The 57671-nt window shown below is 55.3% G+C and carries 53 protein-coding genes, 2 rRNA genes and 2 pseudogenes (1 of these 57 running past the window's edge); 35 read left to right on the forward strand and 22 right to left on the reverse strand.

The window, feature by feature from the left end; all coding sequences use genetic code 11:
• The 11 genes from NZ823_07240 to NZ823_07290 form a co-directional block, all read left to right on the forward strand.
• Positions 1-437, forward strand: a 23S ribosomal RNA gene (locus tag NZ823_07240); the annotation flags it as partial.
• 87 nt (positions 438-524) lie between these two features.
• Positions 525-641, forward strand: a 5S ribosomal RNA gene (gene rrf, locus NZ823_07245).
• Positions 642-1056: 415 nt separating this feature from the next.
• On the forward strand, positions 1057-1935 hold the full coding sequence (ttcA, locus tag NZ823_07250) for a tRNA 2-thiocytidine(32) synthetase TtcA (GenBank protein MCS6804924.1): 879 nt from the start codon (positions 1057-1059) through the stop codon (positions 1933-1935).
• Between the two features lie 50 nt (positions 1936-1985).
• Complete coding sequence (locus tag NZ823_07255; protein MCS6804925.1) at positions 1986-2453, forward strand: hypothetical protein; 468 nt, start codon at positions 1986-1988, stop codon at positions 2451-2453.
• Between the two features lie 547 nt (positions 2454-3000).
• A complete protein-coding gene (lepB, locus tag NZ823_07260; GenBank protein MCS6804926.1) occupies positions 3001-3684 on the forward strand; it encodes a signal peptidase I in 684 nt (227 codons plus the stop codon).
• 24 nt (positions 3685-3708) lie between these two features.
• Positions 3709-4806, forward strand: a complete 1098-nt coding sequence (gene carA, locus NZ823_07265) for a glutamine-hydrolyzing carbamoyl-phosphate synthase small subunit (GenBank protein MCS6804927.1) — start codon at positions 3709-3711, stop codon at positions 4804-4806.
• 95 nt (positions 4807-4901) lie between these two features.
• A complete protein-coding gene (locus tag NZ823_07270) occupies positions 4902-6578 on the forward strand; it encodes a Zn-dependent exopeptidase M28 (GenBank protein MCS6804928.1) in 1677 nt (558 codons plus the stop codon).
• A gap of 404 nt (positions 6579-6982) precedes the next feature.
• Positions 6983-10336: a tetratricopeptide repeat protein gene (locus NZ823_07275; protein ID MCS6804929.1), complete on the forward strand. Its 3354-nt coding sequence runs from the start codon at positions 6983-6985 to the stop codon at positions 10334-10336.
• 138 nt (positions 10337-10474) lie between these two features.
• Positions 10475-11641, forward strand: coding sequence for a TonB family protein (locus tag NZ823_07280; GenBank protein ID MCS6804930.1), 1167 nt, complete (start codon positions 10475-10477; stop codon positions 11639-11641).
• 328 nt (positions 11642-11969) lie between these two features.
• Positions 11970-12278 carry a type II toxin-antitoxin system HicB family antitoxin gene (locus tag NZ823_07285; protein ID MCS6804931.1) on the forward strand — a complete coding sequence of 103 codons (309 nt, stop codon included), beginning with the start codon at positions 11970-11972 and terminating at the stop codon, positions 12276-12278.
• Positions 12278-12466: a type II toxin-antitoxin system HicA family toxin gene (locus tag NZ823_07290; protein ID MCS6804932.1), complete on the forward strand. Its 189-nt coding sequence runs from the start codon at positions 12278-12280 to the stop codon at positions 12464-12466. Before NZ823_07285 ends, NZ823_07290 begins: the two co-directional genes overlap by 1 nt.
• Before the next feature lie 166 nt (positions 12467-12632).
• Here the strand turns inward: NZ823_07290 and NZ823_07295 are convergent, their stop codons facing one another.
• From NZ823_07295 to NZ823_07315, 5 genes are all read right to left on the reverse strand, one after another.
• Positions 12633-13058, reverse strand: coding sequence for a threonyl-tRNA synthetase editing domain-containing protein (locus tag NZ823_07295; protein MCS6804933.1), 426 nt, complete (start codon positions 13056-13058; stop codon positions 12633-12635).
• Positions 13055-13909 (reverse strand): 3-deoxy-7-phosphoheptulonate synthase, encoded by an 855-nt coding sequence (aroF, locus tag NZ823_07300; protein MCS6804934.1) that lies wholly within the window; start codon positions 13907-13909, stop codon positions 13055-13057. The genes NZ823_07295 and aroF overlap by 4 nt, the downstream gene beginning before the upstream one ends.
• A 4-nt stretch (positions 13910-13913) precedes the next feature.
• Positions 13914-15962, reverse strand: coding sequence for an arginine--tRNA ligase (gene argS, locus NZ823_07305; protein ID MCS6804935.1), 2049 nt, complete (start codon positions 15960-15962; stop codon positions 13914-13916).
• A 2-nt stretch (positions 15963-15964) separates the two neighbouring features.
• Complete coding sequence (locus NZ823_07310) at positions 15965-16924, reverse strand: GTP-binding protein (GenBank protein MCS6804936.1); 960 nt, start codon at positions 16922-16924, stop codon at positions 15965-15967.
• A 63-nt stretch (positions 16925-16987) separates the two neighbouring features.
• On the reverse strand, positions 16988-19195 hold the full coding sequence (locus NZ823_07315; protein MCS6804937.1) for a S9 family peptidase: 2208 nt from the start codon (positions 19193-19195) through the stop codon (positions 16988-16990).
• A gap of 152 nt (positions 19196-19347) precedes the next feature.
• Here NZ823_07315 and NZ823_07320 point away from each other — a divergent pair, with 152 nt between their 5' ends.
• The 7 genes from NZ823_07320 (at position 19348) to NZ823_07350 (ending at position 25968) form a co-directional block, all read left to right on the forward strand.
• Positions 19348-20487, forward strand: a complete 1140-nt coding sequence (locus NZ823_07320) for a M20 family metallopeptidase (GenBank protein ID MCS6804938.1) — start codon at positions 19348-19350, stop codon at positions 20485-20487.
• 66 nt (positions 20488-20553) lie between these two features.
• Positions 20554-21942 (forward strand): FAD-dependent oxidoreductase, encoded by a 1389-nt coding sequence (locus NZ823_07325; GenBank protein ID MCS6804939.1) that lies wholly within the window; start codon positions 20554-20556, stop codon positions 21940-21942.
• 469 nt (positions 21943-22411) lie between these two features.
• A complete protein-coding gene (locus NZ823_07330) occupies positions 22412-22843 on the forward strand; it encodes a nucleotidyltransferase domain-containing protein (GenBank protein ID MCS6804940.1) in 432 nt (143 codons plus the stop codon).
• Positions 22837-23274 (forward strand): DUF86 domain-containing protein, encoded by a 438-nt coding sequence (locus tag NZ823_07335; protein MCS6804941.1) that lies wholly within the window; start codon positions 22837-22839, stop codon positions 23272-23274. Before NZ823_07330 ends, NZ823_07335 begins: the two co-directional genes overlap by 7 nt.
• Positions 23271-23405 carry a hypothetical protein gene (locus NZ823_07340; protein ID MCS6804942.1) on the forward strand — a complete coding sequence of 45 codons (135 nt, stop codon included), beginning with the start codon at positions 23271-23273 and terminating at the stop codon, positions 23403-23405. Before NZ823_07335 ends, NZ823_07340 begins: the two co-directional genes overlap by 4 nt.
• 105 nt (positions 23406-23510) lie before the next feature.
• Complete coding sequence (gene kdsB, locus NZ823_07345; GenBank protein ID MCS6804943.1) at positions 23511-24293, forward strand: 3-deoxy-manno-octulosonate cytidylyltransferase; 783 nt, start codon at positions 23511-23513, stop codon at positions 24291-24293.
• Positions 24286-25968: a CTP synthase gene (locus NZ823_07350; protein ID MCS6804944.1), complete on the forward strand. Its 1683-nt coding sequence runs from the start codon at positions 24286-24288 to the stop codon at positions 25966-25968. The genes kdsB and NZ823_07350 overlap by 8 nt, the downstream gene beginning before the upstream one ends.
• A gap of 24 nt (positions 25969-25992) precedes the next feature.
• Here the strand turns inward: NZ823_07350 and NZ823_07355 are convergent, their stop codons facing one another.
• Positions 25993-26400, reverse strand: a complete 408-nt coding sequence (locus NZ823_07355) for a helix-hairpin-helix domain-containing protein (GenBank protein MCS6804945.1) — start codon at positions 26398-26400, stop codon at positions 25993-25995.
• 5 nt (positions 26401-26405) lie between these two features.
• Entirely contained in the window at positions 26406-27701 is a 1296-nt protein-coding gene (locus tag NZ823_07360) for a putative DNA binding domain-containing protein (protein ID MCS6804946.1), read from the reverse strand.
• Positions 27702-28174: 473 nt separating this feature from the next.
• Here NZ823_07360 and NZ823_07365 point away from each other — a divergent pair, with 473 nt between their 5' ends.
• Together NZ823_07365 and NZ823_07370 are read left to right on the forward strand one after the other, a co-directional pair.
• The gene (locus tag NZ823_07365; protein ID MCS6804947.1) at positions 28175-28315 is read left to right on the forward strand and encodes a hypothetical protein; all 141 of its coding nucleotides are present in this window, start codon (positions 28175-28177) and stop codon (positions 28313-28315) included.
• Between the two features lies 1 nt (position 28316).
• A pseudogene (locus tag NZ823_07370) lies at positions 28317-29471 on the forward strand (hydroxymethylglutaryl-CoA reductase).
• Positions 29472-29612: 141 nt separating this feature from the next.
• On the opposite strand, the gene ggt reads toward NZ823_07370, so the two are convergent.
• The 3 genes from ggt to NZ823_07385 all read right to left on the reverse strand — a co-directional run bounded on the left by ggt (position 29613) and on the right by NZ823_07385 (position 33675).
• Positions 29613-31319: a gamma-glutamyltransferase gene (gene ggt, locus NZ823_07375; protein ID MCS6804948.1), complete on the reverse strand. Its 1707-nt coding sequence runs from the start codon at positions 31317-31319 to the stop codon at positions 29613-29615.
• 1 nt (position 31320) lies between these two features.
• Positions 31321-32544: an alanine--tRNA ligase-related protein gene (locus NZ823_07380; protein ID MCS6804949.1), complete on the reverse strand. Its 1224-nt coding sequence runs from the start codon at positions 32542-32544 to the stop codon at positions 31321-31323.
• A gap of 141 nt (positions 32545-32685) precedes the next feature.
• A complete protein-coding gene (locus NZ823_07385) occupies positions 32686-33675 on the reverse strand; it encodes a stage II sporulation protein M (GenBank protein MCS6804950.1) in 990 nt (329 codons plus the stop codon).
• Here NZ823_07385 and NZ823_07390 point away from each other — a divergent pair.
• The 4 genes from NZ823_07390 to nusB all read left to right on the forward strand — a co-directional run bounded on the left by NZ823_07390 (position 33637) and on the right by nusB (position 36970).
• Complete coding sequence (locus tag NZ823_07390; GenBank protein ID MCS6804951.1) at positions 33637-34446, forward strand: RDD family protein; 810 nt, start codon at positions 33637-33639, stop codon at positions 34444-34446. The two genes, NZ823_07385 and NZ823_07390, sit on opposite strands and share 39 nt — an antisense overlap.
• A 154-nt stretch (positions 34447-34600) precedes the next feature.
• Complete coding sequence (locus tag NZ823_07395) at positions 34601-35491, forward strand: 3-hydroxybutyryl-CoA dehydrogenase (GenBank protein ID MCS6804952.1); 891 nt, start codon at positions 34601-34603, stop codon at positions 35489-35491.
• A gap of 147 nt (positions 35492-35638) precedes the next feature.
• Positions 35639-36421, forward strand: coding sequence for an enoyl-CoA hydratase-related protein (locus tag NZ823_07400; protein ID MCS6804953.1), 783 nt, complete (start codon positions 35639-35641; stop codon positions 36419-36421).
• Between the two features lie 96 nt (positions 36422-36517).
• On the forward strand, positions 36518-36970 hold the full coding sequence (gene nusB / locus NZ823_07405) for a transcription antitermination factor NusB (protein MCS6804954.1): 453 nt from the start codon (positions 36518-36520) through the stop codon (positions 36968-36970).
• A gap of 144 nt (positions 36971-37114) precedes the next feature.
• On the opposite strand, the gene NZ823_07410 is transcribed toward nusB, so the two are convergent.
• Positions 37115-37960 (reverse strand): tRNA (adenine-N1)-methyltransferase, encoded by an 846-nt coding sequence (locus NZ823_07410; protein MCS6804955.1) that lies wholly within the window; start codon positions 37958-37960, stop codon positions 37115-37117.
• Between the two features lie 525 nt (positions 37961-38485).
• Here NZ823_07410 and NZ823_07415 point away from each other — a divergent pair.
• The 3 genes from NZ823_07415 to NZ823_07425 all read left to right on the forward strand — a co-directional run bounded on the left by NZ823_07415 (position 38486) and on the right by NZ823_07425 (position 40054).
• Complete coding sequence (locus tag NZ823_07415) at positions 38486-38866, forward strand: transcriptional repressor (protein MCS6804956.1); 381 nt, start codon at positions 38486-38488, stop codon at positions 38864-38866.
• A gap of 78 nt (positions 38867-38944) precedes the next feature.
• Positions 38945-39511, forward strand: a complete 567-nt coding sequence (locus NZ823_07420; protein MCS6804957.1) for a peroxiredoxin — start codon at positions 38945-38947, stop codon at positions 39509-39511.
• A 72-nt stretch (positions 39512-39583) separates the two neighbouring features.
• The gene (locus NZ823_07425; protein MCS6804958.1) at positions 39584-40054 is read left to right on the forward strand and encodes a redoxin domain-containing protein; all 471 of its coding nucleotides are present in this window, start codon (positions 39584-39586) and stop codon (positions 40052-40054) included.
• 144 nt (positions 40055-40198) lie between these two features.
• On the opposite strand, the gene mtgA is transcribed toward NZ823_07425, so the two are convergent.
• Complete coding sequence (gene mtgA / locus NZ823_07430) at positions 40199-41062, reverse strand: monofunctional biosynthetic peptidoglycan transglycosylase (protein ID MCS6804959.1); 864 nt, start codon at positions 41060-41062, stop codon at positions 40199-40201.
• 9 nt (positions 41063-41071) lie between these two features.
• Positions 41072-41611, reverse strand: a complete 540-nt coding sequence (locus NZ823_07435; GenBank protein ID MCS6804960.1) for a hydrolase — start codon at positions 41609-41611, stop codon at positions 41072-41074.
• A gap of 98 nt (positions 41612-41709) precedes the next feature.
• Here NZ823_07435 and NZ823_07440 point away from each other — a divergent pair, with 98 nt between their 5' ends.
• Together NZ823_07440 and NZ823_07445 are read left to right on the forward strand one after the other, a co-directional pair.
• Positions 41710-41955, forward strand: coding sequence for a carboxymuconolactone decarboxylase family protein (locus NZ823_07440; protein MCS6804961.1), 246 nt, complete (start codon positions 41710-41712; stop codon positions 41953-41955).
• Between the two features lie 18 nt (positions 41956-41973).
• Positions 41974-42267 (forward strand): annotated as a pseudogene (locus NZ823_07445) (carboxymuconolactone decarboxylase family protein).
• Positions 42268-42303: 36 nt separating this feature from the next.
• Here NZ823_07445 and NZ823_07450 read toward each other — a convergent pair.
• Entirely contained in the window at positions 42304-43533 is a 1230-nt protein-coding gene (locus NZ823_07450) for an MFS transporter (protein MCS6804962.1), read from the reverse strand.
• An 820-nt stretch (positions 43534-44353) separates the two neighbouring features.
• Here NZ823_07450 and NZ823_07455 point away from each other — a divergent pair.
• Together NZ823_07455 and NZ823_07460 are read left to right on the forward strand one after the other, a co-directional pair.
• Positions 44354-46624, forward strand: coding sequence for a ferrous iron transporter B (locus NZ823_07455; GenBank protein ID MCS6804963.1), 2271 nt, complete (start codon positions 44354-44356; stop codon positions 46622-46624).
• A 46-nt stretch (positions 46625-46670) separates the two neighbouring features.
• A complete protein-coding gene (locus NZ823_07460; protein ID MCS6804964.1) occupies positions 46671-47366 on the forward strand; it encodes a metal-dependent transcriptional regulator in 696 nt (231 codons plus the stop codon).
• Positions 47367-47950: 584 nt separating this feature from the next.
• On the opposite strand, the gene NZ823_07465 is transcribed toward NZ823_07460, so the two are convergent.
• From NZ823_07465 to NZ823_07485, 5 genes are all read right to left on the reverse strand, one after another.
• Positions 47951-48928, reverse strand: coding sequence for a TGS domain-containing protein (locus NZ823_07465; GenBank protein MCS6804965.1), 978 nt, complete (start codon positions 48926-48928; stop codon positions 47951-47953).
• Positions 48929-49031: 103 nt separating this feature from the next.
• The gene (locus NZ823_07470) at positions 49032-50351 is read right to left on the reverse strand and encodes an MFS transporter (GenBank protein MCS6804966.1); all 1320 of its coding nucleotides are present in this window, start codon (positions 50349-50351) and stop codon (positions 49032-49034) included.
• Between the two features lie 101 nt (positions 50352-50452).
• Complete coding sequence (gene leuD, locus NZ823_07475) at positions 50453-51046, reverse strand: 3-isopropylmalate dehydratase small subunit (protein ID MCS6804967.1); 594 nt, start codon at positions 51044-51046, stop codon at positions 50453-50455.
• Positions 51046-52446: a 3-isopropylmalate dehydratase large subunit gene (leuC, locus tag NZ823_07480; GenBank protein ID MCS6804968.1), complete on the reverse strand. Its 1401-nt coding sequence runs from the start codon at positions 52444-52446 to the stop codon at positions 51046-51048. The genes leuD and leuC overlap by 1 nt, the downstream gene beginning before the upstream one ends.
• Positions 52447-52752: 306 nt before the next feature.
• Positions 52753-53907, reverse strand: a complete 1155-nt coding sequence (locus NZ823_07485) for a prepilin peptidase (protein MCS6804969.1) — start codon at positions 53905-53907, stop codon at positions 52753-52755.
• 66 nt (positions 53908-53973) lie between these two features.
• Here NZ823_07485 and NZ823_07490 point away from each other — a divergent pair, with 66 nt between their 5' ends.
• The 3 genes from NZ823_07490 (at position 53974) to NZ823_07500 (ending at position 55733) form a co-directional block, all read left to right on the forward strand.
• A complete protein-coding gene (locus NZ823_07490) occupies positions 53974-55080 on the forward strand; it encodes a glycosyltransferase (protein ID MCS6804970.1) in 1107 nt (368 codons plus the stop codon).
• Positions 55081-55138: 58 nt separating this feature from the next.
• Positions 55139-55336 carry a 30S ribosomal protein S21 gene (gene rpsU, locus NZ823_07495; protein MCS6804971.1) on the forward strand — a complete coding sequence of 66 codons (198 nt, stop codon included), beginning with the start codon at positions 55139-55141 and terminating at the stop codon, positions 55334-55336.
• A 61-nt stretch (positions 55337-55397) separates the two neighbouring features.
• On the forward strand, positions 55398-55733 hold the full coding sequence (locus tag NZ823_07500; protein ID MCS6804972.1) for a DUF1992 domain-containing protein: 336 nt from the start codon (positions 55398-55400) through the stop codon (positions 55731-55733).
• A gap of 43 nt (positions 55734-55776) precedes the next feature.
• Here the strand turns inward: NZ823_07500 and NZ823_07505 are convergent, their stop codons facing one another.
• From NZ823_07505 to NZ823_07515, 3 genes are read right to left on the reverse strand one after another with little or no spacing between them, the layout of a single operon-like run.
• A complete protein-coding gene (locus NZ823_07505; protein ID MCS6804973.1) occupies positions 55777-56247 on the reverse strand; it encodes a zinc ribbon domain-containing protein in 471 nt (156 codons plus the stop codon).
• A gap of 12 nt (positions 56248-56259) precedes the next feature.
• Entirely contained in the window at positions 56260-56796 is a 537-nt protein-coding gene (locus NZ823_07510) for a zinc ribbon domain-containing protein (GenBank protein MCS6804974.1), read from the reverse strand.
• A gap of 23 nt (positions 56797-56819) precedes the next feature.
• Positions 56820-56981 (reverse strand): hypothetical protein, encoded by a 162-nt coding sequence (locus NZ823_07515; GenBank protein ID MCS6804975.1) that lies wholly within the window; start codon positions 56979-56981, stop codon positions 56820-56822.
• Positions 56982-57041: 60 nt separating this feature from the next.
• Here NZ823_07515 and NZ823_07520 point away from each other — a divergent pair, with 60 nt between their 5' ends.
• Positions 57042-57671 carry the 5' portion of a TlpA family protein disulfide reductase gene (locus NZ823_07520; GenBank protein ID MCS6804976.1) on the forward strand. The gene runs 66 nt beyond the window's last position, so the window shows 630 of its 696 coding nt (coding positions 1-630); it begins with the start codon at positions 57042-57044; its stop codon lies off the right edge, out of view.

Below are 57671 nucleotides of genomic sequence, written 5' to 3' on the forward strand. Positions count from 1 at the left end.
GAGCCAAGAGTTCACATCGACGCTCCGGTTTGGCACCTCGATGTCGGCTCATCGCATCCTGGGGCTGAAGAAGGTCCCAAGGGTTGGTCTGTTCGCCCATTAAAGCGGTACGTGAGCTGGGTTTAGAACGTCGCGAGACAGTTCGGTCCCTATCTGGTGTAGGCGTAGGAGATTTGAGGGAATCTGGCCCTAGTACGAGAGGACCAGGCTGGACTGACCTCTGGTGTACCGGTTGTCGCGCCAGCGGCAGCGCCGGGTAGCTAAGTCAGGCAGGGATAACCGCTGAAGGCATCTAAGCGGGAAGCCCGACCCAAGATGAGATCTCCCCGATGGTAAACATGTTAGGCCCGTGGTAGACGACCACGTTGATAGGCCGGGTGTGTAAGCATGGTAACATGTTGAGCTAACCGGTACTAATCGGCCGAGCGCTTGACCATAAAAGTTGTGGGGCAGCACATGCAATTGCATTGACTTCTTCTTCAATTGTGAGACATCGGGCGAGTGTCCATGTCTGATGGTGTTTCTCCGGTGACCATACCGGCGGGGCAACACCCGTTCCCATCCCGAACACGGCAGTTAAGCCCGCCTGGGCCGATGATACTGCGCTGGCGACGGCGTGGGAAAGTAGGTCGTTGCCGGAGAGTCATACACAAGGCTGCTCAGCGCACGCTGAGCAGCCTTTCTCATTTGGGGCATAGCTCAGTTGGTGATTATCACTGAGATTGTCGGCGATGCAGAGCCGACAATCACTTTGCAGCCGAGGTCACTTTGCAACGCTTCCAACTTTTCCTTTCTTGAAACCTCGTCCTTGTGTTCATGCCTGCTACCAACCATGAACGCGATGTAGGTCTATGGAAGGCAGCAGGCACGCGAAAATAGACCACAGGCGGGAACGCTTGCGCCACATTCTGAGGGGAATCGCCCTATGCTATGGCACACGACGAAGAATGAGAATGAAGCACGGGCGGGAACGCCTGCGCCACATTCTGAGGGGAGCAAAGTTTTGCTCCTCGTTGCAAAACAGCAGTGATAAAGTTATAGTACCAACGACAGGCGATGAAAGGCAGGTTAGTTCAGGTCAAGAGGGATGATCCCAAACGGATGCGCACTGGAGAGGCATTGGAAACCTCTATCCTGCGTCGCGTCGGAGCAGCCATCAAGGAGTTCAACCTTATCGAAGATGGGGACCGCATCCTTGTTGCAGTGTCAGGCGGAAAAGATAGTTGGACACTGCTGCATGTTCTCCGGTTGTTGCAGAGACGCGCCCCTGTCCGGTTTGACCTGGTGGCTGTGAATATTGATCAAGGCTATCCAGGATTTCGCCAGGACATCATTGAAGAGTACCTCAAGCGCGAGGGGTACTCATATTACATGGCGCAGAATCCGACGTACGAAATCATGCAGGAAAAGCTGGCATGGGGCACGACCGGGTGTAGTTTATGTTCGCGGCTGCGACGAGGAACGCTCTATCGCTTGGCCCAGCAGTTGGAGACAAATAAGATTGCCTTAGGCCATCATGCCGACGACCTGTTAGCGACAATGTTGCTCTCGATCTTCTTTCGGGGAGAGATTCGCACGATGCCGCCTCGGTTGGTGTCGGATGATCAGCGCAATATTGTGATTCGTCCTCTCTGTCATATTTTTGAAGCGGAGATTCGCCAGTATGCTCAAGAGAAGGGGTTCCCGGTGATTTCCTGCGCTTCCCCATTTTGTGAAGATGAGACTAATCTGCGGCCCCAGATGAAGGAATTGTTGGACCATCTTGAGCGCCGGTATCCTCGACTTAAGAACTCGATGCTGGCTTCACTAGGCAACGTGACGCTCACTCATCTGCTGGATAAACGGTACCTGAATCTGGATCAATCAGCTCGTGGAGGTGATTGGTCGGTTGATAAATCGAGTGCTGAGCAGGCAGCTTTATGTGAAACGAGTTAACAGTTGCTCGGCCTCGTCATGATTACTGTGGCGTGTCTTTGGAGCATCGAATGCGGACATACGATGAAACAAAGTCTTATCGGAAAGAGTTGAGTCTGGAGTCATCTGATCTGCTTGACCTCGCTCGATGTGAGTTGATGCAGAGTCGTTCGATTCAGCTCAAGATCAGTGGCAGCGCCATGCGTCCAATGCTTGATGATGGTGATATTGTTGTCATTGATCCGATTGATCCGGCAACAGTTCGTGTCCAGGATATTGTTTTAGTCGCCACGGCCAGCGGCACGGCGTTGATTCATCGTGTCGTTGCGATTCAGGAGATCGAAGGCGCTCTTCATGCTTTGACCAGAGGGGACGGCTCATGTCACCATGATACACCGGTGCCGCTCAACAAGGTGCTTGGTCGTGTGGTAGCCATGCAGCGAAAAGGCAAAGGCAAAATGATCCCTGTTTACCATCCGCATGGGTGGCTTTCTCGCGTTCGTTACTGGCTGCAAGGCATCTTCAGGAATTTGTTCTGACCAGGCAGGTCAGTTGTATGTTGGTTCTTAATCGTGGCGCCCGTGAGTTTTTAATGAGGAGCTAGGAGTTTAATGAGCGCCGCTGCAGGAACACCAATCGAAATGATGCCAGCCATTTTGAAGCCAGCCATATCAATACAAGCCCAGAGGCAGGGTGGTAAGAGAGTGATGTGGCGAATTGTCCTTGGACAAGCCAGTACACGCCTCGTGTGAGTCCGCAGAAAGGGCAGCATAGCCCGGTGAGCAAGCGCAGCGGGCAAAGCGTGATGGTGTAAAGTTCCGGAATCTTCCAGTAGATGATTGCTCCCAGCAAGAGAGGCAATCCCACAACGGTTACCAGGTCAACCTCTCGATAAGGAATTTGTTTGGGCGGGTGTGGATCGTTCGTATGAATGGCCTCCCTTACACGAATTTTCGCAGGTATGTTGTCACATCAGATGCGTGCAAAGCAATGATATTGACAAAGGTTTTTTTCATCCCTAGTCTTATACCCTTCGGATGTGTCGGGCAACAGACAGGCTATTGCGCTGTTGTCTGATCCTAGCAGATGGACGTAGTGCAAATGGAAAAGAGGCCAGAACAACTTCCTTTATTTCATTATCACATTGACGTTCCAATTACTGAGCAGAGCAAGCCGATCACTCCTGCTTTGGAAGTTTCGTTGATAACCCGGAGTGATGATGGCAACAGCTTTTGGGAGGAGACCAAATCTTTTATTCGCGATGTCATTTTCTCAATTCTCGTTGCTATTCTGGTGATCGTCTTCATCATTCAACCAGTTCGCGTAGAAGGAACCAGTATGCTCCCGCATCTTCATGATGGGGAGCGCATCTTTGTGAACAAGTTCATTTACTCGAACTGGGCCAAGTTCTTCATTCCTGATGCGAAGATTCAGCGGGGCGACGTGGTCGTGTTTTGGTATCCGAACGATCCTGACAAATCATTCATCAAACGGGTCATTGGATTGCCTGGGGAAACCGTCTCGATTCATCAAGGGGTCGTGCATATTAACGGCGAGCCTCTGCACGAATCTTACATTGACCCTCCGTACCACCACCGATACGAGAACATGCCGAGCACATTTGTGCGCAATCACTACTACTTTGTCATGGGCGACAATCGTGACGCCAGCAATGACAGTCGGAGTTGGGGACTGGTACCGGAAAAATACATCTACGGGAAAGCGATATTTCGATATTGGCCTCCGGGAAGTGTGGGGACCATTAAATAGGGGCGGGAGCTCCATGAGAAGCTCATGAACGCTCTGCTGGCTTTAGAAGATGGGCGCGTGTTTCATGGCCGTGCCTTTGGCGCTGATGGCGAACGGACTGGTGAAGTGGTCTTCAACACGTGCATGACGGGCTATCAGGAGGTACTGACCGACCCTTCGTATGCCGGACAGATTGTCGTGATGACCTATCCCCAGATAGGAAACTATGGAGTGAACTCAGAGGATGTTGAATCACGCCGGCCGTTTGTTGAAGGATTTGTTGTCAGGGATTATTCGGCTCGGTTCAGCAATTGGCGCGCTCATTGCAGTCTTGAGGAGTACTTAAGGGCGCACGGCATCATCGGCCTCACAGATGTTGATACTCGAGCGATTGTGCGGCATATTCGTGAACGAGGCGCGATGCGAGCCTGTTTGACCACGACGACGCTGGATGAGTCCCGCGCCGTCAGCAAAGCGAGGGCAGCCCCGAGCATGCTGGGGCGTGAGTTGGTCCACGTGGTGAGCTGTCAGGAGCCGTATCAATGGGAGGGAAGATGGCAGCCTGATGAGCAGCCAAGCGTTCATGTGGTCGCCTACGATTTTGGCGCCAAGTTCAATATATTGCGGAATCTGGCCAAAGCCGGATGTCGCGTGACGGTGGTTCCTGCTTTTACCTCTGCTGAGGATGTGCTGGCGTTAAACCCCGATGGGATATTTCTGTCAAACGGACCAGGTGATCCAGAGCCGCTGGTTTCGGTGGTCGAGCAGATACGCAAGCTGCTGGGGCGAAAACCTATTTTTGGAATTTGTTTAGGGCATCAGTTGCTGGGGTTAGCTTTTGGCGGGCGCACTTATAAATTGAAGTTTGGGCATCGCGGCGGAAATCAACCGGTGCGAAACGAGTTGACTGGAAAAGTAGAAATTACGAGTCAGAATCATGGATTTGCCGTGGATGCCGATAGTTTGCCGGATCATGAGATTGAGGTCACTCACGTGAACTTGAATGATGGAACATTGGAGGGCATGCGTCATCGTTCGCTTCCTATCTTTTCTGTGCAGTATCATCCTGAAGCCTCTCCGGGACCACATGATTCGGTCTACTTGTTTGATCAATTCCTTGATTTGATCAAAGAGAACCGTTGAGATTGAGAAGCTAGTTTGCCCGAACGTCGCTCAATGGTGGTGAGCGAGTGTTGCCGCGTTACAGGGTGGGAGAGGAATTGAGGAGGGGAAATTTTATGCACCAGTCGCGCGTAGGACGCTTCACTATCGCACTGTTTGTAGCTTTACTGATTACGGCATGGAGTCATCCTATTGGCTCCTACCGAGGGACTGGAGCACGGCGTGCCGTCCCAAAGCAGGTAGAGACAACGCAGGCAATCCTGGACCTCATCGCGCAACTGGATAGCACCAGGTACTTCAATACGATTTCGACACTAGCAGGTTGGAACCGTTATACGCATGGCTCACAAATCCTCAATGCGAGGGACTACATTCAGGCAGAGTTTCAGTCATTGGGGTTGATCACCGAATTGCAGTCATTCTCCGTTGGTAGTACGACGGCATATAACGTCATTGGCACGCTGCCGGGGACTACCCGTCCCAATGAGTGGTACATCGTCTGCGGCCATTATGATTCAATTTCCGAAAGCCCAAACACTGCGGCTCCAGGCGCAGAAGACAACGCAAGTGGAACGGCCGGCGTGCTTGAATTGGCGCGTGTGCTGGCTGATGAACCGCAGCCGGCGACAATTAAATTCATCGCCTTTTCTGGTGAGGAGCAGGGCTTGTTCGGCAGCAATGCCTATGTGCAGAGATTGATTGCTTCGGGCGATTTGAGCAAGGTGCAAGGCGTCATCAACATGGATATGATCTCTTACACGATTGACAGCGATTTGGATGTGTTGCTGGAGACGAGGCCGTTTGCTCAGTCGTTGCTTGATCTTATGCAGTTATCGGCTCAGCAGTTCACGTCGCTTCGTGTAGTCACGTCATTCAATCCGTGTTGCAGCGACCACATGCCATTTCTCAACAACAATGTGAAAGCGGTGCTTTCGATTGAAAATGATTGGAACGTCTATCCACATTATCATCGCACAACGGACACCCCTGATCATATCACGACGGCCATGGGCATGGAGATATTAAAGATGAACCTGGCCACGTTAGCTCAGTTGATGACAGGTGTCATCCCCAGTCTCAGAGTTGTCTCGCCCAATGGCGGCGAGGATTGGCAGACCGGCTCGACGCAAACGATCCAATGGACTTCAACAGGGACGATTGATAATGTGAAGATCGAGCTTTCGCGTAATGGTGGTTCCAGCTATGAGACGTTGTTTGCCACAACGCCCAATGATGGCACTCAGTCGTGGACAGTGACTGGCCCGGCCACCGGCAGTGCTCTTATCAAGATTAGCGACGTCACCAATCCGGCCACATTTGATGTCAGCAATGCCGTGTTCATTATCAGCGAGCCGCCGCCGCCCCCGCCGCCGCCCCCGCCGCCTGGCGGGTGTGCCGCGACAAAGGTGGTTGAGGGCGCCACGGACGCTGAAAGCACATTGAATCTACTTTACCGCTTCCGCGATGAAGTGTTGGCTTCGACTTCGCGCGGACGATACTATACACAGCAATACTACCGATTCTCCCCAGAGCTGACGAATATCTTGGCGCTACATCCGAATCTATTGATTGACACGCAGGGCAAGCTCGCCCGTTGGCGACCTATCATTCAATCGTTGGTGAATTTAAGAAGCGCAAGTGTCCCGTCCGTGGAACTGAATCTGCTCGATGAGCTCTTCAGATCATTTGCCGCAAAAGCCAGCCCTGCCTTACGAGAGACGATTGAACAGATTCGTCGCGATGTGCGCGACCCCGCTGTGCAAGCCGAATTCGGCATCCGCGTGAGTCGTTGAGGGACTGGACAGGCGTTGAATAGGTTCGCCCTTTTCAAGCTGGCACTTTTGTATCCTCGGCTCGTTTCAAAACTGAAATAGTCTTTGCACGTCCGATCAGTTTGCGCTTGCTCTGATAATCATCAACGACAAGCCAACATGCTGTAGCTCAACGTGTTTCATCGTCTCGATCGAGTTAATTGATTTGTCTCCCAACCGGCACAGAGTTTGCAATCTCTTGGGCAAGGAGGAATCCAAAATGAAACCGCCTGAGGATGTCGGACATCGCTCCAGAATGATTGAGGGCGCTCACTTGAGCGTGTCCCGGTGTTGTTGGTTGGTGTGTCACTGTCAGCCATGCGTCGTATCACGAAGTTTGATCTGCCAATCACTGACCTCGCTTAGCGAGGTAAAAGGGGGCTGAAATGATCCTGACTGCAACAGTGAACTGTTTGTCGTGTGACCAGCAGAATGAAGTTGGCGATGGCCTTTGCCATCACTGCGGGCGCTCCCTGCCGATGTTGTGTGAGGGGGCTAGGCTGCTTTCCTACGAAATTGGGAAGCAGCTCGACGCCTCTGCCAATCGTGTGACATTTCTGGCGGTAGATAACTACCGGGGCGAGCCCTGCATCCTTCATGAAGTTCTCGCGCAGCCGGGACAGGCCGGACTTCAGCACCGGCTGATGCAAGCGCTCATCCCCATTAAAGGTGTGACTTCTGCATCTGTTCAAGACTTTGTTATCCTCGCCAAAGAACATCATGGCTTCATTGCTGAGTATGTTGAAGGACACACGCTTGGTGAAGAGGTGAAACACGCCGGAGCGTTTTCAGAAGAAAAAGCGTTGACGACATTACACGAGATCATGGATGTTTTGGACGAGTTGCATCGTCATGGAGTATTTCATGGAGATATTACGCCGGCGCATGTCCTCCGGCAGAAGGCTGACGGTCAGTTGCGACTCATTTGTTTTGCTTCACTCACTGACTTGGCGATGTTGCTTGGGCAGGCTTCGGGCAGTGCCGTGATGGAAGGCTTGAGCCGTGTCGCGTATGCGCCGCCTGAACGACACGTGGGCAAGCTCAGTGCTGCGACGGATATTTACATGCTGGGCCTCACCTTTATCTGTCTGGTGACGGCGAGCGAGCCTTCGGAGGTCTATCGAGACTATTTCGATACCACTTCACAAATGTGGAGGACCGAAGCTCTGCCTGTGCGCGAGCATGTGAAGCAGGTTTTGGCGCGGATGCTTTGCTCGGAGGCCTCCGCGCGTTTTCAGACATTGGACGAGCTGCGGAATGAGCTGACGCGGTCCGAACACTTTCGCTCATGCAGCAACCCTGCATGCCAGGAGACGCTCGATGAAGCGCAGGCGATCTGTTCCGTGTGTGGGCATGAATTCGAGCGCGGATGGCTCACGCGATGGGAAGCCGAAACCTTAGAGCCGGCTTTCGCCAGTGACATCATCGAGGCGATAGCCAACAAGGACCAACTCTTCATCCCCTTGCAACGAATGAGGATCGAGCCGACGGCGTTGGAGCATCACTGGAATTTAGTTATCGAGCGGTTCACCGGCGCTGATGAAGCCAACTTGCAGGCGTGGTTACTTTCAGACTTGATACCTGTTCTTCAAAGCAACATGGTCATCCAGACGCGGCGCCTTGGCTGGGCCAAAAGGGACAGCCTGGTTGAAGCGGCGCTCTCGCGCGGCATGACGCGCGAGGCGGCTTTGGCGATTCTTCGTCAAGAATGTGCCAAACGAGCAGTCATCATCAAGCCGCGTTTGATGTATTGTCCGTCTACTGCGTGTGTCTGCTCGGTTATTCATCAAGACCTGAGCCTGTGCCCTGAGTCTGGCGCGAAGCTGGTTGAACCGAGTCTTGATGTCTGGATGGATCGGTTGGTGAGGCCTGCACTGAACGCGAACATTTGGATGACGCTGCAAGACAAGCAAGCGCTCATCGAGCGAGCAGTTGAGTGTGGGTTGCCGGCGCTGGAAGCGGAACGTGCGTTCACCGCCGAGGTTGAACAACGGATTGGCGCCGGCGTCGAGTGCTTTTCACAATGGGTCGAGAGAATCGCAGCGATTACCGAGCATGACGACTGCGTGACGGCGCAAACCGTTGCTGATTTCCTGGCTGAAGCAGAACGACTCGCGCTGCGCCCGGAGGCCGTTGACCAAACTTTGAATCTCTTGGTACCCCGCTACGCTCAGTTGCGGCTGGAAATGCAAAGCGCCGAAAGCGAGGAGTTGATGGACCGGCAGCCAGTTGATTTGATCGAGGGCTCTTCATCCGTCCTAGACGTAGCAAGAGAGGACTCAGAGCAACCCATACCGTCGCTCGAGTTTGATGCTGCGATGTCGTCAGCAACTCCTCTGGATGATGCCGGTGCCCTTGAATCTATTGCTGATGTATGCATGGATGTGAGCATGGTACACGCGCTCGGTCGAGAACTCATAGCCGCGCCCGTGATATGTGAGGAATCCACTTTTACTGAACCGGAGGAATCTTCGGATGATCAGACTGCAGTGATGAGCGAAACCGAAGATGAGACATGGAACTGGCTCTCGGCCAAGGTTGATGAAGTCGCCTGGCAAGAGCCTTCCGATGAGGTTTGCTCTTACGCTCAATCTGATACTGAGGTTGAGGTTGATGTAACCGCACACCGGTCACCTTGGGATGATCTATCTTCTGAGGAACTGTCCATGTCGCCGGTAGCGACGTCCCAAAACGATGAAATCTTCGGAAGCGCCCGCTTGGAGCAGGCCGGGCCTGCCTGCGACGAGCACGCCGGAGACGTGCGCTCCCAGGGTTTTTCGGGGGAGTTGTTCATCTCGCCCAGCCAACGCCCAGAAACAATGGGAATGGATGACAGGCAGGACGCCTCTGCCACATCCTCAGAGGAACTGCTCATGTGCTCTGGGTACACCACGAACGATGAAAATGATATTTCATGGGAGGCGTCATGGTTGAGTATGGAAACTGACTCGGCAGCTGGCGCCTCGTCAATCACAACGGTGATGAGTGATGGATCACCGTCGGATGCTTCCCAGCCAATGGCTGTTGAGCCGGTAGAGTCAGCAACGAGCATTGAGCAGGTAGGCAGGCACGGCATCAAGCGTCACCGATGGGCTATAGCGGCCGGATTACTACTTCTGGTGGTGGGTGGCTTGTCTGTTTTCCTATTGCGGGATGGCGCCAAAGCCAACAGCGCGCCCACGCTCTCTATGCTGGAGGCCAGTTCTGATCGAATCCAAGCTGGTCAAGAGGTAACATTAACGGCACAGGCGAGTGATCTGGATGGTGATTCGCTGGCCTACACCTGGAACGCCTCAGCAGGAACGATTGTCGGGCAAGGACAGCAAGTCGTCCTGCAAACGTCTGACTTGGACCCCGGAGCTGCACAATCGGTCGTGATTCGATTAGAGGTTCAAGATGGACACGGCGGTAGAGTGAGTGGGCAGAAGACGATCACCATTGAACCGCGAATGGGTCATTCATCGGAGTCGTCCGGAGCGCCGCTGGTGGTGACTAAGACAAGTCGAACGGTGCAACGCCCGTCTCAGGTGGAAGACGCCGCTACACTAGCAAAGAAAGCTGAGGAGTCGTTAAGCCAGGCTCAGGCTTTGTTTCAGAGTCGGCAGTATGACGCTGCCATCCAAGAACTGGAACGAGCTTTGAAAGCTGATCCGAATAATCCGCGGCTGCGCGAGCGTAAGGCGGCCATCGAGAAAGTGAAGGACATCTTGAATAAGCCGACTGACCAAGGGACGAACTGATGAGAAGCACCGGCGCAGGCCGATGGCAACAAGCGTTCACTCGTTCAGGCACAGCGCGACCCTGCGCAGCACGCAACAAAAATCAAGTGGGGAGGTCGCGCTGACCAAGCATCTCGATAAGGAGGCGCAGTGGCAATCATGGCACACGTGGCACATCAAGGAAGACAGAAAAGACAGCGTCGGATTCTTGTACTACTTATCGCGGCGGCGATGAGCGTCATTAGTTCATCGAGCGCGAGCAGCTCGTTCAGTGCTGAAGACGGACAGGCGGTTGCTTCTAAGCCCAAGGCGCTCAGCCTGGAGCAAGTACGGCAACTGATCGCTGTAGCGCCTGACGCCGTCGTGGCCGGCGAGATTCGCGAGCGTGGCCTTGAGTTTCGATTGACGCCCAAGGTTCTCGATCACTTGCGCACCATTGGTGTGGGCAGTGAAACGGCCAAAACACTCAATGCGCTCATGCCGGCCAATAGTTGGCCAACGCTTGTGCTGAAGGCTGAACGGACGGAGTTGGTTCATGGCGAGTCAATCACCATTGTTGCTGAAGCTAACGATCTGGATGATGACCCGCTTCAATATCGTTGGTTCACTTCTGCCGGCTCGATTGTCGGTGAAGGCCCGACCGTTCAGTTGCGCACCGAGAGTATTGGCCTTAACGCCCGCTCGCTCTCGTTCCTGGTGGGATTGGAAGTAGCCGACGGACGTGGAGGAGTCGCACGACAGGCGCTCGCCTTCTCACTGAAACCTCCCAACCGAGCGCCCAGCGCGTCCATTCGCGCAGAAAAGACCGAGCTGGTTCGCGGTGAAGACCTGGTTCTGGAGGCTGAAGCAAACGACCCGGATGGTGATCCGCTGGAGTTTCAGTGGTCAACCACAGGTGGCACGGTTGATGGTGACGGCCAGCGTGTGACACTACGAACTGACAAGATGACGCTCGAAAAAGGCTCTGACTCTGTCACCGTTGCTCTCAAGGTCACCGATGGCAGGGAGGGTACGGCCACGGATACACTGACGATTGAGGTTCGTGCGCCCAAACCAGTCGCTGTCACACCTGCCGAACCGATCAGGAGGGTCACTCCTCAATATCCGGTCTCGGCCCGGGCGCTCCGCCTTACCGGCCAGGTTGTTGTTGAGGTCACGATTGATGAGCGTGGAAACGTGGTTGCGGCCGAACCAGTGGAAGGACCACCGATGTTCTGGAATGAAGCGGTGGCAGCCGTCAAAATGTGGAAATTCCGTCCAGCAATGCAGGGCAATCAACCAGTGAAATCCACCAAGCGGATCGGATTTAGCTTTACCAATCCGTGAATCTCCTGAATCAGCAGAGTTGCCGAGTGATAAAAGCCCGTTTGATTGAAGCGACGGCGCTGAGCGCGACGGCCGTTGCGGCGTTCTGAATCTCTCTGGAGGCACCGGCCGGCGCATTGTGAGCGGACGATGGAGCAATCCGCTGGGATCGTCCGGGCGATGCGCGAGAGCGGATGGCCTTTGGCTTTAATCTCCAGCGTGTTGAACCAACGTTGCCCTTTCCTCTCTCGCCGTGCGTTAGACGATCGCGGGCGTGCTGCGAATGATCGTGGTGGTCGTTCTCTTGGCTTGCCATTGAGAGAAGCGAGCAGGTAAGATTCTGGACAATATGAAAATCAAAGTGTTTTCGCTGGCTCGTTACGTTGAAGAAGCTCTCAAAAAAGCAGAATACGCTCGCGATGAAGACGGCGTTGTGATTGCCAAGGTTCCTACGGTTTCCGGTTTTTTTGCGCAGGGGGATAGCTTTGAAGAGGCGCGTGAGAACCTGCGCGAGGTGATTGAGGGCAATGTGCTGTTAGCCTTGCAACTGGGCCTTGAGATCCCGCGTATCGAGGGAGTAGAGATTCTGGAGCGCCGAGTGGCTCGGCATAGCAAGAAAGCATGGCCAGACTCACACCGCTTAAACCGGCAGAAGTGATGCGTAAGCTGAGGTCGCTTGGCTTTCTCGGCCCGTTTCCCGGAGGTCGGCATCAACGGATGGTGCACCCGCAGACGAATAAGATTATTCCCGTGCCGGTGCATAAGGGAAAGGATGTCAGCGTCGGACTGATTCGTGAAATCATCCGCGAAGTGGGAATTTCAGTAGAGGATTGGATCAACCTCTAGGGCCTTGAGGGTTACTCATCATAGGTGAGTTGCAGTCGGTTTATTCCACCGTTTTTTGTAGAAGCACCGGCCGGCGCATTGTGAGCGGCCGATGGAGCAATCCGCTGGGATCGTCCGGGCGACGCGCGATGTCCCGGCGTGTGTACGGAATGGTAGGGATGATGGATCAATTCGCTGGGATCGTCCGGGCAATGCGCGAGAGCGGATGGCCTTTGGCTTTAATCTCCAGCGTGTTGAACCAGCCGAACGGGCTGCGGTATGTAGTGAACCCGCGCGCGGCGAGCGTTGAGGCTAATTCCTTCAAGACATCAACAGCGACCGTCGGGTTGGCCAGCTCGGCGAACAAGTGCGCGAACGAATGCACCACCAGCGTAGAGACCTTCAGTTGACGCGCGATTGTTTCGATCTCTTGAGCCGCTCGTTGGACAACGAGTGTGGGATTTGATTCGTCGGACTTTTCCACAGCGGTGAGAATGACGATCGCTTCCTCGACGGCAACGACTCGTTCAATTGGCTCTTCGATCAGTTTGGAGCGGCCCTTCTCGGTCAATTCACTTCTGAAGGCATCAACATGAATCATCAGCATTCTCATCGGCGGGCCTCCGCCAGCACGCTTCTGTGAGCCGGGCGTACAATCGCTGCGATCCGTTCGATCTGGCCGAGCAATTGGCGGAATTGTTCTGGCGTAATCGCTTGTTGGCCGTCGCACTGAGCGGTTTCCGGCTGATGGTGAACTTCTACAAGGAGGCCGTCGGCGCCGACAGCGACGCTGGCGCGAGCCAGTGGCATCACTTTGCTACGATCCCCCGTGCCGTGGCTCGGATCAACAATGATCGGTAAATGGGTGAGCTGTTGCAGCGTCGGCACAACCGTCAGGTCAAGCGTGAAGCGCGAATGCTGTCCGAAGGTTCGAATGCCGCGTTCGCACAGCACCACATTGGGATTGCCTTCGAGCATGATGTATTCAGCCGCCAGCAGGAGTTCTTCCACCGTGGCGGCCATGCCGCGTTTCAACAGCACGGGCAGTGGCGAGCGGCCGGCGCGTCGCAGCAGGCTGAAATTTTGCATGTTTCGCGCGCCGATCTGAATCATGTCGGCATACGCCTCCACTAGTTCGAGGCTCTCTGCGTCGAGCGCTTCGGTCACCACGGCAAGGCCGAATCGTTCGCGGGCTTCTGCAAGGATGCGCAGCCCGGGTTCACCTAAGCCTTGGAATGAGTAAGGCGATGTGCGGGGCTTATAGGCTCCGCCACGAAACAACTTGATGCCCAGCCGACTCACCTGCTCAGCGATGGTCAACGTTTGCTCGCGGCTTTCGACAGCGCACGGGCCGGCGATGATTGTGAGTGCATCTCCGCCGATCTGGACGCCGCCAACGTTGACCACGGTCTTCGTATCGCGCGCTGCCCAACTGACCAGATGAAATGTTTTTAGTGCGTTCATGCTGTTACATCCGTTCGGGCGCCTCGATGCCCAGCACAGCGAGCGCCCGCCGCAACTGGCGCTCAACGATCTCCGTGATGGCGAGCAACAGCGTTCGTCGTGATTGATCTGGCTCACGCAAGATCGGGTAGTTGTGATAAAAGACGTTGAATCGCTGCGCCAACGTGAATGCGTGTTTGGCCACAAAGGCTGGTTCGAGGCTGTCGCACGCCTGGTCAATGACTCGATCGAGCCGCCCGGCCTGATAAATGAGCGACCACAGTTCAGTTCCGTCCTCGCCATTGAGTATCTGACGAAGCGACTCTTCCGGCACGCTGTCAATCGGCTCTCGTCGCAGGCCGGCCGCTTCAGCCTTGCGGAAGATACTATTGGCGCGAACGACAGCATACTGAATATAGGGGCCAGTTTCGCCTTCAAACGAGAGCGCTTCTTGAAAATCGAATGTGATGGCTGTTGTCCGGGTGTATTTGAGCAAAAAGTATCGCAAGGCGCCGATGGCAATCTGATGAGCCACGTCTCTTTGTTGATCTACTGGCGCGTCGGGCTGCCGCGCGCGCACTTCGGCCAGAGCGCGTTCTTCAAGTTTGTCAATGAGGTCGTCAACTTTGACGCCGAGTCCGCGACGACCCGACATATTGATTTGTTGCCGGCGCAGTTCATCGGGCTGGAGTTCAATGCCCAGCTCCAGACAAGCCTGCGGCGAGAGCGCCACCTTCTCATACGCAACGTGAGCGGATCGGCTCAAATCCAGCTCCGGCGCGACTCTGGCCAGCGCCTCTTTGACGTACTTCTGGGGATATGTCTGTTCAACGCCGATCACGTTCAGATAAGCAGCGCCGAAACCAAACATCGGACGGGTTTGGCGTGTCTGCTGAGTGACTTCAGTTGTCGTGATCCATGTTTCGTGTTTGTCCGGGTAGGTGCGAAACGGTTTGTAGTTGAAATCTACGCCGAGCTTGCCCAGTTTCCACAGATGGTAGGCAATATCCTTTCCTGTGTAATTGACCGTACCATCTGAGCGGACCAGCACCTTATCGGGATCATAAGTTGGCTGCTCACGTGCCGGCAGGTCTTCTGTTTCTTCCGATGTTTGAGGGCTGGTATCTGAGAGTTGAGTTTTGAAGTCCGAAGTCTGATGTTTATCTTCCGCCTTCATCACCCAGCAACCAGCGTTGCGGCCTGTGGTCTCATAGACGATCGTGCCGGTTTGTTTGAGGATTTCAAAGGCCAACTCCCAGAAATGCAAATGGAGAATATCGCTTTCACGCGGCAGCAAATCATAGCGAATCCCCAGCCGGTCGAATGTATCGAGGTGACAATTCAGGATGCGCGTTGAAATGTAATCGGCCATGAGAGCCGTCGGATGGCCTTCGATTTCCATCTCTTTCAGTGTTCGGCGACGGTAGTCGAGGTTGTGCGCATCCTGTTCATACCACTGTGTCACCCGCGCGTAGAGGTCCCAGCAGTAATCATCGAACTTGCCGGTTATCTGCTGAATGTCATCCAGCGATTTCTTTTCAAGATAGAGAAAACCGACAACGACATCGGCCACTTGCACGCCGGTATTGTCAATGTAGTTATGAACTTCGACGCGCCGGCCTGTAGCCCGCAGGAGTCGGACGATGGTGTCACCAAGCAGCGCATTGCGCAGATGGCCGACGTGGGCTGCTTTGTTGGGATTGACGCTGGTATGCTCGACGATGATTTTGTCGCCTGCTGGCAGCGGTTGCTGCCAGGGCTGCATGAGCTGACGCAGGTAAGACGGACGATCGAGAAAGATGTTGATGTATCCGGGGCCAGCAATCTCAACACGCGCGATGCCGTCAATCCCGGTGAGGTCAGCGGCGATGGCTTCGGCTATCTTTCTTGGATTTTGCTTCTGGCCGGTTGATTTGCTCAACTGTTTAGCCAGCTCAAACGCGATGGGCAACGCGATGTCGCCCAGTTGTGGCGAGGGTGGCGTTTCCACCGGCATGTCGTCACAAGCAATGTGATACTTCTCTTGAATAATGGCGAGGATGCGTTGTTTGATCGTTGTTTCGATGGATGCCATATCTACGTGTCGCTTTTTTCACAGGCCGTCAATTTGGCTAAGATGTCGTCGCGGATCCTGTTGATGCGTTGACCGATGAAGACGCCTTGATTGGTGAAGCTCGTTCCGTCGGGGATTCGGTACCAGTCAAAGTCGAAGCGGCCACACGTATAGTTGAACAGCGAGGCAAACTGAGACTCTTCAAATCGCACAATTCCTTTGGCGCGATACACAGCGCGGGGCAGTCGTTTGAGGAACTTCTCAAATTTCTCGCGGTCCAGCAAACGCGCGCCTTCATAAGTGAACGACTCGATGCCGTCATCCCGTAGATGATCGGCATGAGCCGTAGCCGCGCCGTTCATTTTGGCCTGCTGCATGGCTCGGAGTCGTTCGCGGTGCACTGCGGCTGCCGTGCCGAAAAGGATGTCGTGCGGCGCTTGCCCAAAACTCGTCGGCACGACCAACGCGCGGCGATTGCGCCACCACAGCCGCCGTTTGACGCGGTTAAGCTGACGTTCATTAACCAGGTCTGTTTTGTTAAGCACAATGAAATCGGCGGCAGCCACTTGTCGGCGGGCTACCGAGTTGCGCTTCATTTGTTCGATCACGTTGGCTGCATCGGCAACAGTGATGATGGCGTCGGTGCGAAATCCCGCCGTATGGACTTCATCGGCCAAGCGCAGTGGGTCAGCCACGCCCGTGGTTTCAATGATAATCAGATTGGGATTGGCGGTCTCCACGATGGACTGCAGAGCCAACGCAAACTGGTAATTGACCGAACAGCAAATGCAGCCTGAGGTCAGTTCGATCATCTTTTCCACGTTGAGACATTCGATCTGCTTGCCGTCAATGCCGATCTCGCCGATTTCATTGACGATGACAGCCACCCGTTTTTGATTCAACCCATGCTGCAAAATGTGCTTCAGCAGCGTGGTTTTGCCGCTGCCTAAGAAGCCCGTCACGATGTTCACTGCGCAAAACATCGTTGTCACCTCCGCTATCGAGAGACAAGTAAGATTAACACATTTCAATCAGCCTAGCACCGATCACAGCCGTTCGAGGATAAAATTGGTCATCAGTGTTCGCAGGTGTTTGACTAGGAGCGGATCGGTCACGCCGTGACGCGATTGCGGGTAGAGCATTAGGTCAAATTGTTTACCGGCCTTTTGCAACGCGTAGACGAACTGAATGGTGTTTTGCATGTGAACGTTGTCGTCAATTGTTCCGTGAATCAGGAGCAGTCTGCCTGAGAGGTTTTCGGCAGCGAACACGGGAGAACTCTTTTTATAGCCGTCAGGATTGTTCTGTGGCAGGTCCATATAACGTTCGGTGTAGATGGTGTCATAATTGCGCCAATCGGTCACCGGCGCGCCGGCGATGCCGATTTTGAAGCTGCGACTATGCGTCAGGGCATAAGCCGTCAAGAAGCCGCCGTAGCTCCATCCCCACAGGCCAATGCGAGTGGCGTCCACATAGGGCTGCTGCTTGAGCCAGCTCAGGCCATCTTCCAGGTCTTGCAGTTCCAACTCGCCGAAGCGGCGATAGACAGGCCAGGCTGATTCGACGCCTTTGTTGCTTGCCGTGCGATTGTCGCAGACCCAGATGATGTAGCCTTTTTGCGCCAGCATCTGATGCCACATATAGGTGGTTCCACCCCAACCGTTGCGAACGAGCGGCGCTTGTGGGCCGCCGTAGACATGACACATCACCGGGTATTTTTTCCTGGGATCGAAATCCGGCGGTTTGATCATCATCGCTTCCATGACGAAGCCATCGCGGGTTTTGACCTGCATGAACTCGGTCTTGCCCAGTTTGTACTGTTTCAATGCTTCGACGCGATTCTCATCAATCAGGCGAAGCAGGCGTCCGTCGGCATGGTGCAGTCGCACTTGTGTTGGCGTCGTCCAATCGCTCCAGTAATCAATGTAGTAGCTCAATGGTGGATTGAAATCCACGCGATGCCAACCCTCTGTCTTGGTTAGGCGCGTCAGGCCCGCGCCATCGAGCCGAATCCGGTAGGCATGAAGCCCAATCGGGCTGTGTTCAGAGCTGGAGAAATAGATGAAGCGTTGGGCTTCGTCCAGGCCGTGATAGGCGCGAATATCCCAGGCGCCGTTGGTGATCTGACGAATGAGCTTGCCATCCGCCGCGTAGTGATAGAGGTGCTGACGGCCGGTTCGTTCGCTCAACCAGAGGAATGAGCCATCGGCAAGCCAATGCGGGTCGTCAAGCACATTGACCCAGGCTTTCGACGTCTCCCGCAAGATGGTCCGGGACTGACCGGTGGCCGCATCAGCCAGATTTAAGTCGAGCCAGGTTTGTTGGCGGTTCTGCACTTGGTAGACGACCTGCTGGCTGTTGGGCGTCCAGTTGACTTTGACGATTAGAAATTCAGCCGCTTGATAGGGGAACAGATCAACCCATTGTGTTGCGCCGCCGAGGGCCTTCACCACGCCGAGCCGAGCTACCGGATTAGGATCGCCCGCCTTGGGATACGGGGTGACTTCCAGCTCCAATCGGTAGGGGATGTGATTCACCACCGTGAATGGTTTCACCATGGATTCGTCCAGTTGCAAATAAGCGATCTTGGTTGAATCAGGGCTCCACCAATAGCCTTTGAAATTGCCTCGCCCGTAAATCTCTTCTTGGTAGACCCAGTCCAATCGCCCATTGAGTCGTTGAGGTCCGCCGTCTTGCGTGAGGGCGCGTTCCTGTTGAGTGGCGATGTCCACCACATACAGATTGTAGTTGCGCACAAAACTGACAAACCGTCCATCTGGACTGAACTCCTCGCCGACTTCCTCTTCCGCTGAAGCGGTCAAGCGCAGAGCCGACTGGTTGCCGAAGTGGTAGTAGTACAGATCGTCGGCGTGATTGATCAGCGCTGCGGAAGCGTCGGCGTTCATTGTGTAGCGGCCCTGCTGGGCAATGGCTTGCGCTGTCTCTTGAGTGAATCCGGCCAGCTTCAGCAGCGCCGATTGCATAGCCGCCGGATCATGAAAACGGGTGGCTTCGCCCGTCGCTGCTGAGACTTTCCAGAGCGTCATCGCGCCTGTCTTGTCGTCTTTCTTGCGTTGCAGGAAGTGTTGGCCGTCAGGCAGCCATTGTAAATCCAGCGGCGGTGTGCCATTAAAATTGATCCTCTTTTGTGGATCATACAGATCGTCAAGTGTCAGGAGTTTGTCTTGAGCGAAGACGGGAACGGCAGCCAGCATGAGATTGACTAGAATCCAAATAGTTGCAATGCGACGCATACGGGTGATTCCTCAACTTTCCAAGGCTGAATTCAAGAGCCTAGACAAGTATCATATCCCGCTTTGAGGCGTCAACCGTCTGTCCGATTAGCGGGCTTCGTTCCAAATGATGTGCATTGAGCGCGTCTTTGCGGTATCTTTGAGGCTCAGCTATGAACATTTCGCCGGCAACGCTTTTGCACACCGCTCAGCAACACACATCATTGATGGTAGAGACGCTCAAACAACTGGTCGGGCTGGAATCGCCTTCGACCGATCCGGCCAGCCTCGATCGTATCGCTCAATTCGTCGCAGAGTGGTTGCGGCAACGCAACATTGCGGTCGAACAGATTCCGGTGCGGGGCAGCGGGCCGATTGTTCGCGCTCGTGTTGGCGCCGGTCAACGGCCGGTGATGCTGCTTGGGCATCTGGATACGGTCTGGCCAGTAGGAACTCTTGAGCAGCGCCCCGTCCGAATTGAACAAGGCCGATTGTATGGACCTGGAGCGTTTGATATGAAAGGCGGCGTCACAGTCGCGCTTTATGCCTTGCACCTGCTTCAGGCGTTGCAACTGGTGCCACCGCGCGGCGCTGTGTTGTTGTTGACGCCGTTGGAAGAAGTGGGCAGCGACAGCTATCGAGACCTGTTGGAAGACGAAGCCCGACGTTCGCAGTGCGTGTTAGTGTTAGAGCCACCGATGCCCGGCGGCGCGGCCAAAACGTCCCGCAAGGGTGTTGGCCGACTCCTGATGCGAATTCGCGGTCGGGCAGCGCATTCCGGTTTGGCGCCCGAAGCGGGCGTTAGCGCCATTCATGAGCTGGCGCACCAAATTTTGGCGCTCGAACAATTGAACAACGTCCGGCCGGGCGTCACCATTAACGTCGGTGTCGTGCGGGGCGGTTTGCGCGCCAATGTGGTAGCCGATGAAGCTGAAGCGCAGATTGATGTTCGCTTTGACTCGCTCGTGGACGGACAAGAGGTCATATCAAAAATCTTTCAGCGGACACCTGTGTTGGCCGGCGCTCAATTGGAATTCAGTGGTGGGATCGCAGCGCCACCGTTGGTGCGAACTGAGCGTGTCGTGGCGTTGTATCAGCATGCCCGGACGCTGGCCGAAGAACTCGGTTTTCAGTTGCCGGAAGCAGCCGCCGGTGGCGCCAGCGAAGGCTGCTATACGGCGGCTGTGGGGACGCCAACGCTGGATGGATTAGGGCCTGATGGCAACGGCGCTCATGCCGTTGACGAACATGTGTTGATTGCCTCGTTGCCGCAGCGTGTGGCGCTGCTCGTGCGAATGCTCCTCACCCTGTGAGTGCGCCAAGCTGGCCGCGCTGAATGCGCGGTCCGGGGCAAATACCAAACAGGAGTGACCAACATCGTGGTGTTGCAACGTCAGTCAAGTGGGCATCTGATTGTGGTCATCGGCGCGGGTCCTGCCGGTATTTTCGCAACGCGCAAGTTAGTTGAATCAGGGCACACTGTGGTGTTAGTCAACCGAGACATCAAGCCAGGCGGTTTGGCCGAATACGGCATTTATTTCAACAAACATAAAATGAAGGAGGGCATCCGCAAACAATTTCGCACAATCTTGAGCAGTCCCGACGTGCATTATGTCGGCCACGTGCGCATTGGCGAAAAAGCTGACCTGCGATTGAGCGAATTGCAGGCGATATTGCAACCCAGCGCGACCATCATTGCCGTCGGCGCGCAGGGCACCAAATACCTTGGCATCCCAGGCGAACGCATGCCCGGCGTCTATCACGCCAAGGATGTGGTCTATCACTACAACCTGCTGCCGCCGTTCAGCGGATTCCATTTCGATTTTGGCCAGCGCGTCGCCATTATCGGCATCGGCAATGTGATGGTTGACGTGGCTCACTACCTAGTTCATGAAAAGCGGGTCGCCGAGGTCATTGTCATTGCGCGACGTGGCCCGCGCGAACGCGCCTATTCCGATGCAGAGATTAAGGCCATCTCGGCCAACATAGACGGCGAGTCATTGCGCCGCGAACTGGAGCGCATCCGCGCGCGGCTACAAATATACGGTCAGTCGCTAGAATCACTCTACGACGAGCTGATGAAGTACAAAGATGTTCCGGCCAAAGAAGGGACCAGTCCAACGCGCGTGACGTTTCAGTATTTGAGCATGCCGGTGGAGATTGTGGCGGGAAGCTTCGGGCATCCTACGACCGTGATTGTTGAAGATACTGAGCTGTACAAAAAGGAAGGAGAACCATTTCTTTTTCCCAGAAACCTTGGCACGCGCCGCGCCATCGCTGTGGACAGCGTCGTATTTGCTGTCGGCGACGAAGTAGATGAAGCGCTTGGTATCCCGTTTGAGGCAGGCATCTATCCGACGAACCCATCTCCTGACCCGGAGCATCCGGGTGATGAGCAGTACCAGTTGTATGATCCGGTCAAGCAAACCGTGATGGAGGGCATGTTCTGTGTCGGATGGTCGCGCAAGGCATCAGATGGCGTAGTCGGCAAAACACGTCAGGATGCTGAACGAGGCGTCGTGGCGGTCAATCATTATTTGCAGCGGGTTCAACCGGGTTCATCAGACCAAATCGCTGAGAAACTGACTCGCTTGCGTCAGGCATTGCAAATCCGAGGCGTCCAGTATGTGGAATATCCGGCGGTGCAACTGCTGGAACGCTTGGAGCAACAGGAAGCCGAGCGGCGGGGTCTGGAATTTTTCAAGCTGGCCACCAGTCACCAGATGTTGGAGGCGATCCGTTCAGGTCAAATCAAACCAACGGAGTAGGCTCCCCTTGTCATTTTTAGAGCGATTTTCAATTGCCTTTAGCGGGGGCCTCACATCTTGCGGGTTCATGCACGCTGCAAGCGTTCGCTCCTAGGGTAACCTCATTCACAAACCGCTCTCAGCTTGTTGAATCTTGTCAGCGCGATGACCACACGGCCTGAGATCAACCGGCTGCCTGACGTGTGTGAGTAACACTTCTTCCGATAGCCTCACCGGTGGTAGTCGGAGGCATCCTCGCTGGTCATCTGGATCATCTGCGGCGGATACTGCAAGACCTTGCTTGTTACCAAGGAATCGCTCTGCAAAAATTTCTCACGGCAAGGATCGCTCGACTCTCACGCGATACAACAAACAGCGTGAATATAAATCGGGTGGTTGAGGTGGACTGCCAAGCTTTTGACACGTCAATATGGCTGCTTGCGGAATCCGTCTGACGCGATTATTCTGGTCGTGTCGAGGAAGACAGACGATGAACACGCAGATGTTGCGACAGGAGATCGTTGAAAAGCTGATCTCCTTTTTTGATGCCAAGCCAGAGGTGACCTTGGCGTATCTCTATGGATCGTTTCTTCGTCGCGACGAATGGCGCGATCTGGATGTGGCTGTGTGGATTAACGAAGGCATGCTGATGGGACGTGATGCGGTTGACCACGTACTGCGGCTTGGCGCCGAACTGGAACGATTCCTCGGCTGGCCGAGAGTTCAAGTGGATGTAAGGCTCATGAATGAGATGGGCCCTGCTTTTCAATACGAGGTGATCAGGACTGGGCGACTTGTCAAGAGCGTGGATAGACCGACGCAGGTTCGTTATGAAGCGCGTGTGATGAGCGAGTATCTGGATTTTAAGTGGTTGTTGAACGTCTACGATCGAAGATTATTGCAGGAGGTTCGCCAGTGGTAGTCAGGGAGATCATCGCCGGTCATCTGGATCATCTGCGGCGGTTCCTGCAAGACCTTGCTCGTTACCAAGGAATCGCTCTGGAAGAGTTTCTCACCGACCGCGACAAACAGAATATGACGCTATTTGCTCTCCTTGAAGCGATTCAGCATTGCCTCGACCTGGGAAATCACATTATATCTGAGAAAGGGTGGGGCAGGCCGCAAACATATCGCGATGTCTTTCTTGCACTATGGGAGCATCATTTGATTGATGTCTCCTTGCGTGACCAATTGGTGGAGCTGGCCGGTTTTCGCAATCTCCTGGTTCACATGTATGGGAAGCTAGACCTAGAAAAGGTCTACGAGCGGCTCCAATCGGCTCCGTCGAGCATGAAGGCATTTGCCAAAGTCGTGGGAGAGTTACTGGAAGAGGAGAGTGGTCACCAGCCGTGAGCGCAATTATCATTCAGCAACGCCGGCTCGTTCGTGAGTTGTTGGAACGGGAGAATGATCACCAGCCGCGCGTGCGATCGTTTGGCGGGTCAGTGCCGCTCAGACCGAGGAAGGCTCGCCGGCTGGCTTGACCCGCCATACTGTCCACACCCACAACCTTGCGTGATAGTTGAGACCGAGGAAGGCTCGCCGGGCTGGCTTGACCCTCATGCCGATGTTCGCTATCTTGTCACCACGTGAAGACAGCGAGCGTGGTTGCCATCATTCCCGCGCGATACGGTTCCCAGCGGTTACCCGGAAAAGCTCTCGCCGACATTGCTGGTCGGCCCATGATCGTGCATGTCATGGAACGTGTGCGGCAGGCTCGTCGCATTCGTCGTGTGATCGTCGCCACGGATGACGAGCGGATTGTTGAGGCTGTCGAGCGATACGGCGGCGAAGCGGCGATGACCTCGCCCCATCACGCCAGCGGCACCGACCGCGTGGCTGAAGTGGCTGCGTCGCTCAACGCTCAGATCATCGTCAACGTGCAGGGGGACGAACCGTTGATTGAGCCGGCCACGATCGAAGCTGCGCTGGGGCCGATGTTGCGCGATGAGTCAATCGAGATTTGTACGACCTCCGAACCGATCACGTCTGTTGATGACGTGTTTGATCCCAATGTCGTCAAAGTGGTCACCGATCGTCGTGGGTTTGCGCTCTATTTTTCGCGGAATCCGTTGCCCTATCTGCGCCGCGGCGATGCGATGCAATCCGTCCTTCACCAACAACCTGAATGGCTCGCTTTTTATCGCAAGCACACGGGACTGTATGTGTACCGTCGCGATTGTTTGCTGCGGCTGACGCAGCTTGAGCAATCATTGTTGGAGCAATTGGAGCGGCTGGAACAACTGCGCGCTCTGGAGCACGGCATCCGAATCAAAGTTGTGCCGGTTCGTCAGCAATCTATCGGCGTGGATACAGCGGCTGATCTGCAACGTGTGCGCGATCTTCTCAGGGAGGCACAAGCAAATGGCTAAGTATATTTTTGTCACGGGCGGGGTGGTGTCCAGCTTGGGCAAGGGCATCGCCGCCGCTTCCATCGGATCATTGCTGGAAGCGCGTGGCATGAAAGTGACGTTGCTCAAGTTTGATCCCTATATCAACGTGGATCCGGGCACGATGTCCCCATTCCAACATGGCGAGGTCTACGTCACCGATGACGGCGCGGAAACAGACCTTGATCTCGGCCATTACGAGCGCTTCACCCACGCGCGGATGAGTCAAGACAATAACTGGACAACCGGTCGGATTTACCTCTCGGTCATCGAAAAGGAGCGTCGCGGCGATTATCTGGGCAAGACGATTCAGGTCATCCCGCATATTACCGATGAGATCAAGCAGGCCATCAGGAACGTTTCGTCGGGCGTGGACGTGGTGATCGTAGAAATCGGCGGCACGGTGGGCGACATCGAATCACAACCATTTTTGGAAGCGACGCGCCAATTGGGCAACGAGGTCGGCAAAAACAACGCGCTGTTCGTGCATCTGACATTGGTGCCTTATATCCCCACTGCCGGCGAGTTGAAAACCAAGCCGACACAACACTCAGTCAAGGAGCTCCGGGCTATCGGTATTCAACCTGACATCTTGTTGTGTCGCACCGAACGGGCGTTGCCGCCGGATATAAAATCGAAGATCGCCCTGTTCTGTAATGTTTCCGAACAAGCGGTGATTGCAGCCCGCGACGTCGAATTCATCTATGAAGTGCCGTTAGAACTGGCCAAAGAGGGCTTGGACAACTTGATCGTTGAACGATTGCAGTTGGACACTCAGCCGAGCGATTTACGCGATTGGCAAAAGCTGATTGATCGCATGAAAAATCCTGCTGGCAACGTCACCATCGGCATTGTCGGCAAGTATGTTCAACTGGAAGATTCCTATAAGAGTTTGAACGAGGCCTTAGCGCACGGCGGCGTCGCCAATAATTTGAAAGTGAATATCCGTTGGGTCGAGTCAGAAGACCTCGTGACAGATGAACATTGGGAAGAGAGACTACAAGACCTCGACGCCATTCTCGTGCCTGGCGGGTTTGGTCGTCGCGGGATTGCCGGCATGATTAAGGCTGTCGGCTATGCTCGTCGCCGTCATGTCCCCTTCTTTGGAATTTGCTTGGGCATGCAATGCGCCTGCATCGAATTTGCCCGCCACGTCTGCGGCCTTGAAGACGCCGACAGCACAGAGTTCAATCCTGATACCCCGTACAAAATTTTTTACAAGCTGCGTGACCTAATCGGTGTGGAAGCGATGGGCGGGACGATGCGCCTTGGCGCGTATGAGTGCGTGCTTGCGCCGGACAGCCTCGCCCGTCGTATTTACGGGACCGACGAAATTTCAGAGCGCCATCGCCATCGCTACGAATTCAATCCGGAGTTTGAAGCCATATTCCGTCAGCATGGACTGATTGTCTCCGGCAAATCACGCGACGGGCGATTTCTGGAGATGATTGAGTTGGCCGATCATCCCTGGTTTATCGGCTGCCAGTTTCATCCTGAGCTGAAATCGAAGCCGCTCCATCCACATCCGCTGTTTGTCAGTTTCATTGCTGCTGCTCATCAGCATCGGTTGCGGGCCGAGACGATTGAACCCAATAGAGTGACAACAGAAATGGCGACACCCGAGAAGACCGCCATCGTTGGGACCATCGGCGATTGACAATCGTCAACGAGAGCGACTGCTTTATTCGACGCTGATCAGCGCGGCCAGCGCCCGATAGGTTTTCTCGCCGATTCCGTCAACGATCAGCAGGTCTTCCGGTCGAGCAAACAGACCATGTTTGTCACGATGTTCGACAATTGCTCGTGCGGTGGTTGGTCCAATGCCGGGCAGCGTCTCTAGCTCCGCCGCCGAGGCCCTGTTGATGTTGATCCGTCGGCTCGTTTCAGTCAAAGGATGTGAGGGCGACGACGCGACTGGAGTGACCGTCACGTTGATATTGTTCGGTTGGTTCGTTTCAGTCGAAGGGCTTTCGACTGAGCCTGTCGGCGGAGTGGCAGGCCCTGTGTGACCTATCATCGAGGTCGGATCAGGCTTGAGCACGAACGTCAACCCAAGCCCGATGATGACGAGACTGAGTGCAGTGCCCATTCGCTTCATCGCTGTCCGTAGATTTTCAGTTTGAATTCATCGTTGATTAAGCGCAGTTCAGGACGCAAGCCGGAAAATCGCTGACTGGTGTGTAAAATCATCGGAAGCCCGCCGCTGCTCATTGGCAGTCCGTAGTAGCGGCTCGTGAACACGGCTTTCATCCGCGGATACGGTGGGTGAGCGACGCCATAGCAATAGGCTTCGATCGGCGTTCCATTGCTGCGCGCCGGGTTAATCAGCTCGATCCGATCATCGAAAATCAGCAGTCGCGTGTTGACATCGCGCAATGTGTAGTCGCGGTGGATGAGTGTATTGCTCACAGCTTCCAGGATGGCCGGACGATAATAGCTAGCGCGGGGTGGCACGGGTGAGGGAATTTGAGACCACAGGCGCGTCGGGCGCTCAACCTCCAGCAGGTCAGTGTAGCGGGCCAGAAACGCGAGTGTCGCTTCATACAGTGTGGCCAGATTACCCTGGAGTTCCACTTGTTCAACGATAGGGTCTTCGACCTGCGTGCCGGCAAAGCGCGTCGCAATGACACGACTGCGCGGCCAGAGTTCAGCGACGCGTTTGTTTTTGCCAAACAGCAGAAGGCCAGCCAAGGTCGGCACAGTTTCCAACGGTCGGGCTACGGCAAGACGCAGATAGCGAGTCATCACCACATCAATCGGGTAGCCGTGCGCTTCCAATTCACCCAGGTCGCCGCCACGCACTTCACGCACATAACTCCAGAAGAGCGCTTCATCAATATCGTCCAGCGATGCCGCCATCACCGGAATTAACTCGTAGCCCTGCGAAATCTGAGGATTGTACATCTCAGAGATTTCTGCTTGGGTGGCTTCACGTTTGACCGAGCCGATGCGAATGTAACAGCGATGGTCTTGCGTGAAATAGGGTCGGTGAGGACCTTTGGCTTCCAAGGCAACGACACGTTTGCCGTTATCAAAACTGATTTTGTTGATGTATGGATGCAACGGCGGCACGATCATTTGTTGGCACAATTGAACAAGTTCTTGCTCGATGTGTTCAGGGTCGTCAACGCCTTCGATACGACGTTGATCTGTCACACCAAAGACAATGAATCCGCCACCTGAATTGGCCAGTGCGACCACTTCCGCAGCGATTTTTTCCACGTTGTTGAATCGAACCTTCAGTTCAACGTAGGAATCTTCTCCACCGTGAATCAGTCCCAGCAGCTCAGTTCGGTCTAGCGTCAAGTGGTCAGCAGCAAATCGTTGCTCAAAGAATGAACGGGCAGACATGGGCAGGTGATGATTGCGGCGCGGGCGTCTTTTTGACATGATCGTACTCCCCGTTGAAGGTATGCTGACACGGTGGGATTATACACCAATTCGGCGCAAATGGTAGCCCTGGGCTGATGGGCGCCAGCGTTTATCAAGCGAACTAGCGCGTCGCGGAGCGATCTTCAACTTCTCAAGGCTTGGGTTCTCCCTTGGAAGTAGCCCACGAAACACACGAAGCTCACGAAAGGATTGTATCTTCATCGTTCGTGGCAGGCGCGCAGCGCATGGGCGATTCCTGACTTTATCTTGGAGTGCGCCGGCAGAGCGAAGCGGCGACGGCGCTTTCGGTCCCGACACTCCGCACCGGGCCAAAGCGGCGTCGCGCCCTGCGGGCTTGCCGCCGCACTCCAAAACGCATGCTCCTTTGAACATAACATTTTCATGCTTCGTGGCGAACGTAAGTTCATGGGCGATTCCTTGAGAATGTGGCATAGGCGTTCCGCCTGTGGTCCATTCTGATTCTTCATGGCATGCCATCGCATAGGGGCGACTCCTCTATAGACCGACAGAGTTTCGGCGCGGTTGAGCCGGAGGCAGCCGGTCGCTATAATCAGGCGGTCGTTTCCATTATAGATCGCGTGGTAGAGGGAGGCGCTGTTTATGAGCGATAAAATTCCGTTGAACAAAGACGACAACTATTCAAGCGAGATCATTGCTGCGCGGCAGCGGTTCATCGAAGAGAAGACCGGCGTGACGTTGCGTCACCTGAAGGCGTATTCGTTCGATCCGAGACTGACGCAAGGCAACATCGAAAATTTCACCGGCGTGGCGCAAGTGCCAATCGGTTTTGCCGGCCCGCTGCGAATCAATGGTGAGTATGCTCAAGGTGATTTCTACATCCCGCTCGCCACTACTGAAGGAACGCTCGTGGCTTCGTACAATCGCGGCATGAAAGTCATTAACCTGAGCGGTGGCGTGACGACGACGGTCGTGGTGGACCAGATGCAGCGAGCGCCTGTCTTCGTCTTCGACTCAGCGCGTGAAGCGCGTGCCTTCTGCACGTGGATTGACGAACATTTTCAGGACATCAAAGAGGTCGCTGAGTCAACAACCCGCGTCGGCAAGCTGAAGAATATCGAGCGTTATCAGGCAAACAAGTTCATTTATCTACGCTTCAACTTCAAAACCGGCGACGCGGCTGGGCAGAACATGGTCGGGCGGGCAACGTGGGCTGCCTGCGTTTATATTGCCGCCTCCAACCCGACTGTGAGGCGATGGTTTCTGGAATCCAATTTTGCGACTGACAAAAAAGCGTCGCAGGTCAACACCATGATGACCCGTGGCAAACGTGTGACGGCTGAAGTCACCATCCCGCGTCAGGTCCTGATTGAGCACCTGCGCACATCGCCGGAGAGCCTGCAATATCATTACCTTGTTTCCAACGTGGCTGGATTTGTATCCGGCGTCAATAACAATGGGCTGCACTCAGCCAATGGCATTACTGCCATGTTCATCGCGACCGGCCAGGATGTCGCCTGCGTGTCAGAGGCGTCAGCCGGCATCCTGTTTGCCGAGATCACGCCGACTGGCGATTTCTACCTGTCAATCACCATTCCATCGTTGATCGTTGGCACGTATGGCGGCGGCACAGCTCTGCCCACGCAGCGCGAGTGCTTGGAAATCCTCGGTTGTTTTGGCAAGGACAAAGTCTATCGGTTCGCCGAGATCGTTGCCGGCGTCGTCTTAGCCGGCGAGATTTCGCTGGGTGCGTCCATCAGCGCGCAAGATTGGGTAACCAGTCATGAACAGTACGGACGGAATCGGTAATGTCGGTGGTCGTTCGTCCAACAATGCCGTTCATTTGATTGGTGAGAATTGAAAATACGATGTGGGTGATCACCGACCGACCCGATCTCCATTGAATGCCGCGATGCCGGATAGGGCGTGCCGCTGCACGATGATGGGGCGCTAGTAACCAATCGCGCGGCCCTCCAGTCGCGCGTCAGACGCTCCTAACCGGATACCCGTCTCAGGCTCAATCATGATGCCGTGCGCGTCGCCGATCAAGCGCGGTCTATCGCGAAACTTGTGTCCCATCCGTTTCATGATCTCCATTGTGTCACGGGACAGACCAAACGGTTCATAAACAATTTCGTCAGGCAGCCATTGATGATGGATGCGCGGCATATCAATGGCCTGCTGAATGTCCATCTTGAACTCGATCACATTGAGGATCGTTTGCAAGACGGTATTGATAATGGTCGGCCCGCCCGGACTGCCTACGGCAAACGCAGGTTGCCCATCTTTCAGCACGATGGTCGGCGTCATCGCTGACAGAGGGCGTTTGCGCGGACCGATGGAGTTGGCCTCGCCTTGAATCAGGCCGAACATGTTTGGCACGCCCGGTTTGCTCGAGAAGTCGTCCATTTCGTTGTTCAGCAAGATGCCGGTGCCACGTGCGACCACACCGCTACCGTAGCTGCCGTTGAGGGTATACGTGTTGGAAACGATATTGCCCGCGGCGTCAATGATTGTGTAGTGCGTTGTTTGTTCAGACTCCTCGGTTGTTGGCTGGCCGTGTTTGATGAGGCGGCTAGGCGTCGCGCGCTTCAGGTTAATTGTGCGTCGGTGTTGTTGCAGGTAAGCTGGCGAAGTCAGCGCAGCGACGGGAATCGGGGAGAAATCAGGATCGCCAAGAAAATGCGCGCGGTCGGCAAACGCTCGTCGCATGACCTCGACGAGCAGGTGCAAATAGGCAGCCGAGTTGTGCCCTAGCGAGGCTACATCGTAAGGTTCGAGCAGGCGCAACATCTGGATGAGCGCGACGCCGCCGGAGCTGGGCGGTGGCGCAGTGATAATCTCGTATCCACGATAGTTCAGGCGAAGTGGTTGGCGTTCGACGACGCGGTAGGATTGCAGGTCTTCGAGCGTGATCAACCCGCCGTTTTGAGCCATGTCTTGGACAATCATCCGCGCTGTTTCGCCGCGGTAAAATTCATCGGGTCCGCGCTCCATCAAGCGTCGCAAGGTGGCCGCCAGTTCAGGTTGGCGTAGGATTTCGCCTTCTTGATAGAAGTTGCCATCACGCAGGAAAATGCGATTGCTATCAGGAAAGCGCGAGAGCGCCTCTCGAGCATCCATCAGAGAACGGCTGAGCAACCGACTGACGGTGAATCCTTCTCGCGCGAGCGTTTCAGCCGGTTGTATCAGCTCTGTCCATGAGCGCGTTCCGTATTTCTCCAGCGCGAACGACAGGCCAGCGACCGTGCCGGGCACCGCTACGGCTTTGTACCCGATGGTCGAAGCTTGAGGAATGACGTTGCCACGTTCGTCTAAATACAGATCGCGATGCGCGCGCAGGGGCGCCATTTCGCGATAATCAATCATCGTGGCTCGTCCATCGGCCAGACGAATCAACATGAATCCACCGCCACCGAGATTGCCGGCTGCCGGATACACAACAGCCAGCGCCAAGCCAACGGCTACGGCGGCATCAATCGCGTTGCCACCGCGTTTGAGAATCTCAGCGCCCACGCGCGAAGCCAGTTCATGAGTGGAGGCGACCATGCCATGCCGCCCGCGCACCGGCCGGCGCGTCGCCGATTCCGCCGGCCATTGTGCCATCAGCAGTAATACAAGAATGAAAAGACCAATCATCTGTTGCGCCCGTTTCATATCAGTCTCCTGCATGCCATGATTCATCAAGTTGATTGACCACCCAGCTCAAACTCTCGGCGAGTGTCGAGGCCTGAGCGATGCTGCCCTGTGCCCACTCTGGCGAGCCACCGCCCCGTCCACCGAAGCGCTCTGTCACTCGCTTGATCCACTCGGCCATGTTGATCTGCATATCGGCTGAGCGGGCGAAAAGCAGCCGTCCGGCGCCGCGATCCACCACACCAAACAGCGCGACCACGTTGCCTCGGTCGCACAGCTTTCGCGCCACCACCGTTGCCTCCTCAAGCGCACGATCATCAAACACCTTGCTCACAAGCCGGCGGCCTGCGCGTGAGTCAGCCGTCTGAAGCAGTGATTCAGCTTCGGCTTCGGCCGCCAGCTCCAGCAATGCGCGGATGCGCCGTCGTTGCTGTTTGTTTTCGTCAAGTAGCCGCGCGACCTGCTCCGGCGCCTGCTCGCGCCCAACCGTGAGCATCTGGGCAATGGCTTTCGCCGCCCCATTGGCTGCGCGGTAATCACGCAACGCGCGCGCCCCGCACACGAACTCAACGCGACACATCTTCTTGACGCGCTCCCAGCCGCGAATCGCCACCAGGCCGATTTCACCAGTCTGCTCCACATGTGTCCCACAACAGGGTGAAAAATCAAAATCGCTGAATTCAATGATCCGCACCATGTCGCCCTTGTATGTATCTCGACGAATCGGAAACCGGCTCAGTTCTGTTGATCGCACATGGTGAATTTTGGTCGGCCGATTTTCAAAGATGATGCGATTGGCAAGGTCTTCCGCTTGGCGCATCACCGTTTCATCCGGCCGGTCCCACTCCAGATCAATGGTCGAATTCTCTGCGCCAAGATGAAAACTTTTGGTTTCAATGCCACCAATTTTCACGAATGCTTGTGAGAGGATATGCTGACCGCTGTGTTGTTGCATGTGGTCAAATCGTCGCGCCCAATCAATCACGCCGGTGACCGAGTCACCGACGCGGAAATCCATCGCTCCTTCGACGATATGCCAAACGGCGCCGGTTTCTTCCTGCTCAATCACATCCACGACGCGCGCCTGACCAAGCCAGCCCGTGTCATGTGGTTGTCCGCCGCCTGTCGGATAGAATGCTGTTGCATCGAGAATAACGGCGTGCTGGTGCTGTTTCGGCAAGACCTCAACAATCCTGCTAGTAAATTGCTTGAGTCGTGAGTTGGTATGATAGAGTCGTTCTGTCATGGCAGAATCGTTTAGTTGAAGTCATCGGTTTGTCAAGCACGTTGGCCAGGAGGCCCCTGACCAGCGCGTGATGAGGATTCTTGTTAGCATGTTCATAGACACACGTTCTCGGGTTTGCGTGATTGCTTGCGGCCAGCATTGTTAGAGAGTCTTCTCGGTTTGCCCGACCAGTCTGCCGGAGAAATACAACCACAGCAGCACTGCGCTCATGATCGCTACCGCGAACTTGTAATACGGTGAGATGTTCGACGGAGATATAAAACCTTCAATGAGCGCCGCTATGGCCAGCATGGGGATGCAGCCCAAGATCAGTTGAACGGCCATCCGCCCGTTGACAATGAGCGCGTGTTTTCGCGTTAGCGCCTCCGGTATTAGCAATGCTTTGCCGATCAATAAGCCGGCGGCGCCGGCAATAAAAATCGCTGCCAGCTCCAACACGCCATGCGCAGCGACGAAGACCAGAATCGGCGTGAATTTGTGTTTGACACAGAGCGAAATGACCGCGCCAATGCTCAATCCGTTCAATGCGAGTATTGCCACTGTGCCAAGGCCAGCCGTGATGCCCAGCGCGAATGCAAGAAACGTAACCATGATGTTGTTGACCATAATGCCCGACGAGGCGATAGGATTCAGACCGACGATATTCTCCGTCCAGTTTTCGCGTTGGATAACGCGCTCGCGCATGCCCGGCGCGACCAATGAGGAGAACGATTCGTCCATGTAGGACGTCACGAAACTGAGGCTGCCCATGACAAAGAAAATCAGGAACGCGGTCAGCACGTAAGGAAAAAACTGGCGCACCATCGCTGGAAACTGATAGCGATAAAAGTGGACGATATTGTAGAATCGAGCCTTGTCCGTGCGATAGATCAGGCCATGCGCGCGCACCATCAGATGATTCAGATAGAGAGCGACACGTTCATCACGAACGTGTTGGCGAGCCATTGCCAAATCCGTGGCGGCGCGGCGATAGAGCCGGTTCAATTCACGGAATTCATCCGGGGTCAATCGCGCGCGGGTTCGCGTCAATCGCTCGATGTATTGTTCGAGCTTGCGCCAATCATCTTTGCGTAACTGGACGAAGCTGGACATATGCTTGATAACGAGCTGGCCATCGAGACGCCTGAGCATGTCGAGCTCTCTTTTGCGCTCGCCAGCATCGGGAACCGCTTTCTCGCTTGTGCCACCGATCACATTATACAAATCCTGCTGATCTTTGCCATCGCCCTCGCCGTCTATTCGTTTGAAGTCAGCTTGACCTCACTCGGCGCCCAATACGGTGTCAACTGGGTTCTGGCGGGAGCCATCTTGCTGGTGTTTTTGATCGGCGTCGGGTATTTCGTTGCATTCGAGACGCTGTGGAACGGACAAACGCCCGGAAAACGATGGATGCGCCTGCGAGTGGTTCGACAAGACGCGCGTCCCATCGGGTTCTATGAAGCGCTCATTCGCAACCTCATTCGGCTGGTTGACATGATGCCGATGCCCTCTTATTTCATCGGGATTGTTTCGATTTTCTTCAGTCAACACTATCGCCGATTAGGCGATTATGCCGCCGGCACCGTCGTGGTCAAGGAGCGAGCCACCGAAGCGCCGCAGTTTGCTCAATTGTTTGAGGCCGAAGAGAACATCAAATCGCTCGGCAGCGCCGATGCCTCTGCCATGCTGATCCAACCATATCTGCTACGGCTGATCACTTCGGAGGAGATAAGGGCTGTGGATGCCTTCTTGCGGCGCCGCGCCTCACTGGAGCCACAACGGCGGCAGTTCCTAGCTTACCGCATTGCTGCGCCATTGATGATGAAAATGCGAGTGCCCATCCAGTCTGCTCACCACTATGAAGCGTTTCTTGAAACGTTGCATCAACAGTACACAGCGCAAGCCAAGTATCTCTCCAAATGAACCTGGTCCGGATGCAACGGAGAAGGTTCGTTCAGACAGCTTTGCCGATGCCTGACCACTCCATGGGCTTGCTCAAGTTGGGTTGGTGCGCTACTTTACTCATTCCAGCCGACATCACATTAAATTGAGATTTGAAATCGAAGGAGGTGGTGATATGCAAATTAAAACTGTCGGCGTGATCGGCGCTGGGCTGATGGGCTCCGGCATCGCCCAAGTGACGGCCACCGCCGGATACAAGACGATCGTTCGCGAACTCACCGACGAGCTTGTCGAGAAGGGACTCTCACGGATCACGCAATCGCTCACTCAGTTGGTCGAGAAAGGCAAGATGTCAACCGACCAACAACAAGCTATCGAGGCTCGGTTACAGGGCACGACCGATGATGAGCCGCTCGCTGAGTGTGATCTGATCATCGAGGCCATCATCGAGCAGTTGCCCGAGAAGATAAAGACGTTCACGCGGCTTGACCAGCTTTGCCGACCGGAAGCGATCTTTGCCAGCAATACATCCTCGCTCTCTATCACTGAGATGATGGCTGCCCTGCAACCGGCGCGGCAGCCACGCTTTGTTGGTCTGCACTTTTTTAATCCTGTGCCGGTTATGAAGCTTGTGGAAGTGATTCGGACGATCCTGACCGATCCCGATGTTTATCAAACCGCCACAGCGTTTGCTCAAAGCCTGGACAAAGTGGCCGTACAGACGACAGATCGAACCGGCTTCATTGTGAATCGGCTGCTGGTGCCGTACCTGCTCGATGCTGTTCGCGCGTTGGAAGAAGGTGTCGCTAGCATTACCGACTTGGATAACGCCATGAAACTTGGTTGCGGGCATCCCATGGGACCGTTAACACTGCTGGATTTCGTCGGGCTTGATACCACCTATTTTATTGCCAATGTCATGTTCGACGAGTTCAAAGAGAAACGCTTCGCTGCGCCGCCGCTGTTGAAGCGGATGGTGATGGCCGGCTTACATGGACGCAAGACAGGCAAAGGATTCTACGATTATACCGATCCGAAGAATCCAAAGCCGATGCCATTATTGTGATCCCAGATTTCTGAGTTCCAACCCAAGGGGACAAAATAGGGGCATGGTGGGATGGAATAACGATTATTGTGAATCTCAGACTTCTGACTTCCAACCCAAGCACGACACGGGTTGTGTGATTGACCACCGATGGCTGATGGAGGATGTATGACGTTTGACAATCTCTTATATGAAAAGCGCGAAGGTATTGCCTATGTGACCATCAATCGCCCGGAGAAGCTCAACGCCTTGAATGCTGCTGTGATGGAGGAGCTGGACAGAGTGTTTACCAGCATCGCCGAGGATGATGACGTCAAGGTCGTCATTCTGACAGGCGCCGGTGACAAAGCCTTTGTGGCCGGCGCTGACATCAGCGAGCTGGCTGTGCAAACCCCAGTGCAGGGAAAAGACATGGCCGAGTATGGGCAGGAAGTGCTCAACTTCATTGAAGAGCTGGGCAAGCCCGTCATTGCTGCCATCAACGGATTCGCGCTGGGAGGCGGCTGCGAGTTGGCCATGGCCTGCACGCTGCGTATCGCCTCCGAAAACGCCAAATTGGGACAGCCGGAAGTCAAATTAGGCTTGATCCCCGGTTATGGCGGGACACAGCGATTGCCACGGCTAATTGGCAAAGGCCGCGCGCTGGAATGGATTCTCACCGGCGAGATGATGTCAGCGCAGGAAGCCTACCGCATCGGGCTTGTCAATCACGTCACATCCCCGGACGAGCTGATACCAACCGCCGAACGCATTGCCAAACAGATCATGGCGAACGCCCCTCTGGCCATCCGCTTCTGTCTTGAGGCTGTCAATGCGGGATTGGAAATGCCACAAGACGAAGCCATGCGATTCGAGGCAACTCTGTTCGGACTGGTCTGCACAACCGAAGATATGCGCGAAGGCACGAAGGCGTTTCTGGAAAAACGGAAGGCCAATTTCCAGGGAAAATAAACGGTGCCGTTGGAGTTGATTGAAGCTCTGTCCCGTGTGGCTGGTTATTGGTTCTTTGTCAAGATATGATCGCTGAAAACTCATAGCTGATAACCTATGGGCTCCAGACGTAAAGCTCGCGAATCAGCCATGCAGTTGCTGTATCAATACGATTTTGCCAAGCAGCCAATGGAAGAATTGTTCAAATCGTATTGGCAGAATTTGCGTGAGGATGTAGATGAAGACGTGCGTCAGTATGCTACTCGTCTGGCTGTTGGGACGCTGGAGCATCTGGATGAAGTGGATGAACAGATCAGCCGGCATGCCCATCATTGGCGGCTGCCGCGCATGGCGTCAGTTGATCGCAGCATTCTGCGTGTGGCTGTATACGAAATGCTCTATGAGCCAGAAACACCGCGGGTGGTCGTGATTGATGAAGCGATTGAAATCGCGCGCCGCTATTCAACCTATGAAGCGACGCAATTCATCAACGGATTGCTCGATGCCATCCGCCGCCACTTGGAAAGCGATACGCCGCTTCGAGCTCAATGGACCAGGAAGGACGGTTAGCCAAATCCGGCGCGTGATGCGCCACTTCAAATTGCAACTTGCTCAGTGCCGTCGTGGTCAGGATGCCCGGCATGGTGCGCGCCTAATGCGCCACTTCACACAAATTGCAACACCCAGCTTCACGCAGAGCGTTCGTCTGGGCAGTCAGGCGTTGGATTCATCCAATTGCGAATTATTTTCCGGTTCCGGCTGCGACTGGTTGACTGGAAGTGAAAGCCGCACCGCCTTTCGCGCGAATGTGAGAAAACCGGTGTGACTGATCATGCGCTCGAAGGGACGGGTCTTGCCGCGTCGAGCAAGAATGTGACGCAACAGCAGCTCGACCGTTTCGATCATGACGAATCCAGCTTGGTCAAGCGCCTCAACCATGCGCTCGATTTGATTGTAGGTTGGGGAGAGCGAGGCTAACCGTCCGCCACCACGTAACGCGCGCGCAGCAGCCTGGACGCCTTCCCACGGCGCTGGCAGGTCCAGTAGCACCACATCAACATCCTGTTCATCAAATCCCTCGGATACATCTCTGGTTTTGTATTCGACAAGATCGGCAAAGCCAGCCCGCTCCACATTGAGTCGCGCATTTTTCAGAAATCGTTCGTCGCGTTCATACACATACACGCGACCGTGCGGCGCGACGGCGTGAGCCAGCGCCAGCGTGGATGAGCCCGAGCCGGCGCCGCATTCGATCACGCGCATGCCCGGTCCGACGCCCGTCTTGATGAGGATCAGGCCGGCATCTTTCGGGTAGATGATCTGCGTCATCCGCTTGACTTTCATCATACGGTCTTCCAGCGTCGGTTCAAGCAGGAAGTAAGGCGTGCCAAGCGAGCTGAAAATGACGTCTCCGTAGGCTTTGCCGATCATGTCGTTGTGTCGCAACTGCCCGTGATGGGTCGAAAGGGTTTGGTCTGTCGCCACAGCGATCAAGTAGGTTTTTCGGTCAGGGGAGTAGAGCAGGACCCAGGCTCCAGGTTCAATGCGTGTACTCGTCATAACATGGTATTACGGTTGACGCTTGTTAATCGAGTTGACTCGTCACATTCATGCTTGACCAGCAGCACAATGACGCGCCATTATAGACGAAAGTTCACTGAAAAAAAATAATAGCGAATCGGCAAGAGACCACCGAGCATTGTGGCAGCGGCACACCAGCTCCAGAAAACACCGCCGGCAGGTGTATAGCTTAGCTTCGCAGAAGCAGTGGAGCCGTGTATACCATGCCCTTGCTGCGGGCTGTTGATCCAGCGGTGTGCTACTTATCGGGTCATCAAATCACCCTCATCTGCCCGTTGGCGACATGGACAACAGTAGTTCGCTACAACCCACCATTGCTTAATTGAGGTCCTCGAAGCGGTGGGACGTGCCTGTGTACAACGATATGTTGGTCAGAGCGGCTTTCAGTGAAAAGGCAAAAATTTTGTCAGCCGGTTGACAAGAGAACAAAATTTAGTATTATTCTAACTTCAATTTCCAATGAAGTCACAAGGGAAACAGTCAGAGCACAAGGAAACGACTTCCATGCCAGGACTCACACGTCGGCGAGCCGTTATTCTAGAAGTCGTGCAGGCCAGCCATGGACATCTGACGGCGAGCGAGATTTATGAAGCAGCCCGACGAGTGCTGCCCGGCTTGAGCTATGCAACGGTCTACAACTCGCTCCGCTACCTGAAGCAGAAAGGTTATCTGCGTGAGATCACATTCGGGAATGCCGCTAGTCGGTATGATGCTGATACGAAGCGCCATGATCATGCGATCTGTTCGCGCTGTGGCGCGCTCGTAGATTTCGATCTACCTGAGACGCCGGGTTTGATGCGTGCGGCCGCGCGTCGTTCGCGTTTCAAACCGGAGTCCATTCATCTCACATTGATCGGACTGTGTCCTGAGTGCCGTTCGGATTAGCAATTATCTGAAGATCAGATTCGTCGCCTGGAGTTACGCGGCGACAGGATTTATCAATCTCATTATTAAGGAGGAACTATGTCAGCAGCATTTGAAGCACTTGAATCAGCAATGGTCGGGCAACCGGCCCCAGATTTTGAGATGCCTTCAACGAAGAACATCGCAAAGTTGAATGAACCCGTAAGATTGTCCGATTATAGGGGCAAGTGGCTTGTTCTTCTGTTTTATCCATTGGATTTTACCTTCGTATGCCCGACTGAGTTAACGGCATTCAGCGATCGGTACGCTGAGTTTCAAAGTATCGGCGCTGAGGTCTTGGGCATTTCAACCGATTCGGTTTATTCGCACCGCGCCTGGCTTCAGACGCCCCGTGACAAGGGAGGCGTTGAGGGACTTCAATATCCGCTCGCGTCTGATCTGACCAAAGAGGTCGCTCGCAAGTATGGAGTGCTGGTTCCAAACCGGGGTATCGCGCTGCGGGGCTTGTTCGTAATTGATCCGGAGGGCATTTTACGCTACAAGGTTGTTCATGATTTGAACATCGGTCGTTCGGTCGAAGAGACGTTGCGAGTCATTCAAGCGTTACAGACCGGCGGTCTGTGCCCAGCCGAGTGGAGACCTGGCCAAGAAACCTTGAAGGTCTAAACCGCCAACACAACAGGTGAACAGGCTGCCGAATGTCTCGTTCGGCAGCCTGAGGAGATCATTCGTATGCCAATGAGGATTGGAACGCCTATACCGCCGTTGGATGGAGCAACTGAGTGGGTCAATGGCACGGTTGCCGATGCCATCGCGCAGGCTAGTGGTCACATTACGCTGGTGCATTTTTGGTCCATCAGTTGTGGTATTTGCAAAGAACACCTGCCGCGTGTAGCAGAATGGCGAGACCGATACCACGATCAAGGTTTTCGTGTCATTGCCGTTCACATGCCAAGGTATCCGGCGGATACAGATGTCACGGCTGTGCAGCAGGCCATCATCGAGTATGGAATCACGCAGGTGTGTGCGATTGATAATCTGCATAAGCTGCGCGACGCATTTCAAAACGATCAGGGCTTTGTCCCCGCTTATTACCTCTTCGACAGCGAAGGGAAACTCCGAAGCTTTGCCGCAGGTGAGCGTGGCCTGGACCTCGTTGCGGCTGCATTGAATCGGCTGCTGTCGGCGACGCAAAAAGCTGGAACATAACTGACGAAGAAAGTTATATCGCGTTGGGTGAATGAGGCGGCCGCTGATGCAGTGATGCCTCAATGAGCTCGCGCGTTTGCATGGCGCACGGGCGAAGGGCCGCGGGGTGAGACTTACGGCATCATGATTCAATTTACCCGCCGGTCATGGCGCGGCAAAATTGTTGATCAGCCTTTGACGACACCAGAGATATGAAACGAGTGGCTTGGCTGGGGACGGCGCTGAGTGAGCTATTTCAGTGCTGCTCCGATGGAGTTGGCTCAAGTCTTTGGGGATGACGATGCCGCGCATCAGTCGCAGGATAATGCGCTTGCGCCGTTGAACGCGGCGTGGATTGGTGGCTGGATTATATTTGCCACGCGGACTTGGAATGATGGCTGAAAGGAAAGCAGCCTGGTCGGGTGTGAGTGAGGCTGCCGATGTATTGAAGTAATGCCGCGCCGCAGCTTCAGCGCCATACACGCCGTCGCCCCATTCGATCACGTTGAGATAAATTTCCAGAATGCGTCGTTTGCTCAGGATGTTTTCCATCTCCCACGTGATCAACGCTTCGTGTGCCTTGCGTAGCGGCGTTTTGGCGGTGGAGAGAAAAAGGTTTTTTGCCAGTTGTTGTGTGACTGTTGACGCGCCTCGACGAAATTCACCGGCCTCTATGTTTTCGTCTATAGCCTTTTGTATCTCCACCCAGTCGAATCCTTGATGCTCGAAGAAGCGGGAATCTTCTCCGGCCAGCACGGCTCGCACCAGATGCGGCGAGATGCGTTCATAGGGAACCCACGTTTGTCGTCGCACTGGCGTTTGACCGCGGGCGCGCGCTTCATCTTCGCGTTGCCGCATCAGCGCCGTGACGGTTGGATTGTGCGTTTGGTACCACAGGATGCGCAGGACAATCGAGCCGTGGTAGAGCAGGATGGCGACGAGAGCGGTGATGAAAATTCGCTTAACCCATCGGCCCCAGCCGGCGCGGGATGGAGGCGCTGTAGGTTGTGGTGGAGAGACCCGTGTCACGGTGAGCGTTTACTTAATGATTTGAATGATTTGCTTGAATGCCGAGCCGTCGGCAACTTTCAACAACTCAAACAGAGCCATCTCGGTGCTCGTCAAGGTCGCGCCGGCCTGTTTGATTCGCTCAATGCCGAGGGCGCGATTGTCGGCTGTGCGTGATGAGACCGCATCGGTCAGCAGGTGCACTGCGTAGCCAGCGGCCAGCAAATCCAACGCCGTTTGATAAACGCAAACATGGGCCTCGATGCCGGCGAGCAACAATTGATGACGACCGAGCGCGCTGAGAGCTGCATTGAACTCTTCATTGCCCGCGCAACTGAACGTCTTTTTGCGGATTGGCCGGAACTCGTCGAACAGGGCAACCAGCTCTGGCGCTGTCGCGCCGAGTTTTTCCGGGAGCTGTTCAGTCACAAGGATCGGAAGACCTAAAACCTGCGCGCCACGGATCAACTTTTGCAGGTTGTCAAACAGGCGATCACTCTGATACACGAGTCGAGCAAGTTTGCCTTGAACGTCAACAATGATGAGGGCTACATGGTCAACTGTCAGCATAGTGGCCTTACTCCTGCGTCAATGAGAATGAAGCAGTATTGTACACGAAGCCCGACTGGCTTGACAGTCCGTCGTCCGCAGCGACACAATGCCGGCGTATGGCCTGGATCAAAGTCATTCCACCAGACGAAGCCACCGGCACGCTTAAGCAACAGTACGATGCTGCTATCAAGCGAGCAGGCCGCGTGTTCAATGTGGTCAGCGTTCAAAGTCTCAATCCACACGCCTTAGAAGCCTCGATGCGCCTCTATCTGACGTTGATGTTTGGTCCGTCCGGCCTGTCGCGCGCGCAGCGAGAGATGATCGCTGTGGTCGTTTCAAAAACGAACGAGTGTTTCTACTGAGTTGAAGCGCACGGAGAGGATCTCCGTCAGGCGACAGGTGATGATGAATTGGTCCAGCAGATTAAGTCCGACTACCGTCAGGCCAAGCTGGATGCACGCACGCGCGCCTTACTTGATTATGCTGTGGCTGTGACCCGCGATGTGCATCAGGTCAGTCGCGCGACGATTGACGGTTTGCGAGCGCACGGACTGACTGACGAAGAGATACTGGATGCCACGCAAATCATCGGGCTGTTCAACTACTACAATCGTTTGGTTGATGCGCTTGGCGTCGAGCCGGAAGATTTCATGGCTGAGTCAGTGGGACAGTGAGGATTCCGGCGAGCCTGCTAATGCGCCTTCGACATGTCACGCAGTGATGGGCTGGGTAGCCGACGGATGTTTGAGGCTCAACAGAAACGCCACGAACGCGAATCCGGCGGCAGTGATGAACGGCCATTGAAAGCCGATATCGAACATCAGGCCGCCCCAGATCGGGCCGAGCACGCGGGCCAGACTCGATAATGATTGATTGACTCCCAAAATACTGCCTTGTTCGTCAGCGCCTACAGATTGGGACAGTAGGCTTGTGATCGAAGGGGTGCTGACGCCCTGGCCGAATGAGAGAACGACCAGGTCGAGCGCCAGCATCCAGAAGTTCGTGCAATAAGGTAACACGCAAAGTCCAATGGCCGATACCAACGTGCCGGCCTTAATCAGCGTGCGCTCGCCTAGCCTGCTGACCAACGGACGAATGAGGCCGCCTTGCACAATAGCCATCAGCACGCCCATGTAGGCGAAAATGTATCCTGTCTGAGCTTCCGTGTAACCGTAGCGCACTTTGCTGAGCAGCGCGAACGTGGCCTCGACATTGGCCAGCGCGAAGGTAGCGATGAAGAAGAGCATCAGTAGCACGCCGACAATGGGACGAGCGAGCGATTGCTGCATCTTCGACCAGCTTATTTCGCGTCGAGAGACTTGGCCGTGCAATGGGCCTTTGAGTGATTCAGGCAGGATGAAGTAGGTGAGCACCAGGTCTACAAAGCAAATGCCGGCAGCCACCAGTCCAGGCACGCGGTAACCCCATTGACTCAAGAATCCGCCAATAGCCGGGCCGAAGATGAATCCAAGACCGAAGGCAGCGCCGATCAAGCCCATGCCTTTGGCGCGATTCTCCGCAGTTGTACAGTCAGCGATGTAGGCTTGAGCTGTCGGGATGTTGGCGGCGCCGATGCCAGCCAGTGTGCGTGAGAGAAACAACACGGAGAAATTTTGAGCGAAAGCGAAGATCAGATACGAGAGCGTTGATCCAAGCAAGCTCAGCAAGATGATCGGTCGGCGACCGACGCGATCGGACAGACGGCCCCAAATCGGCGCAAAGATGAACTGCATCAGTGAATAGATTGCAACCAGTAGTCCGATCTGCCATTCGCCGGCGTTGAACGGCTCTTGATGGGCAAAGTAGGGCAACAGCGGCAACACGATGCCGAAGCCGAGCAAATCAATGAAGACCGTTAAAAAGATCAACGCAAGGGGTGATTTTTTCATAGTAGTTTTCAGATGGCGCGCAATGATACAACGAGCGTTGTCATTTGTCATTGGCCGCTGGCGCGACAAGTTCGCATTTGCCGGCGAGCTGTGAGCGACCATGTGGCGCTAGAGACGTGCATCAGCAGTGATGTCTGAGGACCACAGACGAAGCGCCTTGCCGATTAGGAGGCGTTGTGTGTGTCGCCGGTAGCGACGCGGAATCGTCCTTATACTCCACGCACGTCACACGCAATGAAAGGACTCACACGGAGACACGGAGAGCAGGGAGAGGCTCAGTTGGCGGTCTTTGTGTTCTTAGTGTCTGCGTGAGGAAATTTTTCACAGGAACCGCTTATATGCTGAGGCACGCCACGAACCACGAAAATGTTGTTTCAAGGGAATCGCCCATGAACTTACGTTCGCCACGAAGCATGAAAATGGCGCACAGGCGGGAATGCCTGTGCTACTTTTTGAGAGGAGCATGCGTTTTGGAGTGCGGCGGCAAGCCTGCAGGCGCGACGCCGCTTTGGCCTGGTGCGTCGTGTCGGGACAGAAAGCGCCGTCGGCGCTTCGCTCTGCCGGCGCACTTAAGATAAAGTCAGGAATCGCCCATGGGCTTACCCTCGCCACGAGGCATGAAAATGGCGCATAGGCAGGAATGCCTGTGCTACTTTTTCAGAAGAGATGGAAATTCTCAGTCACGAATGAGCCCTTGGCTTGCTCGTCCTGCCGCTGCCTCAAAAGCTCACACGGAAACGAGACCCGAGTTCAGCGACCGCATCACAATAGATTTTTCTGTGTTCCTGGTGGCGAGCTGGTGTTGCTGTCGCCTTGTCTTGACACTGATGGCCAATTGGCCTATCAATTGCCTTCATTCTGGAGCCGAACTATGGTTGAGGTAACCAAGAGAAAAAAGTTGATGCTGGTCGGCAATCCCAACGTGGGGAAGTCGGTGATTTTTCGCTGGCTGACCAAGCGTTATGCGATGGTCTCCAATTACCCGGGCACCACGGTGGAAATTGCACGCGGCCAGATGCGGCTGGGCAGCGTTGAGTACGAGGTCATTGACACGCCGGGCATCAACAGCTTGGTGCCGCAATCGGAAGATGAGCGCGTGACCTGCGAAATGCTGCTGCGGGAAAAACCCGACGTCATCGTGCAGGTAGCTGACGCCAAGAATCTGCGGCGAACGTTGCTGGTGACATGGCAGCTCTGTGACTTGGGCGTGCCATTGGTGCTGGTTTTGAATCTGGCCGACGAAGCGCAAGAGCGGGGGATTGAGATTGACGCTCCCGGCCTGGCCGAGCTTTTTCAGATTCCCGTGGTGGAGACGGTCGCCACTTACGGTCATGGCCTCCGTCACCTTCTACAAGCCATTCAGAAGGCCAGCGTCCCGCGCAAGCCGCTTGAGCACGGGCCATGTCTGACAGAGGCTCGAAAGGCATTGGGTGAGCGAGCCGGCCTGCCGCTGGAACTGGCTATCGAGTGGCTGGAAACTGGCGACGCTGGTTTTGCCCGCGAGGTGCAGCGACACTTAGGCTCGACGCGAACGCACTGTTTGCAAGCTGCGCTTCAGTGTCATCAGAGCGTTTGCCATCGCCCGTTATACAAAGAACTCACGCATCGCCGTGAACAGTTTCTGAATCAGGCTGTAACCGCCTTCAAGCGTAACCAGCAACGACCGCTCCCGGAAGAAACGGCTGCCGCCGGCACGCGAATCTGGTTGGCGCTTTTATGTGTTGGGTTGGTCGTGTTGGCTTGGGGGGAAATAGGCGGTCTGTTGGGTGTGCCGACGCCGGAGCGCTTGACCCGAGACTGGTTGCTTACGCCGGCGTCCACGTTCGCCGAAGCGCTGCTATCGGCTCAGCCTCTGCGGTGGATTCACGCGCTGTTATTTGGCATGGCTGGCCAAGGTCCTGCTGGATATGGCCTCGTGCCGGAATTGATTCATCTGTTGTGGCTGGTGGCGCCCGTGGTGGTGCCGGTGGGCGTGTTGATGCGCCGGAGCCGCAGGTTTACCACCACCCTTGGTCTGCTGACCCGGCAGGCCTCCACCGGCATTCCTATTCTGCTCGTTGTGTTGCTTTTGGTCTACGAATTCGTGGGCTATACGGGCGCGCAGACGTTGGTCGGCTTGCTGGAAGATGTAGTCTTCGGAACGTATCTGGTGCCCTGGATGCAAGCGCTGATTCCGCCAGGCTTCTTTTATGACCTGCTGGTTGGGCCCTATGGGCTGATCTCCATGGGGCTGACTTACGCCATCGCCATTGTGCTGCCGGTGGTCGGCACGTTCTTCATCGCGTTTGGACTGTTGGAAGATAGCGGCTACCTGCCCCGGCTGGCAGTTCTGTCGGATCGGTTACTGCGGCTGATGGGAATGAACGGCAAAGCTGTTCTGCCGATGGTGCTTGGCCTGGGCTGCGATACGATGGCCACCATGACGACGCGCATTCTGAATACGCCCAAGGAACGCTTGATCGCCACGCTGCTGCTGGCGTTGGGCGTTCCCTGCTCCGCGCAGTTGGGCGTTATACTGGGCCTAGCAGCAGGGTTCTCGGCGCAGGTGACCTTGATGGTGTTGTTGATTGTTGCTTCCCAACTGGTGCTGGTGGGCTACCTATCAGCTCGGTTGATTCGTGGCTCGCGGGGTGATTTCATCTTCGAGATTCCGCCGATCCGTGTGCCGCTATTGAGGAACGTGATGTTGAAGACGGGGTATCGGCTGAAGTGGTTTTTAGGAGAAGTCGTCCCGCTCTTTCTGTGGGCGACGCTGGCGCTCTTCATCCTGGATCAGGTGAAGCTGGGCACCCAAAGCGGTCTTCAGTGGATGGAGGAGGGGTTGCGGCCGATCGTGGTGGGATGGCTCCACCTTCCAGTGGAAACGGCGCAGACGTTCGTCATGGGCTTTTTGCGCCGTGACTATGGCGCTGCTGGATTGTTTGATCTAGCGCGCGACGGTGGATTGACGGCGCAACAGGCGGTCGTCAGCCTCACAGTCATCACGCTGTTCGTTCCCTGCTTGGCCAATTTCCTAGTCATCATCAAAGAGCAAGGTTGGAAGCGCGCCTTGGCCATCGTCGGATTCATCACCCCGTTCGCGCTGGCTGTGGGCGGCGTCGTCAGTTGGGTATTGCGAACTTTCAAGCTCTTGGCCTCATGAAGGACCAATGGAATCGTCATTGATAAAGCAGAGGAAGGCACAAGTTATGGACATCTCAATGGACGCGGCTGAGATTTTGGAGGCGGTATGGACGCTTCAAGAGCAGGGAGACGCCTCACTGGCGGACGTTCGCCGCATGGCTCATACCGAGGTGACCGATCATCTGCTCCGTCAGGTGGAGCAGGAAGGCCTCATCGCCGTTGATCCGGCGGGTCGCGTCAGCTTAACGGCGAAAGGAGAGGCGCTGGCGGCTTCCATCATTCGCCGGCATCGGTTGGCCGAACGCTTGATGTACGATGTGCTCAACGCGGATGTGGAAGAAACAGAAGATGCCGCTTGCGAGTTCGAGCATCTGATTGCCGAAGGGATCACCAACGCCATTTGCACGCTCTTAGGCCACCCTCGCTACTGTCCCCACCAACGTCCCATTCCTGAAGGCCCTTGTTGTCAGCCGGCGCGCGAGCAGGTCAGCTCGATTGTGGTGCCGTGTGATCACCTGCGGATCGGCGAAGTCGGACGGGTGGCCTACCTCAGCACGCAGGATCACCCTCGGCTCTTGAAATTGACGGCGTTGGGCGTGACGCCCGGCGTGCATCTGAGGCTGTTGCAGAAATGGCCCAGCTACGTCATTCAATGCGACGAGACCGAGATCGCGCTGGAGGAGGCAATCGCCCGCCATATCTACGTGTGGCGGGCGCTGGATGACGAACCGGCTCAGCTTCGCCATCAGGGGATAGAGTGATCCTCTATATCTATAGCAATTTTCAATTGCCTTTGGCCTGGAGGCCCTGCATCTTGCGAGCTAATGTGCACGCTGCAAGCAGGCGCTCCCAGAGTCAACTCATTCGCAAACCGCGCTAAGTCTCGATGTACATCGGTCTCGGCTATGGGTTCTCCATCCGCCGCCGGATAGTCAATCAGTGTCGCCGGAACTGATTGGCGTGCCCTCGTAGCTCACCTCGCAGAAACGTTACTGTATTACGCCGCTCCTGTCAGACACAACCACAATGTCATTACCAATTGGCCTACGAAAGACCACGTTTCACGAAGCAATTGCCCATGTGCTATCGCAAATGTGGTGCAGCTATCATTGCCAACCGCGGTCTAGACGTTTCACGAGGCAATCGCCCATGTGCTATCGCACACCACGAAGGACGAAAATGGAATTCTTTCGTGAACTCCGTGTGTTTCGTGGGTTATCTTCACACGAATCGCCTATGAGCTCCGCGCTCGCCACGAAGGATGAAAACCTGGGAGCACCCGCTCTTGCGGGCTCCGGCGCGCTGGAAGCGTGCACTCCAAGGATAAACTCATTCACAAACCGCTCTAGATATGAAATTCGACCACGTCTTCGTCTTCCAGCACGTGCTCACGATTGACCATTTGTCCTTGAAAGCGTTCGGAGCCCCAGATGCGCGCGTAGCGCAAGTGTGTAGCAAAATCCTTGTGCACCATCCGGGCGGCTTCGATCACTGTGCTACCATGCGGCAGCACGAATGGCGCAGCGCGATCAACCGGTTTTCCCGGCGCTTTCGTGTAGACGCGAATCACATTGAGCGAACGAAAAATGGCTCGTTTGAGCTGTTCCAGATTCAACCCGGTTTGCGTAGACACGGCCAGCAGTGGCAATCGGTCACCGAAGAATTCTCGCAGAATCTCCACGTTGTCGTGCGCTGCTGGCGTCTCCACGTGTGTCGCTACCAGCCAGGTGCGCTTGCCGGGCGTTGCTTCGGGCGCAGTGGCCGGGATCAGGTGAATGTTCAGCTCTTGCAACCAGGAGACAACGCCATCAGTCAATGCCAGAACATCGTCATCGCTTGCATCCACGACGAGCAGCGCCGCGTCAGCTTGACGGATAATGCCGAAGAGCCACGGTTCGGAGAATTCACGGGCGATCGGCGGCAGGTCTACCAATTGAATCTTGATGTTCTCAAACGGCATCATGCCGGGCAACGGGACGCGCGTTGTGAAAGCATAGGGAGCGATCTCCGGCGTCGCATTGGTCAATCGCGCGAGCAACTGCGACTTACCTGAATTAGGTGGCCCGACGAGCACGACCTGCCCGGCTCCTTCGCGCTCGACGTTGTAAAATGTTTTGCGTTTGGCGCCGCCGGTTTTTTTCTGAGCTTCGTTCTTCAGCTTGGAGATGCGGCGTTTGATGTCCGCCTGCATTTTCTCCGTGCCTTTGTGTTTGGGGATAGTCGAGAGCATCTCTTCCAACGCCGCCAGCTTTTCCTGTGGCGTTGTGGCCTGGCGAAATCGTGCCTCAGCCGCCAAATACTCTGGAGACAGATTGGCCGGCATAGTGCTTGCTCAAAGATGCAAACATCTTCGTGACTCGTGATTCAATGCAGGATCACGAGTCACGGCGTTGATACGGCAACGGTCGCACAAACCAGATGAACCATCATGATTCACGGTGTTGATACGGCAACGGTCGCACAAACCAGACGTTGATCAATCCGAGCAGCGAGACAAAGATAACAGTCAAAAACGGGACCAAATAACTGCCTGTGCTTGTGCGCAGGTAGCCGGTCAACGTAATGCCGACAAACGCGCCGATCGTATCAATCAACGTGACGATGCCCAGAATACGGCCTAGTTCTCTAGGGCCGAAGCATTCCGGGACCATCAATTGAATCATGCTGAACGTGCCGCCGTAGCCCGCGCCAAACAACACGGCGAATGCAATGAGCTGTGGGCGACTCGTGACCAGAGAGACGCCGCCAGAGCCCACTTCCAGCAGCAGCAGACTGCCGATGAACAGCAGGATTGTCGTCAAAATCATGACGCTTCGTTTGGTCATTTTGTCGCTCAGCGCGCCGAAACCGAATTTGCCGGCGATGCTGAACATGAAGATGAGACTCAGGTAAAACGAAGCCGCCTCTTGCGAGAGGCCGACATCCTTTTTCAGGTAGATGACCAATTGATTCTGCACGGCGAGAATGGCGAACCAAATGAATGCGGAGCCAAATGCCAAAAACCACAGCACGCTGGTTCGCAGCGCCTGTTGCAATGTGACGCCGGGCAGGGTCACGTGACCGGTCGCCGTGGCCGGCTGATCTTGATCGCTCGGTAAGCGCCCGTCGGGGAATTGCCCAATCTCGCGCGGGTCTTCCTTGATGACAAGGAAGGCCAATGGCACGGCGACCACCCAGACCATCGCGGCGATCAAGCCATAAGCCCAGCGCCAACCCCAGTCAGGGTCTGCGATGATTGGCGCGACCACATTCGGCAAAATCGCTCCGGCTAAGCTTGAGCCGGCGACCAGCAGTCCAATGACCGTCCCACGCCAGATGTGGAACCAGCGCGACAGCAACACCACGCTGATGAGCAATCCGCAGAAAGTCAACGCAGCGGCAAACAACGCATGCAACACGTAGAGGTGCCAGCCGGCTTGCGCCAGTGGATAGAGCGACACCGTGACCGCCAGCAGCACGACACCGACGCGCATCAGGCGTCGCGCGCCGAATCGGTCAATCAATCTGCCGCCGAACGGCGCCAGCAGCCCGGCCAGCATCAACGTAATAGCGCCGCACAGCGACACCGCCGCTTCAGTCATCTGAAATTCCTTGATGAGCGCCGGGTAAAAATTCGGCGGTAGAGCAATCCCGGCTCCATTGGACATGAAATAAATCGCCACTGTGGCAAATGCCAGGTACCACCCATAGAACAAACCTGATGACGCTCTGCTTTGAGCAGCAGCCGATTCAATCGGTTGTTGCACGTGTCCTCCTTACAGGTGAGTTATGTGGAAGTCGCATGATAGAGCATTGCTGTTGAATCTGCAATCAGTCACGCTCTCAGGCCGACAACCCTATGCGCGATTCAGAAGCCGGCTATGTAAGGCAGCCGGCGGGCCGTGCGCTCGATCGCGTCGCCGGCTTCCAGCAGCGTCGCGGTGGAGTTCCATGTGCCATCCAACAGTTGACGGCGCGGGCCGTCCGGCATGATGGCGGGAATGATTCGTTGGCCGATGCGCACGGTCATGTCTGTCAGGTCAAGCTGAATCTGTTCATCCGGGCGTTCCTTGACGGTTTCCATGAGCCAGTCAACATCGCTCTGGGCAACGCGCAGGCAGGGGACGCCAATGGTTGTGCAATTGTTGAAAAAAATTTCGGCGAACGATTCGCCAACAATGCCGCGAATGCCCCAACGCATGAGCGCCTGCGGCGCATGCTCGCGTGATGAGCCGCAGCCGAAATTGCGCCCGACGATCAGAATCGTAGCGCCTTGGTAGCGGGGCTGATTGAACGGATGGTTAGGATTTTGCTGACGCTCATCGGCGAATACGAACTGGCCAAGGCCTTCAAACGTGATGACGCGCAAGAATCGTCCGGGGATAATCCGGTCGGTGTCAATATCGTTGCCGGGCAGTGGAATGCCCCGGCCGGTCACTGTTGAAATGGCCGCCGGATTCATCAAAACAGCCTCCTCACATCGGTGATTTCGCCGGTAATGGCTGCCGCTGCCACCATGGCCGGACTCATCAGCACCGTGCGACCGGTGGGACTGCCCATGCGCCCTTTGAAATTCCGATTGCTCGATGAAGCGCACAACTCGCGGCCTTGCAGTCTGTCCGGATTCATGCCCAAGCACATCGAGCAACCCGCCTTTCGCCACTGAAAGCCAGCTTGCTGGAAGATTTCGTGCAATCCTTCAGCCTCGGCTTGAGCAGCGACAGCTTCCGAACCGGGCACAACCAGCGCGCGCACACGCGGCGCCACACGATGTCCTCGCACCAGTTCGGCAGCAATGCGCAAATCTGACAGCCGCGAATTGGTGCAGGAGCCAATGAACGCCACGTCAATCGGCGTGCCGGCAATCGGCTGGTTCGGTTTGAAGCCCATGAACTCGATAGCTTCTTCATAAGCAGCGCGTTCGGATTCGGGCAAATGCGTTGGGTCAGGAATCGTCTCCGTGATGCCCAGCGATTGACCAGGATTGAGGCCGTAGGTGACCATCGGTTCCAGCGCGTCGGCGTCGAACTGCGCCTCGTCGTCGTAGTGAGCGTCGGCATCCGACGCGATGCTTTTCCACCATGCCACAGCGCGGTCGAATTGTTCAGATGACGGCGCGTAAGGACGACCCCTGAGATAATCGAAGGTTGTTTGATCTGGATTGACGTACCCAACACGCGCGCCGCCTTCGATACTCATATTGCAGATGGTCATGCGCTCTTCCATCGTCATTGCTTCAATGGTTGAGCCGGCATATTCATAAGCGTAGCCGACGCCACCTTTGACGCCGAGCCGGCGGATGATGGCCAGGATCACATCTTTGGCATACACGCCACGCGGAAGCCTTCCATTGACCACGATTCGCCGAACTTTTGGCTTGCTCATCGCCAGCGTTTGTGTAGCGAGCACATCGCGCACTTGACTGGTGCCAATGCCGAAGGCGAGCGCCCCAAATGCGCCGTGAGTTGACGTGTGACTATCGCCGCAAGCAATGGTCATGCCCGGCTGGGTCAGTCCCAGTTCCGGACCAATGACATGCACGATGCCTTGATGGCCACTGCCGATGTTGAACAGCCTAATTCCGTTGGCCTCGGTGTTCTTGATCAGCTCAGCGGTCATCGCCTCAGCCTGCGCGTCAGCAAACGGCCTCACTTGAGACTCAGTCGGCACGATGTGATCAATTGTGGCAAATGTTCGATCAGGAAAGCGAACACGCAAGCCCAGCTCGCGGATCATCTGAAATGCCTGTGGCGTCGTCACCTCGTGAATCAGATGCAAGCCGATGAACAATTGCGTTTGTCCTGACGGCAACTGGCGCACGGTGTGTGCTCGCCATACCTTCTCTAGAAGTGTTTCAGCCATACTTGAATCTATTGCTCAAAACTTGCTCGGAGCGGCGATTCTATGAATTGATGCTGAGCAAGTCAAGCGTGGCAATGGAACGGCTCGCGCGACAGGGAAGAGTAGGAGCAGAATGTCCAAGCAGTAGTCTCCGACTTTCTGATGGCATTTGGGATTACTCATCCTATGCGCGTTTTTGTTGAGCCGCGCAAGCGGCGCATACGAAGGTAGCCAAACGTGCAACGTAATGTGATTGCGAATTGACAAAACGCAGAGCAACAAGCAGCCACAGGCAACGGCATAGAGCGTCTTCGGAGGCAGTTAGTATCACATCTGAGCCCAATACCAACCGACCAGTGGTTTGCCCGCCAATAACGCGATGACGGCAGCTATGGCGATGAATAGGCCGTAGGGAATGCCGGCAAACCGATCCCGTTGTCGGATCATGATCATGACGCCAATGAGTGATCCTAGCAGCGAAGCCAACAATAGCGTTAGGAATGTGCTTGACCAGCCCAGATAGGCGCCGACCATCATCATCATTTTGATGTCGCCAAAGCCGACGCCTTCAATATTTCTCACCACGAAGTAAACCGCTCTCAAGAGCCAGATCGTTCCTGCGCCTAGCGTGGCGCCCACCCATGCGCCGATGATCGCCTCCACGCGGGGCGCAGTCTGCGCCTCTGGTTGGTTGATGACCGTGAGGAAAAAAACGCCGGCGAGCAATCCAGCGAGCGTGAGCGTTATCACGTTGACAGGGTCGCCGTGTGGCGGTGAGGATTCAGCCGGCAGCGCTTCGTTCACGGCAGAACTAGCACTGGCCGGTTCACCGGCTGCGGCGTGCGCATCCGATGTTGCATCGCCGGCGGCGCGGGCACGCTCCATCTGCTCGAGCCGTCGCCCGATCAAGTGATAATCCAACCATTCGATGGCGAACATGACGAGCGCCGAAAGCGCAATCAGAGCTGAACCGATCAACGCGGTGTGACGGTCAATCAGGTTGAGTTCAGCGGCGTCCTGGTTTGGGCTGAGAAACCCGCGCAGTCCGACGGTCAGCACGAATCCCGGATAGGTGATGCGATCAGGGAGCAGGCGGTGTTCCAGATCAATCATCGCCAACGCGATCATCGCCGAGACGAAAGCCCAATCCGTCAGTAGCAGCCATGTCAGTCCATCAACACGCCACACAACCCAAAAGAGCATAGCCGTTATCAATTCAACCAGCGGATAACGAATAGAAATCCGCTGGCCACACCAGCGGCAGCGACCCTTGAGACGAATGAAACTGAACAGAGGAATGTTGTCGCTGATTCGAATCGGCGTGTGACAAGCGGGACAATGCGACCTCGGCGTGACTATTGACATTTCGCGGGGAACGCGGTAGATGACTACGTTCAAGAAGCTGCCGACGGCGAGTCCAATCAGGATCACGATCAGCGAGAGGAACCAAGCAGCCACAGGAGCAAGCGATTGAATATCCATGTTTGACGGTCGGCTTGTTAAGCTAGCATTGTTTGACGTTGGCAGGCAACGGTGTGGGCTGAGAAAATGAACATCCTGCATGTCTCATCAGCTACCGGCCTGGGTGGTGGCGAAGCGCATCTGGTTGATCTATGTCGCGCGTTGATTCGACGCGGCCATGCGGTGCATGTGGTGGTGCGCCCGCACACGCCATTGATCGAACAACTCCGTGCAGCGGCAATTCCATTTGAGCTACTTCGGTTGCGTCATTCCCTGGACCTGGCGTCGGCCTGGAAGCTCAGCCGCCTGATTCGACGGTTAGATATTGACATCCTGCACGGGCACGTCGCCCGCGATTATCCTGTCTGCGCTATGGCTGAGTGGCTGGCTGGCCGCGCTCGTTTGGTGCTGACGCGACATCACTACTTGCCGCTCAAACGGAATTGGGGATACCGCCGCATGTTTCGTCGCGTAGCGAAAATAATCGCCGTTTCGGAATTTGTGCGGCAGCAGTTGATTGCCTCGTTAGAGCTTCCCTCGCATCATGTAGTCACGATCCCGAATTGGATCAACCTGGATCAGTATCGAACCTTGCCAGACCGTCATCAAGCGCGCGCCCGTTTTGGATTGTCAGCGCCCTTCGTGGTCGGGCTTGTCGGTCAACTGACGCCAGCCAAAGGGCAAGAAGAATTCATTCGCGCCGCCTCACGCATTGCCGCCATCCGCGATGATGTGTTGTTTGTCATTGTTGGCAAAGAGCAGGGCAAAGAGACGCGCTTCACCGATTACTTGCATGGTTTGGTTCGTCAGTTAGCCTTGAGCCACCGCGTTCGGTTTCTTCATTGGGTTGATGACTTGCCTCAGTTATATGCAGCATTGTCCATCCTCGTCGTCCCTTCATGGTTTGAAGCTTTCTCGCTAGTGCTGATCCAGGCGCTGGCGGCGGGCGTCCCGGTGATTGCGTCGAATGTGGGTGGACCTGCCGAGATTGTTGTGCATGAGGAAACCGGATTGCTCGTCCCGCCTCGGCAGGCCGACGCGCTGGCAGAGGCCATTGATCGCTTGCTCAACGATGGTGCGTTGCGTGAGCGACTCGGTCGGGCCGGTCAGCAGGATGTTTGCCGGCGATTTGAACGTGAAATGGTCATTGATCGGATTGAGGCTGTTTATCGCAACGTCCTTGACAGCCGCTAGGCTGTCATGCAACAACTATTGCCTCGAAATCACTCATGAGGAGGACAACCGAAGATTTGTGGCAGTCATTGTTGTAAACGATAACGAGACCATTGAAGCGGCGCTGCGCCGATTTAAGCGCAAGGTGCAGCAAGAAGACATCATCAAAGACATCAAGAAACATTCCTTTTATCTGAAACCCGGCGAGAAACGACGATTGAAGTCAGCCTTGGCTCGCAAGCGCGACCGCCGCCGATTGCGACGAGAAGCCGAATGACGCACGGATCGCGATGACGCGCTCATGACTCCTCTGACGCCAATCAACCAGCTTCCCGCTTATGTTCACTGATGGCGATTGCATTGACGTATTTCGCTTGATCGCTGAACGGAAAATTACTGAAGCGATGGAGCGAGGCGAATTTGACAACCTGCCGGGCAAAGGCAAGCCATTGGTGTTCCACGACGATCCGTTAGAGCCTCCGGAGCGACGATTGGCCAATAAGATTTTGAAGAACGCCGGCATTGCGCCGGTCGAAATCTCTCTGCGCCGGGAATTGACTCATCTGAAACGCGAATACGCGCGCGCTAAACGAGCCGATGAGCGTCAACGGTTAATGAAAGAAATTCGGTGGATGGTGTTACGCCTGAATCTGCTGCAGAAGTCTGCGCTGTGACCGGCGCATCGGCTTGCAAGCTGTGTGTGCATTGCGCTGCCGCTCAGCCTGTTTTCTCCCAACGGTCTGTCCGTCGGTTCTCTGGTGAAATTGTCTCATGTGGACCACTCGTAGGCTCGTAGAGCGAGCGCGTGGCGTTTGCTTGTGGGGCCGGGCTGAAAAACCCACGGGCGTAGGCCATCATCCAGATTCCGGCCACGATTAGAACGATACCTATTTGCACGCCTAGCAGGGCCGCCACGCCGGCCCAAAAGGCCAGCAGTCCCCAGTGCCGGTAACGAACGCTCTGGGGAGGCCTGTCGGACATCGCTGGCAGAGGGTTTCTGATGTATTGCAGACCTGTTTGAATGGCGTCCGTCAGAACATCTGTCAGGATTTGCCAGCGTGATGATGAGCGCGTGGGCGGCCACGCCGCAACCGGTTCATGCGGGAGCACCTGGCTCAGATGAACGCCACAGGCGCGGCAGAACTTCTGTCCCGGTGTGGCATGCGCGCCGCAGTTATAGCAAAACATAGCGTTGAGACCTCACGACGATTTCACTGATTTGGGCTGACGCGCCGGCATTGACTGCGCTGCATGCGATTGACCATTTTCCAACAATTCTGTCGTGTGTTCGGTGACGCTGGGTGCAGCCTCAGGACGCTGTTCAAGTGAGACAGGCATCGTTGAAGCAGACCGAGGCAAGGCGACCGCTAAAGTCGGTCGGCACTGCTGCGGCTCTTTGGGTAGAAACAACGAATAGATCATCATGCCCAGCCCAACAACACACAGCAAGCCGCCAATGGGGGCAACGTCTTGTAGGAAATTGCCCATGGGACGATTCAAGTTTTCGATGGCCCCGCCAACGATACTGATCAGCGCAGCGAGCACTATACCGCCCCAAAACGTGATAAATCCCCAGCGTCGCATGCGGCCTCGCTCGGTCAAATACGCGCTCGCGTCCACGCCGCTAGGTGAGGATGAGTTGGACGCTGCGCTCACAATCTGTGACAGGTGGAATCCACAGGCTCGGCAAAAGTTCTGACCGGATGAAGTCGGCGCTGCGCAATTGGGGCAATACATAGTTCGTTCCTCCGGCAATAGGCTTACGGATGCTCATTCGTGCGTTGTTGACGTTTGAACATATCGGCGTGTCGCTGTCGCGGTTCGGCATCAGGCGCTGTCAGCTCTTTAGAAAAATAGCCCACCAAACCAGCAACGACGTGAAAGAATTTCTTTTTCATCGTTCGTGGCGAGCTTGGACTCATGGGCGATTCTCCAGAATGTAGTGAGCCGGTACTTATAGCACAATGACAGATCGGCTCGCTATGGACGATACGCAGGCCAATCGGTTCAGGTTCTCAGCCATTTCTCCAGATTCATTGACCGCTCTGACGCGCGCAAGTAGAATCCTGCGCATGGAGGTGGTCAACAGCAATCCACCGGGCGCGCGTGCTCCTTTTGCTCGACGCCATCTGGCTACGCTTCTGCTGATTCTGTTTGTCGGAGCATCGTTCGCGTTGCAGTACAAGGTACGACATGGCAGCGTCATCCCGATTCGCCGGGGCGGCTTGAATATCGGCACGCCAGCGCCGAGCTTCGAACTGAAAGACCTGGATGGCCGCACGGTCAAGTTGGATGATTTGAAAGGGAACACCGTCATCCTTGATTTCTGGGCGACGTGGTGCGGGCCATGTCGCGCGGAATTCAACGAGCTGGAAGCCTGGATGCAAAAGAAACAGAAAGACGGAACATGGCAGGGCATTGTGGTGCTTGCGGTGAACCTCCAGGAAGAACCAGCCGTGGTGCGCCGGTTTGTCCAGCAGCGCCAATTGCCATTCACGATCTTACTCGATAGCAATGGGAGTGTCGCTGAGCGATATAATGTGCAGGCGCTGCCCAGTTTGTACGTGATTGATCCGATGGGTCACATCCGCCTTGTTGAGGAAGGGTACAAA

This window comes from Blastocatellia bacterium (assembly GCA_025054955.1).
Lineage (GTDB): Bacteria > Acidobacteriota > Blastocatellia > HR10 > J050 > JANWZE01.

Bases quoted from the DNA above. Each gene is read 5' to 3' on its own strand.
- NZ823_07505 (MCS6804973.1), bottom strand. From the start codon at position 56,247: ATGTTTTGCTATAACTGCGGCGCGCATGCCACACCGGGACAGAAGTTC.
- NZ823_07380 (MCS6804949.1), bottom strand. From the start codon at position 32,544: ATGACAGAACGACTCTATCATACCAACTCACGACTCAAGCAATTTACT.
- NZ823_07365 (MCS6804947.1), top strand. From the start codon at position 28,175: ATGCCATCGCATAGGGGCGACTCCTCTATAGACCGACAGAGTTTCGGC.
- NZ823_07295 (MCS6804933.1), bottom strand. From the start codon at position 13,058: ATGAGAATGCTGATGATTCATGTTGATGCCTTCAGAAGTGAATTGACC.
- NZ823_07415 (MCS6804956.1), top strand. From the start codon at position 38,486: ATGCCAGGACTCACACGTCGGCGAGCCGTTATTCTAGAAGTCGTGCAG.
- NZ823_07255 (MCS6804925.1), top strand. From the start codon at position 1,986: ATGCGGACATACGATGAAACAAAGTCTTATCGGAAAGAGTTGAGTCTG.
- NZ823_07360 (MCS6804946.1), bottom strand. From the start codon at position 27,701: ATGTCAAAAAGACGCCCGCGCCGCAATCATCACCTGCCCATGTCTGCC.
- NZ823_07270 (MCS6804928.1), top strand. From the start codon at position 4,902: ATGCACCAGTCGCGCGTAGGACGCTTCACTATCGCACTGTTTGTAGCT.
- NZ823_07390 (MCS6804951.1), top strand. From the start codon at position 33,637: ATGCTTGATAACGAGCTGGCCATCGAGACGCCTGAGCATGTCGAGCTC.
- NZ823_07510 (MCS6804974.1), bottom strand. From the start codon at position 56,796: ATGTATTGCCCCAATTGCGCAGCGCCGACTTCATCCGGTCAGAACTTT.
- NZ823_07385 (MCS6804950.1), bottom strand. From the start codon at position 33,675: ATGCTCAGGCGTCTCGATGGCCAGCTCGTTATCAAGCATATGTCCAGC.
- NZ823_07490 (MCS6804970.1), top strand. From the start codon at position 53,974: ATGAACATCCTGCATGTCTCATCAGCTACCGGCCTGGGTGGTGGCGAA.
- carA (MCS6804927.1), top strand. From the start codon at position 3,709: ATGAACGCTCTGCTGGCTTTAGAAGATGGGCGCGTGTTTCATGGCCGT.
- NZ823_07500 (MCS6804972.1), top strand. From the start codon at position 55,398: ATGTTCACTGATGGCGATTGCATTGACGTATTTCGCTTGATCGCTGAA.
- NZ823_07465 (MCS6804965.1), bottom strand. From the start codon at position 48,928: ATGCCGGCCAATCTGTCTCCAGAGTATTTGGCGGCTGAGGCACGATTT.
- NZ823_07420 (MCS6804957.1), top strand. From the start codon at position 38,945: ATGTCAGCAGCATTTGAAGCACTTGAATCAGCAATGGTCGGGCAACCG.
- NZ823_07400 (MCS6804953.1), top strand. From the start codon at position 35,639: ATGACGTTTGACAATCTCTTATATGAAAAGCGCGAAGGTATTGCCTAT.
- NZ823_07450 (MCS6804962.1), bottom strand. From the start codon at position 43,533: ATGACAAATGACAACGCTCGTTGTATCATTGCGCGCCATCTGAAAACT.
- lepB (MCS6804926.1), top strand. From the start codon at position 3,001: ATGGACGTAGTGCAAATGGAAAAGAGGCCAGAACAACTTCCTTTATTT.
- NZ823_07290 (MCS6804932.1), top strand. From the start codon at position 12,278: ATGCGTAAGCTGAGGTCGCTTGGCTTTCTCGGCCCGTTTCCCGGAGGT.
- NZ823_07285 (MCS6804931.1), top strand. From the start codon at position 11,970: ATGAAAATCAAAGTGTTTTCGCTGGCTCGTTACGTTGAAGAAGCTCTC.
- aroF (MCS6804934.1), bottom strand. From the start codon at position 13,909: ATGAACGCACTAAAAACATTTCATCTGGTCAGTTGGGCAGCGCGCGAT.
- NZ823_07350 (MCS6804944.1), top strand. From the start codon at position 24,286: ATGGCTAAGTATATTTTTGTCACGGGCGGGGTGGTGTCCAGCTTGGGC.
- NZ823_07485 (MCS6804969.1), bottom strand. From the start codon at position 53,907: ATGGATATTCAATCGCTTGCTCCTGTGGCTGCTTGGTTCCTCTCGCTG.
- NZ823_07455 (MCS6804963.1), top strand. From the start codon at position 44,354: ATGGTTGAGGTAACCAAGAGAAAAAAGTTGATGCTGGTCGGCAATCCC.
- ggt (MCS6804948.1), bottom strand. From the start codon at position 31,319: ATGAAACGGGCGCAACAGATGATTGGTCTTTTCATTCTTGTATTACTG.
- nusB (MCS6804954.1), top strand. From the start codon at position 36,518: ATGGGCTCCAGACGTAAAGCTCGCGAATCAGCCATGCAGTTGCTGTAT.
- ttcA (MCS6804924.1), top strand. From the start codon at position 1,057: ATGAAAGGCAGGTTAGTTCAGGTCAAGAGGGATGATCCCAAACGGATG.
- leuC (MCS6804968.1), bottom strand. From the start codon at position 52,446: ATGGCTGAAACACTTCTAGAGAAGGTATGGCGAGCACACACCGTGCGC.
- NZ823_07355 (MCS6804945.1), bottom strand. From the start codon at position 26,400: ATGGGCACTGCACTCAGTCTCGTCATCATCGGGCTTGGGTTGACGTTC.
- NZ823_07460 (MCS6804964.1), top strand. From the start codon at position 46,671: ATGGACATCTCAATGGACGCGGCTGAGATTTTGGAGGCGGTATGGACG.
- NZ823_07330 (MCS6804940.1), top strand. From the start codon at position 22,412: ATGAACACGCAGATGTTGCGACAGGAGATCGTTGAAAAGCTGATCTCC.
- NZ823_07280 (MCS6804930.1), top strand. From the start codon at position 10,475: ATGGCACACGTGGCACATCAAGGAAGACAGAAAAGACAGCGTCGGATT.
- argS (MCS6804935.1), bottom strand. From the start codon at position 15,962: ATGGCATCCATCGAAACAACGATCAAACAACGCATCCTCGCCATTATT.
- NZ823_07275 (MCS6804929.1), top strand. From the start codon at position 6,983: ATGATCCTGACTGCAACAGTGAACTGTTTGTCGTGTGACCAGCAGAAT.
- NZ823_07320 (MCS6804938.1), top strand. From the start codon at position 19,348: ATGAACATTTCGCCGGCAACGCTTTTGCACACCGCTCAGCAACACACA.
- NZ823_07395 (MCS6804952.1), top strand. From the start codon at position 34,601: ATGCAAATTAAAACTGTCGGCGTGATCGGCGCTGGGCTGATGGGCTCC.
- NZ823_07515 (MCS6804975.1), bottom strand. From the start codon at position 56,981: ATGAGTCCAAGCTCGCCACGAACGATGAAAAAGAAATTCTTTCACGTC.
- NZ823_07435 (MCS6804960.1), bottom strand. From the start codon at position 41,611: ATGCTGACAGTTGACCATGTAGCCCTCATCATTGTTGACGTTCAAGGC.
- NZ823_07315 (MCS6804937.1), bottom strand. From the start codon at position 19,195: ATGCGTCGCATTGCAACTATTTGGATTCTAGTCAATCTCATGCTGGCT.
- NZ823_07310 (MCS6804936.1), bottom strand. From the start codon at position 16,924: ATGTTTTGCGCAGTGAACATCGTGACGGGCTTCTTAGGCAGCGGCAAA.
- leuD (MCS6804967.1), bottom strand. From the start codon at position 51,046: ATGAATCCGGCGGCCATTTCAACAGTGACCGGCCGGGGCATTCCACTG.
- NZ823_07440 (MCS6804961.1), top strand. From the start codon at position 41,710: ATGGCCTGGATCAAAGTCATTCCACCAGACGAAGCCACCGGCACGCTT.
- NZ823_07410 (MCS6804955.1), bottom strand. From the start codon at position 37,960: ATGACGAGTACACGCATTGAACCTGGAGCCTGGGTCCTGCTCTACTCC.
- NZ823_07425 (MCS6804958.1), top strand. From the start codon at position 39,584: ATGAGGATTGGAACGCCTATACCGCCGTTGGATGGAGCAACTGAGTGG.